This window comes from Rhizobium rosettiformans (genome assembly GCF_016806065.1).
GTDB lineage: Bacteria > Pseudomonadota > Alphaproteobacteria > Rhizobiales > Rhizobiaceae > Allorhizobium.
In genome coordinates, this window is sequence record NZ_CP032405.1 from 3014115 (window position 1) to 3070614 (window position 56500).

Here is a 56500-nt window from a genome sequence, read left to right on the forward strand (position 1 = left end):
CGGCTGGTCGGCAATGCGAGCACGCGGCCCGTCAGCCGTTCGCCGCTCAACGGGTGATGCCGGTCGATGATCTCGCCGGTCACGGCATCCGCACCGCCCCAGAAGCTGAGCGCCGTATCGGTGAACAGCACCTCGCCTTCGACCGAGCCTGAAACCAGCACGCGGCCCGTGATGTCGACGGTGTCAGTGAGGTTGCTCAACATTCCGTCTCCGTCAGCGCCAGGACCGCAAAACTCGCCAGCCAGTGTTCCCCCATATAGTCGCCAGCCACATGCGCGATCCCGGCTTCGAGGTGTCCATGTGCGGCCTCGATCATCACAGGCCGGCGCGGGTCCGTCTCCGGCAGGGTGCCCGCCAGAGAGCCCCAGCACCAGGCTCGGCTGAGGCTCAAGCCATCGAGATGGGCAATCTTGCCGTCCGAGCGATCGGAAACAGCGGTAGGCGCAAACAGCGTGCGCGGTTGGCCGGCTGAAATGTCAGGCAGGAAACCATCGAACCACCGGGCGAAGTCGGTTGCTGGCATCAGCCGGCGCAAACATTCCGCCTCGATCAGCGCTGGCGACAAGAAGTCGTCGCCCGAGGGCTCGCCCCAGGCGGGGCAGGCGGTGTCAGAGCCATACCAGCGCAGAGCCGTGGCCCGCAGCAGATCGAAGAGGCCGTCGTCTCCGACGGTCTCGGCATAGTCGGCGGCGAGCCTCAGCGCAAAGGCGGTGTTGAAATGCGTGCCCACCCGCACGGGATAGGTGGCAAGCGGCAGGAAGTCGCGGAAGCGCTGGACGATGCGCTCGGTCAGCGGCGACAGCGCCTGTGCCCAGGCAGTATCCTCGTGGCCGTGCAACTCGGCAGCCAACTTCAACAACCAGCCCCAGCCATAGGGTCGCTCATAGCCGCGCGCCATCGGTCGGTCGAAATAGGCGCATTCCCCGGCGACCTTGTCGGGCACCAGCATCGTTGAGAAGAGGTCGTGAATCGCCGGCGCCTCCGGCATCTCGGGATAGAGGCGCAAAAGCCGCGCCAGCATCCAGTAGCCATGCACGCAGGAATGCCAGTCATAGCTGCCGTAGAAGACCGGATGAAGCTCGGATGGCGTTTTGGCATCCTCCGGCCCGTCTAGCCCATGCAGAATATGATTGGGATATTCACGGGTGACATGACCAAGCGCGATCGCAGCACAGCGAGAGGCAAACTCGGATGTCAGCCGCGTGGTCATCCCTTATCTCCCAAGTCCAGCCGATCGCCCCAGTCGGCCCGGCGGATCTCCTTGAAGGCGTCGCCATCGCGCTTGCTGAGCGTCAGCTCGGCAGCCGTGCCATCTGTGCGACAGAGCTTGACCCGCCCGACACCACCATTGACGCGCGGCGGAGACAGCACCCGGTCGCCGCTGATCGTGACAGGCTCGCGAGAGGCGGCGATGAAAATGTATTTCTCGTCTTCCCACGGCACCTCGGCCCCCTTGGCCAGACGATGCACCCGCGAACGCGCCACACGGCGGGAGAAGTGGCACCAGTCGGGTGCCACGATCGGACAGTCGTCCGAATGCATGCAGGGCGCCACGAGATGGGCACCGAGGGATCGCAGCCTGTCACGAACGGCCAGAATGCGCTGCCAGCCGGCCGGCGTGCCCGGCTCGATGACGACGAGCATGCCGTTGGTCAGACCCCAGAGTTTTTCCGTGACGGTTCCAATGGTTGCCGGCGGCAACTCGTCCAGAACATAGGCGAGTGTCACGAGGTCTGCTGGCCCAAGCGTCGGAATCTTGGCCGTCACATCGCCGGCCTGCCAGTGGCTCTTGACGCTGCCGGAGGCGGCGAGTTTCTCGCCGACATTGCGGATCGCGCCGCTCGCTTCCACCATCTCTGCAGAATCGAGGCTGCTCCAGGTATCGGCGGCGGCCCAGAGTGCTGTGCCGGGGCCGCCGCCAAGATCGATCAGGGTTTCCGGCTGAAAGTCCGGTGCCGCATCCTCGACCATGGCAAGCGCTGCGCGAACGGCGGCAAAGGTGGCGGGCAGGCGGGTCGCGAGATAGGCCTTGGCGGCCAGCGCATCATCAATGTGAAACCGCCCGTCACGCACTTCGCGCCGATAGCGATCCGAGAGAATGGCGCTCGCCTTGGCGAGCCGTTCCAGCGGTTCGCCCTGGAGCATCTGGTCGACGGCGGAGCGGAGAGGGGCTGGAAGTTCCATGGGGTGCCCTCAGCCGCACCGCGCCGCCCATTCGGGGCGGAGGATGGACATCAGGAGGAAATCTGAGCGGCTGCCATCCGGCAGAAGCGCTGCCTCGCGGAGCACGCCTTCCTGGATGAAGCCGACTTTGCGATAGACGGTCTGCGCTCTCAAATTGCCGCTCACCACGTCGAGCCAGAGGCGATGGGCATTGGTTTCGAGAAAGGCGAAGTCGACGGCGCCGGCAAGCAGCGGCGTGCCCAAGCCCTTTTCCTGGCTCGACACCGCGATGCGCTTGACACAGGCATTGCCGTCGCGCCGGTTGAGATCCATCAGTATGACGAAGCCGAGCGCAGAACCCTCGGCATTCTCGCCGATCAGATAGGCAAATGCCGGGTCGGCCAGATGCGCCCTGTGTTCGTCCAGACTGTAGCGCCCGATGAACTGGTCATAGCCCGGCTTGCGCTCGGTCTCCATGATGAACGGGATATCGGCCTCGGTCGCACGGCGCAGCCTAAGCGCCGTCACGGATCAGAACTCCACCGCTTCGACGCGCTTGTCGACGAAGCGCAGGCCAACGCCGCCGGAGATGAGCTTGAGCGCGAGATCGCCGAACAGCTCCTTGCGCCAGCCCTGAAGGGCTGCCACTTCGGCCTTTTCGCCTTCGGCCGCGATCTTTTCCAGATCGTCGCTGTTGGCGATGACCTTGGAGGCAACCCCATGCTTTTCCGAGGTGAGGCGCAGCAGAACTTTCAAGAGCTCGACAGCCGACTGTGTGCCTTCGGGTGCATGGGCGTGGCGCTGCAGATGCGGCATTTCAGACTTGGGAAGTGCAAGGGCCGTATTCACCTGCTCGATGATGGCGGCACCTGAAGACGAGCGTTCCCAGCCTTTCGGAATGGTGCGCAGGCGTCCGAGCGCCTCCACGTCCTTCGGCTGCTGCTGGGCGATCTCGTAAATGGCGTCATCTTTCAGCACACGCGAACGGGGCACGTTGCGCGAGCGGGCTTCCCGTTCACGCCAGGCAGCAACATATTGCATGACGGCAAGTTCCGTTGGCTTGCGCAGCCGCATCTTCAGCCGCTGCCAGGCCTGTTCCGGCGGCAGGTCATAGGTCTCGCGGGATTCGAGGATCGCCATTTCCTCGGTCAGCCATTCAGCCCTGCCTTCCGCTTCCAGCTGACCTTTCAGCTTCAGATAGACGTCGCGCAGATGGGTGACATCGGCCAGCGCATAATCGAGCTGCTTTTCCGACAGCGGGCGGCGGCTCCAGTCGGTGAAGCGCGAGGTCTTGTCGATATGGACGTTCTTCACCTTCTGCACGAGCTGGTCGTAGGAGACAGAATCGCCGAAGCCGCAGACCATGGCCGCGACCTGCGTATCGAAGATCGGATCCGGCAGAAGATCGCCGAGATGGAAGATGATTTCGATGTCCTGGCGGGCCGCATGGAAGACCTTCACGACGGCAGAATTGGCCATAAGCTCGAAGAAGGGCTTGAGGTCGAGCCCTTTGGCCATGGGATCGACAATGTATTCATGCTCCGGGCTCGCCATCTGGATCAGGCAGAGTTCCGGCCAGAAGGTCGTTTCGCGGAGAAATTCCGTGTCGATCGTGATGAAATCGGATTGGGCGAGGAGGCGGCAAGCCTCTTCGAGCGCAGCAGTGGTATCGATCATTTCGGCTCGGTCATGGAAACTACAGGATCAACCTTAGTTTCCCTTCTGGCCTTCCTTGTCAATATGAACGACTTGGAAAGCAGCCGGCAGCGGGCAATCCCGGGCGGATGTCCCCCTTATTCGTCGGGTTTGGCGCCCTTCAGCGCCGCGATGTTCTGCCTATGGACGGCCTCATACGGCGCGAAGTAGGTGAGCGTACCGGCGGCGAGTTCGGGCGCGACGAAGTCCTTCAGGCTCTGGTTTTCGAGATCGGGTTCACCCAGCTGGGAGAGAAGCCGCGCGAGGTAGTCGCGCGTCGCTGTCACCAGCGACGGCGGATAACCGCCGGACGCGATTATCTGCTCGTCGCCGTGATTGGGCAGAATGCGGGAGAACTCGAGATCGGCCAGCCCGTCGAGTTCGGCGATGTGGAAGGCGGTGTTACCGGGCTCCGAGATATAGGTGGCGGTGTCTTCCAGCGTGTCACCGGCCAGCAGCACGCCGAGATGCGGCAAGAGAAGAACGGTGCCGTCGGCGCTGTGAATGTTGAATTGCATCAGCTTTACGGTGATGTCGCCGACCTGAAGCGCCGTCTCGCCCTCGAAGGTCTCCGTCGGCATGACCACGGGGTTGATCGGCGGATCCTTCTCCGCAAGCACCTTGCGCTTCTCGATCAGCGTGTCGCGCGTCAGCTTGTTCGAGATGATCGGGCAGTCGATGAAGCCCGCATTGCCGGCGACATGATCGGTATGCCAGTGGCTGAGCACAACCCGTAAGCTGGTGACGCCGAGGCTGGAAAGATGGGTGCGGATCGCGCGCGCATGCTCGAAGGAGATATGCGTGTCATAGACCAGCGCCTCTTTCCCCGAAACGATCGCGTAACTCGCAACGCCGAGACTGTAGGCGCCGTCGTCGAGCCAGTTCGGCTTGTCGGAATGTAAACGTTTGCCGAGGATTCGCCCGTCATAATAGGCGAAGAGCCCCGGATAGGGCTCGTGGATACGCATCGTCTCGGCAAGGCTCATGTCATGTCACTCGGAAATAGCCGGTCATGCCGGTCTTCTGGTGTTCGATGATGTGGCAGTGGAAGACCCAATCACCCGGATTGTCGGCCACCAGTGCAAGCTGGACCTTTTCATCCGGCAGCACAAGGTAGGTATCCGAGACGAGCGGCTGGACTTCTCGCTTGTTCGAAGAGATCGCTTTGAAGTTCATGCCGTGGAGATGGATCGGATGGGCATGCGGCGTGACGTTCTCGACATTAAGCAGATAGGTGCGACCGAGTTTCAGCTCCGCGATTGGCGCGGTTGGATCTGGCGTATCGCCGGGATAGGGCACCTTGTTGATCGCCCAGAAGGAATAGCCGAGCGTCCCGCAGATCGAATCGCGCGCCGCAGTCTCAGCGGTGGCGCTGAGCAGTAGCGGGATTTCCGTCGCGTTGGAAAGATCGGCCTCGACGCCCGCATTTTCCGCAAGCGACCCTAGATCGCCGAGATTGCGCTTGAGCGATGCGCCGACGGCCCTGAACCGCGCGACCACCTTCGGCGTCGACGGCCTGATATCCTCGAGCACCATCTCCACGCCTTCGCTGTCAGCGACGCGGACGGCAAGGTCCAGCCGCTGCCCGGGCGAGACGACGGCCATGTCGAGCGGTATGCGTTCCAACAGCGGATGTCCGTCGATCGCGATGATCTGCGCCTCGGCGCCAGCGAGCTTGAGATTGTAGATCCGGGTGACATCCGCCGCGAGGATGCGGACACGCACGAGGCCGCCGGCCGGAACGTCATAATGCGGCTCGGGTCGCCAGTTGGCGGTTCTGAGCGTGCCGAAGGTGCCGGTCTTCGCCGCCTCGCGCGGCTTGAACTGCTCGATGAACTGGCTGTCGCCGCCCAGTCGGAAATCCCTGAGGTTGAGCACCACTTCGCCATCGAAGACCGGATCGCGCTCGTCTTCCACCACCAGCACGCCAGCAAGCCCGCGACCCATCTGCGTCAGCGTGTTGCAATGCGGGTGATACCAGAAGGTGCCGGCATCCGGCGGCGAAAAGGCGTAATCGAAGCGGTCGCCGGTATAGACGTGAGGCTGGGTGACGAAGGGCACGCCGTCCTGGTCGTTCGGCAGGCGGATGCCGTGCCAGTGGATAGTCGTCGGCTCGTCGAGCCGGTTGATCAGCCGCGCCTTGAAGGCTTCGCCGCGTCTGGCGCGCAGGATGGGTGGCGAGGGATCTGTCGATGTCTGTCCAGAGAGCGCATAACGCATCACCCCACGCGTCGCCTGCTTGCCGTCGAGCAGCACATCGCCCGTCAGCGCCTCGATCTCGACGGGGTCGGTGGCGGCCAACGCCTGGCTAAGACGCGGCATCACTGCAAGACCCGCGCCGTAGGCGCTGAGCACGGCGGCGGATTTAAGAAGGGTGCGGCGGGAAACAAAGGTCACGGTCGAAACTCTCGCTGGTCGCCCTGTTTTTAAAGTTGAACGCCGAAATCAGCAATAGACGGGCAATTCGGTTTCGTGCCCAGCTCATGCGCCCGGGGGAAGTGGCTTCACGGGTACGCGGAGGGCGGAGGACATCCTTCGCGGGCAATGGTGATGTAGGCACAGGGCGGCGTTTATTCCGATGACGGCTACTGCCCAGTGTGGGACACCCGTGAAGCTGGCACTAGCACAAGCCGCAACAGGTGCCGAGGCCATGGAACATCGCTATCTTTTCCTATACCTTTTGTTGTCTGGGCAGGGCATCAGCATCCAAAGGGTGTAGGCGACATGAGCTTTTCTGAGAGCTATTTGGGGAGACTGCGAGCAAAGGTTGGATCAACATGTATCTTGGTTCCAGGTGCGCGTGTGGTGGTGAAGCGGAGTGACGGATGCGTCCTGATGCAGCATCGGAGCGACTTCGATGTCTGGGGTATTCCTGGCGGCAACGCTGAGGAGGGAGAGGATCTGGAATCGATCGCCATACGCGAGACAATGGAGGAGACGGGCGTCCGCATCTGGAACCTGCGGCCCTTTGGCTTTGGCAGCAATCCCAAGTTCGAAACGGTGAGCTTTCCGAACGGCGATATCTGCCAGTTCTTCGTCATGATGTTTTACACCACAGACTATGATGGTGTCCCAGTTGTAACTGATGACGAATCCAAGGCGGTTGATTGGATCCATCCGAGCGCTCTGCCTGAGATGCTTCCGAATATGCGACGGAGCATTGAGGCGTTTCAAGAATTCGAACGGACGGGTGTCTTTCAGTTAATCTGATGGACCGTCGCAGTTGGATGCTAATCCGCCCCCGTTTCGACTTGGCGGTTTGAAAAACGGTTGCCGCAGTCACGTCGATCAGCAATAGCCCGCGTCAGCCATGCTGTCGCAGGCCTGACGATCATCAGCTCAGCCGCCGTCCTTTTCGTTCGGCGGCGTCGCGAGCTTGCTGAAGAAGGTCGAGGTGCGCAGCAGGCTGCGGAAGCGCATCCGCCGCTTCTCCGTCGGCACGGCATCGCGCGTCTGGATGCGAGCGAGTGTATAGGCGGCGAAGAAGGTCAAGACGACGATCACATAGGCAAACAGCGCATGCGGCCCGAAGACCTCCATCAGGAAGGAGGCGATCAGCGGGCCGACGACTGCGCCGATCGACCAGAAGAACAGCGTTCCGGCCGAGACCAGCGCATGTTGGCCCGGTGCTGCATGGTCATTGGCATGCGCCGAACACAGCGAATAAAGCGGCAGGGCAAAGGCGCCGAAGGCGAAGATGCCGATGAAGTTGGCAAGCTCCCCATCGCCTGCCAGAAAGGCGAGGAAGACCGAGGCAAGCAGTGCCCCGATCGTCGAGACAAGGATGATGACGCGCCGGTCCAGTTTGTCGGAGTAATGGCCGAGCGGATATTGCAGCACGATGCCGGCAAAGATGCCGATGCTCATGAAGGTCGCGATCGCCGTCACCGACATGCCGATGCCATCGGCATAGATCGGCCCGAGCGAGCGGAAGCTCGAATTGGTGAGCCCGATGACGATGCAGCCGACGGTCGCTAGCGGCGAGACGGACCACAGGACCTTGATGTCGAACTTGACGTCCTTCGGCGGCGCGGGGCTCGACTTGTCGGCAAAGGAGATCGGCACGAGGGATAGCGAAAGCGCCATGGCGATGATCGCGAAGAGGTCGAAGCCGGAGACCCCGAAGAGCGGGATCATGTACTGCGCCGCCGTCACCGAGCCGAGATCGACGAAGCGATAGACGGAGAGGGTGCGCGCCCGGGTGGCATTGGTGACGCGGGCGTTGAGCCAGCTTTCGACGACGGCAAACAGGCCGGCAAAGCAGATGCCCTGCACGAGGCGCATCAGAAACCAGGAGATCGGGTCGATCACCAGCACCATCATGATCGAGGCGGCGGACGCGATGGCGGCCAGCGCCGAGAAGGCGCGGATATGGCCGATCGCCCGCATGACCTTGGTGATGTAGACGCAGCCGATCACGAAGCCGAGGAAATAGCCCGTACCGACCATGCCGATGACCGAAGTGCTGAACCCTTCCTCGATGCCACGCAGCGAGATGAAGGTGCCCTGTAGGCCGTTGCCGCCGATCAGGATGCCGGCGGTGATGAGGAGGGGAATGAGAGGGCGGATATCATGCATGAGAGGCCTGCGGGCCACGGCGAGGGTCGGTGAGTCGGTGCCGCGGCGGGTCCAAATTCCTAGACCTGTTTGACAGGTCGCGACAGGCCAAAAACATCGCCCGTCGCAACGCGCCCGGAATTTGCCGTCAGAGGAAGGGCTGCCCCTGAACGGCCTGGACGAAGGTGGCAACGACGACGCCGATCGAGACGAGTGCGCCGACCAGTATGCCGGGTCTGGCAAGGCCGGGCGCGAACCGGTCGAGACCAAGGCCGAGAAGCGGCAGTGCCTGCATGATGTGGGTGGCGAAGAAATGCGGCACGCGCAGATCGCCGCCGCTGCGCGACCAGCCGAACAGCGGCAGTCCGCCGAGATCCGTCCTGACCCCGCCGACCCAGTGGCCCGGCCCGCCGATTTCACCGCTGCCGAGCGCAAAGGCGGTGAAGAGTGTCGCCGCGCTGCCAAGCACGAGGCCCCAGCCGCCGCCGAGCCTCAAGCCAGCAGTTGCGGCAGGGCTTGGGCGCAGCAGGATGTAAACGCCGATCACGAGGCTCGACAGCACCAGAAGGGCGGCACCGGCCCCCATGACGCTATAGGCCATCGCCTCGAAGGGCGTCGAGTCATTGAAGTGTGACGCCCGGCCGCGCGCCGCCTGCAGGGTTATGTAGAGGATCTCGCCGCTCGCCGTGATGACGGCAGTAAGGCTCGCCAGCCAGACGCCGCGTCCCGCGCGCGTCCTCTGCTCGATGAGCGGCAGCAGCAAGAGCAGCGTGATCAGCATCAGGGTGAGCGAAGCCTGGAACTTGAGCGGCTTCACCCAGACGCTGATGTCGTTGAGCACGCGCTCGTCGATGAAAAGCGCGATCAGGCTCGGAAGGGCCAGTGCCACCTGCAGCCCGATGCCGACGATCAGCAGGCGGCGCGTCCTGTCTTCCAACGTCTGGACGTCCGGCGAGGACGAAAATGAAATGCTGTCGTTGAAAAGCATGGTCATGGTTCAGGCCTTTCGGGGCTCAAGCGCGGCTTCCGTCGCGCGGGTGAGATAAAAGAGCAGGAGCCCGAGCGGGCCGAACATGAAGGTGGCGACCAGCATCGGCGCCTGCAGCAGGCGATTGTACCCGCGCTTGTCGGCCTCGCCGGCAATCCATGTGCCGATGAAGAGGTCGAAGGCGAGGTAATGCACCCAGCCGGCCACGAGCACCGGATCGCTCATGAACAGTACGCGGACTTCGGCGATCGAGCCGAAGCCGCCGCCCTCGACGCGGAAGAAATAGACGAAGACCAACACCGCATAGGTGAGCGACAGCGCGCCGATCAGGCCGAAACGGATGAAGCCGATGAGGGCGCCCCATCGCGGCGCCAGAATGAGCAGCAGCCAGCCGGTCATGGCCGCGCTGCTGGCAAGCGAAAACACGGTATCGGGATTCATCGAGGCGCTCCATCTTGACGGTGACAAGATGAGGATGGTCCAAAACTTGGCAATGTCAAGATTGATTTTGACGACGGATGGCGGACTGGCTATGAAGGGTCATGGCAAGACAGAAATCCTATCACCATGGCGACCTGCGCCAGGCGCTGATCGGCACCGGGCTCATGATGCTGGAGGAGCAGGGTCTCGAAGGCCTGACGCTCCGCAAACTCGCGGCGCGCGTCGGCGTTTCCCATGCGGCGCCCGAACATCATTTCCCGACCCTGCGCCACCTGATGACCGCCTTTGCCGTCGAGGGCTTCAGGCTCTTTGCCGCCTCGATGCGGGAAGCCATGGCGGCAGCCCCGCATGATCCGGCGGAGCAGCTACGGGCCGCCTCCCGCGGCTATCTGAACTTTGCGAGGTCCAGCCCACATCTCTTCCGCCTGATGTTCACCGCCAACCGCCTCGACTGGGACGACCCGGCCATCGGCCCGCCCGCCAACGCCGCCTATGCCGTGCTCGAGGAGGTCTCGTTGCCGGTGGCGAGGCGCATGAAGCTGGATACGCCGGAGGGCAGGGCGGCCGTCGAGCAACTGGTTTGGTCGCAGATCCATGGCCATGCCCATCTGATGATCGATGGCAAGCTGCCGCCGGAAGGCGATGGCGGCACGGGTTGTGAACCCTTTGCGGCGCCGCTGGATCTGGCGAGTGTGTTGTTGCCGGAGTAATGGGCGCTGCTGCTGGCAGCTATGTCTTAACATAGGAAATTCGTAGTCGAATTGCTGAAAACGATATGGGCCCGTTAGCGCTCTATCGGTTCGGCGCTTCTATTCTGCATAGCATTTCAGAGGTCTTTGACCTCCGGGTGGCTGGAGGAGCGCGGCAATCCGCACCGGCTGCCGATCATGCCCGCCTGGATGCCGAAAAGGAGAGTGTCAGGGCATCCATCACAGCATGAAGCCTTGGCTCCATATCAAGCCCGACCAAGACAGCCTGCTCCACATGGGCGGGATGGATGAAAACCGTAACCGCATCACGAACCACGCCTGCGGCGGCGTCAAGCTCGGGGATGTGGAACTCGCCCCCATTCACCCCGTCTTCCAGCACCTGCCGGACGAGTACGGTCATGCGTCGCGCATAGTCGGCGACGAGGTCGGGACGTTCCGTCACGATCCGGCGGTAGAGGCCATGGATCTCCGGGTCGTCCCCCAGCTTGGCGCGTTTGCTGCGATGGAGCGCCAGGACGAGACCGCGCAGCCTGTCGCCCGCAGAACCGTCGGCATTGACGAAACGGGCCGCCAGTTCGGCCTCCTCGGCCATAGTCCGTGCAGCCAGGGCATCGAAGATATCCGCCTTCGAGCGAAAATGCCGATAGATCGCCGAATGTGACAGGCCCATGGCCTTGGCGATGTCGACCACGTTTGTCTTTGCCTCGCCAAAGCGGCGAACCTGCTCTGCAGCGGTGTCGAGGATGCGGTCACGGTGGTCGGGCGGGTCATTTGTCATGCGGAGATTTTAACCGAGCGGCAGAAGGAGTGCAACATGTAACAAATTTCATATTTTGTATTGTGTATTGTGTAACGCTCGACTGTATGGCAGGTTGGGACAAACACCAGCCAGGAGATCGTCATGAGCAGCATTTCAACCCAGCCCACGCCCCGCCTTGCGCTTGTCACCGGAGGGTCCGGATTCGTCGGTGGGCATCTCATTCGGCGCCTGCTTTCGGACGGCTGGCGCGTCCGCGCGCTGGGGCGCAGCACAGAAGCGCTGGCAGGCGTCCAGGCGATGGGTGCAGAACCGGTCGCCGGCGACCTGGTGAACCTCGCCTCACTCACCCAGGCTATGGAGGGGGTGGAAGTCGTTTTCCACGTCGCAGCGCATTTCAAGCTCTGGGGACCGATGTCTCAGTTCCGCCAGATCAACGTTGACGGTACCCGCAATGTCGTAGAGGCGGCTGAGCGGGCCGGCGTGCGCCGCGTCGTCTATGTCAGCGCGGCTGCTGTCATCATGGGCCTTCCCGGACCGATGCATGGTGCGACCGAGGCCATGGCTTTGCACAAGATGTCATTTGCGCCTTATGCGACATCCAAGGCCGAAGCGGAGGAAGTGCTACTGGCGGCAAATGGCCGCCGTGCGGGGTTTTCCACGGTGGCCCTTCGCCCTCCCTTCATCTGGGGACCAGACATGCCGGCCCTTGACCACATGATCGAGACTGTTCGCAATGGGCAGTTCCGATGGGTAGGAGGTGGGGGACAGGCGCTATCCACCTGCCATGTCGATAACCTGTGCCACGCACTGGTCCTCGCCGCCGACCGCGGATCAGGCGGCGAAGCCTTCTTTGTCAGCGATGGCGAGGATACCACATTGAAGTCGTTCCTGACGCGGCTGCTTGGCAGTCGCGGCGTCACCCCCAAGGATCGTAGCGTGCCGTTCGGCGTTGCTTGGGCCATGGCCGGCCTTATGGGTGCGGTCTGGCAAGCCTTCCGCCGCAAGGGCGAGCCGCCGATCAGCCGGCAGATGCTGCGACTGATCGGCAAGGATTTTACCATCGACATAAGCCGCGCGCGAGATGAACTCGGCTACGCTCCGGTGATCTCGCCGGCGGACGGCATGCGCCGGATGTGCCCCGGTGATGCCGCTCCGGCTAACACGGCCGTCGATCAGACCCGTCTGGCGGTCGCGTGATGAGTCCGGCAGCAACCCTTGCCTGCGGGCATGCTTTACGCTGACAACGGCTATTGGCAGAGCTGGATGGGGCAGCCAAAGCTCCACCCCACACCACGCAGCCTTGACAAATCAGCCACATCATGCGCTTTTCCGCCCGATTTTCTATCGGTCGCGCGCCTCGTCTGTTGGTGCCTTTTCGACCGTCACATTCGGGATACCTGATCATGCATCGTTACCGCAGCCACACCTGTGCCGCTCTTCGCAAGTCCGACGTCGGTCAGACCGTCCGCCTCTCGGGCTGGGTCCATCGTGTCCGTGACCATGGCGGCGTGCTCTTCATCGATCTGCGCGACCATTACGGCATCACCCAGGTCGTGGCCGATCCGGATAGCCCGGCCTTCAAGGCGGCCGAAACCGTGCGTGGCGAATGGGTCATCCGCATCGACGGCCTGGTCAAGGCCCGCACGGACGACACCGTCAACAAGAACATGCCGACCGGCGAGATCGAACTCTACGCTCAGGAGATCGAAGTTCTCTCGGCCGCCAAGGAATTGCCGCTGCCGGTCTTCGGCGAGCCCGACTATCCGGAAGACGTGCGCCTGAAGTACCGCTTCCTCGATCTGCGCCGCGACACGCTGCACAAGAACATCGTCAAGCGCACCCAGATAATTTCCGCCATGCGCAATGGTATGGCCGCTGCCGGCTTTGCCGAATATTCGACCCCGATCCTGACGGCCTCGTCGCCGGAAGGTGCGCGCGACTTCCTCGTGCCGAGCCGCATCCATGAAGGCAAGTTCTTCGCGCTGCCCCAGGCGCCGCAGCAGTACAAGCAGCTGTTGATGGTCGCCGGCTTCGACCGCTATTTCCAGATTGCACCGTGCTTCCGCGACGAAGACCCGCGCGCCGACCGTCTGCCGGGCGAATTCTACCAGCTCGATGTCGAGATGAGCTTCGTCACCCAGGAAGATGTCTGGGCGACGATGGAGCCGATGATGACGGAAGTCTTCGAGCAGTTCGCCGAAGGCAAGCCGGTCACCAAGGAATGGCCGCGCATCCCTTATGACGTCGCGATCCGCAAGTATGGCTCCGACAAGCCGGACCTGCGCAACCCGATCGTCATGGAAGGCGTCACCGACCACTTCCGTGATTCCGGCTTCAAGGTCTTCGCCGGCATGATCGCCTCGAACCCGAAGGTCGAGATCTGGGCAATCCCGGCCAAGACCGGCGGTTCGCGCGCTTTCTGCGACCGCATGAACGCCTGGGCGCAATCGACCGGCCAGCCGGGCCTCGGTTACATCTTCTGGAAGGAAGAGGACGGCAAGATTGCCGGCTCCGGCCCGCTCGCCAAGAACATCGGCGAAGAGCGCACCGAAGCGATCCGTCAGCAGCTTGGCCTTGAGCCGGGTGACGCCGCCTTCTTCGTCGCTGGCGACCCGGCCAAGTTCTACAAGTTTGCCGGTGAAGCCCGCACCCGCGCTGGCGAGGAACTGAACCTCGTCGATCGCGACCGTTTCGAAATGTGCTGGATCGTCGACTTCCCGTTCTACGAATACAACGAGGACGAAAAGAAGATCGACTTCGCCCACAACCCCTTCTCGATGCCGCAGGGTGGTCTGGAAGCGCTGGAAAGCCAGGATCCGCTGTCGCTCAAGGCCTATCAGTATGACGCGGTCTGCAACGGCTTCGAAATCGCCTCGGGCTCGATCCGTAACCAGTCGCCGGAACTGATGGTCAAGGCCTTCGAAAAGGTTGGCCTGTCCCAGGCGGATGTCGAGGAACGCTTTGGCGGCATGTACCGTGCCTTCCAGTACGGGGCACCTCCGCATGGCGGCTGCGCCTTCGGCATCGACCGCGTGGTCATGCTGCTCGTCGGCGCCAAGAACCTGCGCGAGATCTCGATCTTCCCGATGAACCAGCAGGCCCAGGACCTTCTGATGAACGCCCCGTCGCCGGCAACGCCAGCGCAGCTGCGCGATCTGGCCCTGCGCGTCGTGCCGCAGCCGAAGAAGGACTGATCCGCCTAAGGGATCTGGATATGACGAAGGCCGGGAGCGATTCCGGCCTTTTCTTTTGACTTGAAGACACGAAAAAGCCCGGCTGCTTTCGCGGGCCGGGCTCTTGTCTTGGACGACGAAGCGATCAGTCGTTGGCGGTGACCTTGAGGCCGATCAGGCCCGGAATGGTTTCCGGCGCGCCCATGGCAGCACCCATGATCATCGGGAAGGCGACCGGGTTGGCAGGCGCTGCCGCAATCGTCAGCGCCTTCGGGTCGTCGATATAGGTGTTCACCGCGGCCGAGATTTCGTTCTGGATCGCGCCGAGCTTCGCCTGGGCGAGCAGGATCGGCAGCATGCCCTTGACCATCTGTGCCATCTGCGCGCCGTCGGTACCCTGGCTCTTGCCGGCATAGTCGAGGCCGCGCTTGGTGATGCCGGCATCCTCGAAGCGGATCTGGGCGTCAACCAGCGACAGCTGCTGCACGAGACCGAGCATGGCAAGGCCGGCGGCCTGCTGGGCCTGCTCGTTCTGCGGCTGTGCCTGCATCATGCGGGCCTGTTCCTGCATCTGCTTGACGAGGTCGAGCGTGTAGCCGGACATCGAGAAGGCGAGGGAGAGCTTGCCGACATTGGCGAAGTCGATCGAGTAGTCTTCGATGTCGATCGTGCCGCTTTCGACTTCCCAGCTGCCGGACATGTTCATGTTGCCGTCGAGCGTGGTCAGACCGAGCGCTTCGATCTGAGCCTTGGCCTGCGGGTCTTCGACGGTGCTGAGATCGGCCTTCACGCCGGTCACGGAACCTTCGAAGGTGATCGTGCTCTCGTCGTCCGACAGGCCCATCGTGCCGACCGCTTCCGCCATCGAGAACACCGACTTGCCGTCAACGGTCACTTCGACCGGGCCGCTATGGGCCTCTTCGTAGAACATCAGCGAATCAATGCCCTCGGCATTGGCGTCGCCCGGCACATAGACGCCGGCCAGATAGAGATCCTGAACCTTGAAGCTCGACTTTTCCTCGGTGACGTTCACCTCGGGGAATTCGACGCGTTCGATGAAATAGGCGCCGCCTTCTTCCTCGGTCACGCCTTCCAGCGTCAGTTCTTCAAGCATCAGGGGCTTTTCGGCCGTGGCGCCTTCGACCCCGAGCTTCAGGCCCTTGAGGACCACGTTCGAGCCGTCGACCTCGACGTTTTCAGCCGTGATGTTGCTGCCGCCCGTCGCGAAGGCAGCATTGATCTTCTTCAACAAATCCTGCCCGTCCAGCGCAAAGGCGGGACCCGTGAAGGCAGTGAGCGCAGCGCTCGCAAGCAGAAGTCGGGTGGAGCGGTACAGGGTCATGAGAAGGTCCTTCGTTCTGGTTCCGCGGGAGGTGCGGACAAAATTGGTCGCCGATATTTATAAGTGGGATTGAAAAAACGTCCACCGGTTTTCGCCATAGCCTGATGCACGCAGATTGCGGCGTGATGGCGGTCACATCGCCTTAATCCACAGGCAGAATCCCCGGATTCCTTGCTGTTGCGGGTCTTCTCCGCTAGGGGAAACCCATGGGGACAAATCAGCTTCCGCCCGACGAGGGTGGCGATCACATTCTTCCGGTCGACCTGAAGGCGGCGCTCGAAGAGCGTTATCTCGCCTATGCCTTGTCGACGATCATGCATCGCGCGCTGCCGGACGTCCGCGACGGGCTCAAACCCGTGCATCGCCGCATCATCCACGCGATGAGCGAGATGGGCATCCGCCCGAACTCGGCGTTCAAGAAATGCGCCCGTATCGTCGGCGACGTCATCGGTAAGTTCCACCCGCATGGCGACCAGTCGGTCTATGATGCGCTGGTGCGCCTCGCGCAGGACTTCTCCCAGCGCTATCCGGTGGTGGACGGGCAGGGCAACTTCGGCAATATCGACGGCGACAGTGCAGCCGCCTATCGTTACACCGAAGCCCGCATGACCGACGTCGCGGCCCTTTTGCTCGAAGGCATCGACCAGGATGCTGTCGATTTTCGCCCGACCTATAACGAGGAAGACGACGAGCCGACGGTTCTGCCGGGCGCTTTCCCGAACTTGCTCGCCAATGGTGCCTCGGGGATCGCGGTCGGCATGGCGACGTCCATTCCGCCGCACAATGCCCATGAGCTCTGCGATGCGGCCCTCTATCTGATCAAGAACCCAGGTGCCCCCGTCGAGGAGCTGCTGGCAGATCCCGCCCATCCGGAACGCGGCGGCATCGAAGGACCCGACTTCCCGACCGGTGGCGTGATCGTCGAGAGCCGCGCCTCGATGCTCGAGACCTATCGCACCGGCCGCGGTGGTTTCCGCGTCCGTGCCAAATGGGAGACGGAAGACCTTGGCCGCGGCGGCTACCAGATCATCGTCACCCAGATCCCCTTCCAGGTGCAGAAGTCGCGCCTGATCGAAAAGATTGCCGAACTGCTCATCGCCCGCCGCCTGCCGCTCTTGGAAGACGTGCGCGACGAAAGTGCGGAAGATGTTCGTCTTGTGCTGGTGCCGAAGAGCCGCACGGTCGACGCCACGCTGCTGATGGAATCGCTCTTCAAGCTCACCGAGCTCGAAAGCCGTATTCCGCTCAACATGAACGTGCTGTCCCAGGGCAAGGTGCCCAAGGTCATGGCCCTCAACGAGGTGCTGACCGAGTGGCTCGCCCACCGCAAGGACGTGCTCATCCGTCGTTCGAAGTTCCGTCTGGCCGCCATCGACCGGCGCCTGGAAATCCTCGGCGGCCTCTTGATCGCCTATCTCAACCTCGACGAGGTGATCCGGATCATCCGCGAGGAGGACGAGCCGAAGCCTGTGCTGATCGCCAAATGGGATCTGACCGACAACCAGGCCGAAGCCATCCTCAACATGCGGTTGCGCAACCTTCGCAAGCTCGAAGAGTTCGAGATCCGCAAGGAGCATGAGGCGCTCTCGGCCGAGAAGGCCGAGATCGAATCCCTGCTCGCCTCCGATGACAAGCAGTGGCAGACCGTCGCCTGGGAAATCGGCGAGGTGAAGAAGAAATACGCCAAGGCGACCGAGCTCGGACGCCGCCGCACCGTCTTCTCCGACGCTCCCAGCGCGGATGTCGAAGCGATCCAGCAGGCGATGATCGAAAAGGAACCGATCACCGTCGTCATCTCCGAAAAGGGCTGGATCCGCGCGCTGAAGGGCCACATCTCCGACACCTCGTCGCTGACTTTCAAGGAAGGCGACGCGCTAAAGGTTGCCTTCCCGGCCCAGACGACAGACAAGATCCTGCTGGTGACCACGGGCGGCAAGGTCTACACGCTTGGCGGCGACAAGCTGCCCGGTGGCCGTGGCCACGGTGAGCCGCTGCGCATCATGGTCGACATGGAAAACGATCAGGACGTGCTGACCGCCTTCGTCCATGACGCAAGCCGCAAGCTGATCTTCGTCTCGACCGCCGGCAACGGCTTCATCGTGCCGGAAGGCGAGGTCGTCGCCAATACCCGCAAGGGCAAGCAGATCATGAATGTCGGCATGCCCGACGAGGCAAAGCTGGTGGTCCCCGTCAGCGGCGATCATCTGGCGGTCGTCGGCGAAAACCGCAAGCTGCTGGTTTTCCCGCTGACCCAGATCCCGGAAATGACCCGCGGCAAGGGCGTGCGCCTGCAGCGCTACAAGGATGGCGGCATCTCCGACGTCAAGTTCTTGACGATGGCAGACGGTCTGACCTGGGCCGACAGTGCCGGCCGCACCTTTACCAAGACCAAGGAGGAACTGGTCGAATGGCAGGGCGATCGCGCGTCTGCCGGCCGTCTGGTGCCTAAGGGCTTCCCGCGCAGCGGCAAGTTCTCGGGCTGAACTCAAGGTCCCGATAGACAAAGCCGGTCGCCTTGCGGCCGGCTTTTCTCTGTCAGCCGCGCTCCCAGATCGACCAGACCCCCATCAGCGTCGCGGCATTGCCCAGGATGAAGTGCGAGACGATGGGGCCGGCGAGGTTGCGATACTTCAGGTGCAGCCAGCCCCAGACGATGCCGGAGACGAGGGCGACGACGGCGAGCGACTGCGAATAGTGCAGGTGCAGTGTGGAGAAGATCAGCGAGGTGATCACGATCGCCGACATCGGGCGGGTCTTGCCCGGCATCAGATCGGCAATCGCCGTCAGCAGCACCCCGCGGCAGATCCATTCCTGGAGCGGTGCGACGACGATGTAGGTGTAGACGGTGATCGTCACAAGCTTGGGGTCGAGGATCGGCGTTCCCTGAAGCTCCGGATAGAGCATGATGCGGAAATAGGCCATGGCGGCCAGGGCGACGGCGCTGATGGCGAGTCCCATGCCGATCGATTTCCAGAGATTCCCCATCCGGATGCCCATATCGTGCCGCGTCAGACCGCAGCGCACGGTCAGTCCCCAAATGACGAACGCGCCCCAGACTTCCATCACGCGTGAGGTCCAGAACATCACCTGCGATTGATGGGTCACCTTGAGATTGGTCAGGATGAGGCTGTTCACCAAGGCATAGATGTTGATCATCAGAACCATGGTGACGAAGAGAAAGGCGAGCGCGTGATAGCGCCGATCAGCCTCCTCGAGCGCCACGAACTGCTGCCTGAGCTTGCCGTAACTCGCCGACAGCTGAGCATAGATCTTGCGGAAGAAGAGGGTGGCGAGCTCGGGCCGATCGCTGAGAAACTCGCGATACTGCGCGCGGTCGATTGTCCAGCCACGCAGCGGTGTCAGCGTTCTGGCCGAAGCACTGCGCGGATCTCCGCTGATCAGCCCCAGTTCCCCGATAAGGGACCCTTCGCCGGCGATCGCGAGAACATTGCCGCTCTCCTCGTCATAGACCTCGATCTCGCCCTCGGCGATCAGGATGGCAAAGTGGCTATCGTCTCCCTTGCGGAAGAGGATCGTACCGGCTTCATGGTGCACCGGATCGACATGGCTGCGGAAGGCGTCGAGATAGCTGTCGCTCACCCTGATGGAGGTGTCTTTCAGCAGCTTCTCGGCAAAATCAGGCTGTCCGGCCCGTTGCGTTGCGTCGACCGTGCTCATGCGTGTATCCGTCCAGATTGGAATCTGGCCGGATACTACTGATTTCGTTCAGGAAACGCAGAGGTGTCGATCGTCCATTTCTGGGGTCAATCAGCACTCGCCCTTAAAGACCGGACACGCTCGCCAGTCGGGGGAAGGACTTGATGCGTACTTCGTCGATTGGCACAGGGCGGCCGAGATAATAGCCCTGGCCGAGCTCGATCCCGAGTTCGTGCATCAGTTCCACATGGTCGGCCGTCTCCAGGCCCTCGATCAGGATCTTCAGGCCGCGATTGCGGATGAGGCGAATGATGTCTTCGAGCATGGCGCGCCCTGCCGGACGGCGGGCGTCCTGCAGGAAGGATCGGTCGATCTTGACGGTGTCGAAGGGGAAGAGGCGCAGCCAGGAGAGGCCGGCAAAGCCCGTGCCGAAGTCGTCGAGCCAGATGCGGATCCCGAGCGCCTGCAGATCGGTGATGCAGCGGATGACATCCGACTGCCCTTCCATGTCGATGCCCTCGGTGATCTCGAAGGCGAGCTGCGAACCGGAAACGCCCGTCTCTTCGAGGATCGTCGAGACAGCCAGCGCAAAGCCGCGCGACTTGAGCTGAATGGCCGAGACATTGACGCTCGCCATCGGCGCTATGCCGGTTGCCAGCACTTCGGTGCAGGCTCGGCGGATCGCCCAGAGGCCGAGATCGAGGATCGCACCCGTGCGTTCGGCGACGGGGATGAACTGGGCCGGCGACAGCGGCGTGCCGTCGACCATCTTCATACGCATCAGCGACTCGACCGCTTCGACGCGGCCGGTGCGCAGGTTCTGGATTGGCTGGTAGACCAGATGCACGAGGTCGTTCTTGACCGCCATCCGGAGCGTCGCTGCGATATTCTCGTTGTCGTCGCTGGTCAGCGGATCGTTCGGGTTGAACAGCCGGATGCAGTTTCGACCATTCGCCTTGGCCGAATAGAGCGCCCGATCCGCCTCGTTGATGATGCGCTCGAGCTTGGGGCCGCTCTGCGGACGCGTATAGGAGGCGCCGACACTGACGGTCACCACCGCCTGGCCATCGCGCCGCTGGTCATGGACGAGATGCAGACCCTCGACGGCGCTGCGGATGATCTCGCAGAGTGCCATAACCTGATCTCGGCCCGTGACGCGCGACAGCACGATGAACTCTTCGCCACCATAGCGGCCGACCGATGCATTGAGCGGCTTCAGCGTGTCGTTCAGCACGCTCGCGACCAGGATCAGGCAGCGGTCGCCGGCCTGATGGCCGTAAAAATCATTGTATTTCTTGAAGAAGTCGACATCGACGAGGATTGCCGCAAAGGCCTTTCCTTCGCTCTGCCAGTCGTTCCAGTAGTCGCGAAGCCGCTTGTCCACAGCGCGGCGGTTTTCGACGCCCGTCAGATAGTCAGTGTTAGACAGGCGTTCCAACGCGACCCCACGTTTCTCCGATTCCCGATGTTGGTGCGCCGCCTCGAGCGCATTGAGGAATACGTTGTATCGCTCGCCGTTCAGCTTCCAGTTCACGTAGGAGGTGAAAATGAAGCACGAAATGTAAAAGAGCCCGAAATTGATCGAGTAAACCAGATCGCCGGGGAACATGGCGAGCATACTGCCAAGTAGGATGCCCAACACCGCGATAGAGGTCACGACTGATAGCACGAAGGGAAAGATGAAGAAGAGGTTGGCCCCCATCATGAAAATGGTGCCGAAGATCATGTATAGGCGGATGCTTTCGACGGCCGTGGTCTGGAGTGCAGGCAGCAGCCAAACGACATAGCCCGCCACGATGGATGCTGCCGAAATAGTCTCGATTACGCCGGCCCTTGCTTTTCCCCAGCAGCAAACTTCCAGAACGACAAGTGATGCAACGCCGACGATCAGGCGTGCAAGTATCGTGGTCTGAGCCACATCTGGGATGAGGACCAGGTCGCTAATGGCAAACAGCATGTAGACGAAGACGGCTACCCACAGACCCTGTCGAGCGCTGGTCACACGGGCTGGACCAGTATGGGTCTCATACAGCCTACGTAAGGTCGAGACCGGCGCTTGGCTCGGGCAGGTTTTGCCCGTCACTTCAAGATCATTGAGGGCAGCGTGCGACATGAAAGGTTCCATTGGTCTCCACTGCGCCGGTTAGGGATGCGTGCTTGATCGGCCCATTGGTCCGTCTCTCAGCAATCATCCACCCTTGCTTCTCTGAACACTCCGGAGTTTTTCGCATCTGCGAAGGACCCGGCAGGCATTATCGTATTCGTATTTCAGTCTTTCAGCCTTGGTCCGTCTCCTCAAAGGACGCGGACCTTCGCGCTGTTAACCAAACTCCTCAAAAGTTACCAAATCGAGTCGCGCAATCTCGCAGCTGCACATATGGTAACTGAAGTATTAACGAGGTTTTCGTTGTTCACGGTGGTGCGGTATATGAGTCAAACTAGATTTACACTCGACGGTGAGAGCTTGATTACTCCGGAAGCGATCGCCGCCCATGTGGTCGCGCCGGGTACGGAATGGAAGGATGAGGAGTTCAGGACAGCGCGCACGGCACTGGGCCTCACACTCGGAATCGCGCTGCAGCAGTTCGAGCAGGGAAGTGAACCGCGACAAATCATCCATCGAACTGCAGGTTCTCTACATGACATCCGCCTGCGCTATTCTCCGAGTGTGTGGCAGCAGCTAATCCCGATCGCCCAAGAGCATCCGGTTGCTCGATACTTCCTCGAAGATCCGTTCACTCGCTGGTCCTTCGAAAAGCCACGCGGTTACTCCGGGGATGCGCAGTTGCTCGATTTCATCTACGGTCATCCGAGTGTTGCTGACAGAATTGCCGGGGCCTCGCCTTTGGGTAAGGCTCTCTACAATTACACAAAGGACGCGTCGTCATCAGTAGCGGTCCGCGAGCGTCGCGATCTGCTCACCCAACATGTTGATGAGATTGCTTCTTCGCGCGGCAGCGGAGCGGAAATATTGACGATCGCTGCTGGCCACTTACGGGAAGCGTGCAGGTCGGTTGCGTTGAAGGAAGGCCGGCTGAAGCGATGGGTTGCACTCGATCAGGACCCGATGAGCATCGGCTCAATCAGCCGTGACTTCGGTAATACCTGCATTGAAGCTGTCGATGGATCCGTACGAGGCATTCTCGGCGGGCGGCACGACCTCGGTACGTTTGACTTCGTCTATGCGGCAGGGCTTTACGACTACTTGAACGACAAGGTATCGATCAAGCTAACGCAGCGTTGCTTGAGCATGCTGAAACCTAACGGAGTCTTCCTGTTCGCCAACTTTGCCACGGACATCATGGTGGATGGCTACATGGAAACCTTCATGAATTGGGCCCTTCTGTTGCGATCAGAACCGGATATGTGGCGCATCATCAACGGTAGCGTGGGTGACTCGCCAGTAGAAGGCACTGTCCGCTTCGGCCAGAACAAGAACATCGTCTACGGCATCATCCGTAAACTGTCCTGAAACGACACAGCCCTTCGCAGCGTTTGATCTGCGAAGGGCTGGCCTGTCCTAAAATGGGACTTCTTTTCTGCGACTTTCTCTGGCTTCAGCCCTCGGAATCGAGGGGAAAACGTGTCCAGCCCTGGTTCATCAGGTGTTCCTGCGGCTGGAAGCGCGTCTTGTAGCCCATCTTCTTCGAGCCCTGCACCCAGTAGCCGAGATAGACATGCGGCAGACCGAGCGCTTTGGCCCGGCGAATGTGATCGAGCACCATCATTGTACCGAGTGACCGCTTTTCCATTTCCGGATTGTAGAACGAATAGACCATGGACAGTCCGTCGCTCATCAGGTCGGACAGCGCAACTGCGATCAGTTCGCCGCGCGGCTGGACCGAAATTCCGTCGCCGGGGACGCGCAGGCGGTATTCGATGACCCGCGTCTGCACATGGCTGTCCTCGACCATGATCGCATAGTCGAGCGCCGACATGTCCGACATGCCACCGTTCTGATGCCGATGATCGAGATAATGGCGGAAGAGAGAGAACTGCTCGGTTGAAGGCTGGGCTGGAAAGACGGTGGAGACGAGATCCGCATTGGTGGCCTCGACGCGCCTGAAACCGCGGCTCAGTTCGAACTCGTTGACCAGCACCCGGACCGAAACGCAGGCGCGGCAGGATTCGCAGGCCGGCCGATAGGCGATGTTCTGCGAGCGACGAAAGCCCCCTTGTGTCAGTAGATCGTTCATCTCGGTCGCACGCTGCCCAACCAGGTGGGTGAACACCTTCCGCTCCATCTCTCCCGAAAGATACGGGCACGGCGCAGGCGCCGTCAGATAGAATTGCGGGGAGGGGCTGGTCTGCGTGTTCATATGCGGATGAAGAGAATCCTTTGGCGTGACCTGTCAGAAGTAGGATGGCGCAAGAATGAAAAAGGTCAACACTCCGGCGAGACGCCGGAGTGCTTTGTCTCGAATGGCGCGCCGAGCGTGATCAGTAGGTTCGTACCGCAGCTGTGCCGAGCAGCAGGTCATGCACCAGGCGCGAACGCTCGATGAACAGGCCGGCGAGGAGCACGAGCGGCGTCAGCACGGAGTTGAGGATCCAGAACAGCGCGAGGTGGGCGATCGCCGTGACGAAGTCGATCTTGCGGCCATCAAGGCGGACCATGGCAATCCCCATCATTCGCATGCCCGGTGTGGACTGGGACGAACCTGCGAGCGACATGCCGAAATAGAGACCGGCCACGACGAAGAACAGGATCGGATAGAGAAGCCAGCCGAGACCGAGCGTCAGGATACCGAGAAAGAAGACCACGACGGCGGCCGGAATCCAGAGGAGGCCGATGAACAGGTAGTCGACGAGAAAGGCAAAGACGCGCCGCGAGAGCACGCCGCTATAGGCGCGCCAGTCTTCGGGGGCGGCATAGGACGAATTGCTGTCGAGGCTCATATCTGGCTCCTTTAAGGTTGTGTCTCAGATATGGGGAGCCCGATCACGAATACAATAATCCGTGAGGGTCATCCGCGCCGGGTGAACCTCAGCCCTGTTTCGCCAGCAGGCGTGCAACCTCGGGCGCGAAATAGGTGAGGATCCCGTCGCAGCCGGCGCGCTTGAAGCAGAGCAAGGTTTCGAGCATGGCGCGCTCGCCGTCGATCCAGCCATTTGCCGCCGCAGCCTTGATCTGGCTGTATTCGCCGGAGACCTGATAGGCGAAGACCGGAAGGCCGAAGCTCTCCTTGAGGCGCCAGCAGATGTCGAGATAGGGAAGGCCAGGCTTGACCATCAGCATGTCGGCGCCTTCCTCGACATCGAGCGCTGCATCGCGCACCGCTTCGGTGCCGTTCGCCGGGTCGATATAATAGGTCTTCTTGTCACCCTTCAAAAGCCCGCTGGTCGAGATCGCCTCGCGGTAAGGGCCGTAGTAGCAGGACGCAAACTTGGTGGCATAGGACATGATGCCGACGCTCTGATGACCGGCAGCATCCAGCCCCCGGCGGATCGCGCCGATACGTCCGTCCATCATGTCGGAGGGCGCGATGATGTCGGACCCGGCATCGGCCTGGGCGATAGCGGCGCGCACCAGCTGGTCGACCGTCTCATCATTGACGATCTCGCCATCCCGCAGAATGCCGTCATGGCCGTGGCTGGTGAAGGGATCGAGTGCCACATCGGTAATCACGCCGATATTGGGAACCGCCTTCTTGATTGCAGCGGTCACCTGATTGAGGAGATTGTTGCTCTTCAACACTTCCGAGCCTGTCTGGTCGCGCAGCTCCATTTCCACATTCGGGAAAGTCGCGAGTGCCGGAATGCCGAGGTCGGCCGCTTCCCTGGCTGCCTCGACCGCCTTGTCGGCGCTCATCCTGAAAACGCCGGGCATCGCCGCGATCGGCTCCATGATGCCGGAGCCCGGCACGACGAAGATCGGCCAGATCAGATCATCGACGGTCAACCGGTTTTCCAGAACCATGCGGCGCTGCCAGTCGGACTTGCGCAGACGGCGCATGCGCCGGTGGCCGGTGACGTCGTCTACCTGATGTGTCTTGTCCGTCATGATCGCGATCCTTGGTCTGTCTTCGGCTGCTGATTAGCACGCCGATGGATGCTTGCAAAACGGAAGCCTGACGGCGGGTGATCTACGTCTTATCGACAATGGCTCGGCGGGGGCGATGACATCAGCAGGGGAGGGCGCCGCAGCCGCGCTGGCGGAGGGGGTGTCCCCAGCTTATCTTCCTTCCCATGGAAGCTGATTCGTCGCAGACACCCATTCGCAGTCTCACCGAGACCATCTTCGTGCTCTTTCTGCGCGTCGTGGCGCTGTCCTGCCTGTGGTTCGGTCTGCAGTACTGGGCGCTCCTTGTCGGCTACAGCCAGAACGGGCTGGGGCGTTTCGATCTCCTGTCCGCGCCCTGGCGCGTAGCGGCCACAGGGCTTGCGGTCGTGTTTCCGGTCGCGGCCCTCGGCCTTTGGGTCGCGGGCTCCTGGGGCCCGGTCATGTGGCTGCTCGCGGCGGGTGGACAGATGCTGATGTTCACCGTGTGGCCGGAGATCTTCGGCCGCAACACGCTCGCCGTCACCATGCATTCGGTGGTCTTCGTCGTCTTTGTTGTTTTCCGCCTGGCGTTGTGGCTCGAAGGGAGACACAAGCAGGAGCGTATAACGGTTGATTTACCCTGATCTCAGGCTGGGCTTTAGTAAGCCTCTGTTAAGCCTGCGTTTTAAATAGAATTTTATGCGCATTGGATACGGTCCTCACCAAGGCGGGAGAAAAAACCAACACCGCCAAACAAAACAGTGAGGCAGACCGATATGAACACCAAGCTCAAGCCACAGCCGGCCACTCTCGACCCGCAGGAAGAAGCGATCCGTTCGCTCTACCTCGAATCCCTCCACCTCGTCGAGCGTCTTCACCGTCGCCTTCTCGACGTCATCAAGGACGAGTTCGACCGCAAGGGTCGCTCCGACATCAATGCCGTCCAGGCACTTCTGCTCTTCAACATCGGCAATTCGGAACTGACCGCCGGTGAACTGCGCTCGCGCGGTTACTACCTGGGCTCGAACGTCTCCTACAACGTCAAGAAGCTCGTCGATCTCGGCTTCATCAACCACGCCCGCTCGCGCGTAGACCGTCGCTCGGTCCGCATCAGCCTGACCGAAGCCGGCCAGGAAATCGCCGAGACTGTTGCCAAGCTTTACGAGCGCCACATCGGCTCGATCCAGAAGGTCGGCGGCATCGGCACCGACGAGTTCACCCAGATGAACAAGCTTCTGCAGCGCCTCGACCGCTTCTGGAACGACTCGATCATGTACCGCCTCTGATCCACCAGAGACTGAGACACCCACGCATTTCCTCCAGTCATGCGGTGGCATTGAGAAGGCGCTAGGTCGCGGGTTCAGCCTGCACCGTAGCGCCTTGTCTCGTTTTGGGTTCGTCGCCCGTTTCTCGACCGCAGTTCCGTAATGAGAAACGCTGTCGGCGCCACCGTGTAGCCGCGCTCAGCAAAGAACCGTTTGACCCGTTTTGTGTATTTGGGTTTTGGAGCCGTATTATATCGACCGGCGACCTCTGTGACCTCACGGCCGACAAGCAAAATGTTGGCTCTCGGTTCGTTGAGCGAGTTGCGGAGAGAATAGATGGTGTGAGGTCCGTCATAAAACATTCCGACGCAATTACCCATCAAACCGCCTTCGCGCTGATAGTCGAATTTGGTCAGTAGCTCGACGATGCGCCACCCATCCTCAAAGCGGAACACCACCACACTGTCATCGACCTCTTCCATCAAAGCCCCCCGCAAATCACCGCTCACATCTGAGGGAATCAGCGAAGCCGGGCGCGAGCAAGCATCCTGAACCATGTCTGGACGACGATCTTTGGGCGGGACTACTTGAGCCCGATAGCCCCGGATACGGTCTACACACTCCCGTGACAGAACCCCTTGGTGACACGAATTGGCCATATTGATATGGGACCGCCGAGACTAGGAACGGAGGTGCGTCGATAGCCTCCGATCGACCCCGAAATGGATGTCCCTGCCTCTCTGGCTGCGCTTTGTTAACCATGGCGCGGTATGCGTTTGGGACAGGTTCAGGATGAAACGGTAGGAAATATGTCCAAGACGTCTGGAATTGTTGCTCTCTCGCGCCGCTCCCTGCTGCGTGGTGCCGCCGCTGCCGGTGCTGCGGCATTCACCGGACAGGCCATGGCTCAGGATACGGTCAATGACTTGATCAATGCACCGCGTCGCGGCAACTGGGATGACCAGTTTGACGCCCAGGCATCGCGTTCTGTTGCCGCCGTCACGTCGAACACGCCGATGCTGAGCGCGAGCAACCTCGTCAACATGCAGCAGGCGATCGGCCAGCACCAGATGATCGTCTCGAATGGCGGCTGGCCTACGATTAACGCACCGTCGGCCTTGCGCATCGGCGCCACGGACCCCTCCGTGCAGAGCCTGCGCCAACGCCTGATGATCTCGGGCGACCTGTCGCGTGAAGCCGGTATGTCCAACTCCTACGATTCCTACGTAGAGGGCGCGGTCAAGCGGTTCCAGGCTCGTCACGGTCTGCCGGAGGACGGTGTGCTCGGCGAATTCACCGTCAAGGCGCTGAATGTCGGCGCCGATGTCCGCCTGAACCAGCTCAATACCAATCTCGTTCGCCTGCAGTCGATGTCCGGCGATCTCGGCCGTCGTTACGTGACTGTCAACGTTCCCGGCGCCTCCGTCGAAGCCGTCGAGAACGACCGCGTCGCGCTGCGCAACACCGCCGTCGTCGGCCGTATCGACCGCCCGACCCACATGATCAACTCGAAGATCTATCAGGTCATTCTGAACCCTTACTGGACGGCGCCTCGCTCGATCATCGAGAAGGACATCGTGCCGTTGATGCGCAAGGATCCGACCTATCTGACGCGCAACGCCATCCGCCTGTTCGATAACAGCGGCCGGGAAGTTGCGCCGGAAACGGTCGATTGGAATGCGGCCAAGGCGCCGAACCTGATGTTCCGTCAGGATCCCGGCAAGATCAACGCTATGGCATCGACCAAGATCGACTTCCACAATCCGCACAACGAGTACATGCACGACACGCCCCAGCAGGGCCTTTTCAACAAGCTCATGCGGTTTGAATCCTCGGGCTGCATCCGCGTGCAGAACGTGCGTGACCTCGTCACATGGCTGCTGCGCGACACGCCCGGCTGGTCACGCCAGGAAATCGAGCGCGTCATCACGACCCGCCAGAACAACCCGATCAAACTGGCCGAAGAAGTGCCGGTTTACATCGTCTACATCAGTGCCTGGTCGACCCGTGACAACATCGTCCAGTTCCGTGACGACATCTACCAGAAGGACGGCGATGCCCAGTTGGCGCTGCAGGCCAATATCGGCGTCGAGCAGTTTGCAGGCTCCGTGGAAGAAGACTTCGTTCCGCTGCAATAAGGGCCTTCGCCGCAATCGACCGATCCCAAGCCGCGCCTCGTGCGCGGCTTTTCTTTTGCCAAGGCTGCGGCCTTTCGCCTCCGCGCGTCAATTGATCTGCAAATGTCGCTCTCCGTATTGCTCTCGTGACTGCGGAAGTTTAAGACCCCACAGCATCAAACGCTTTTGAGGAGCCAGCGATCATGTCGAACAACGATGCCTTCTTTTCTCGTTCTCTCGCCGATACCGACCCGGAGATTTTCGGTGCGATCGAGAAGGAACTCGGTCGTCAACGTCACGAGATCGAGTTGATCGCCTCTGAGAACATCGTCTCCCGCGCCGTGCTCGAAGCCCAGGGCTCGATCATGACGAACAAGTATGCCGAGGGATATCCGGGCAAGCGCTATTACGGCGGCTGCCAGTTCGTCGATATCGCGGAAGAACTCGCGATCGAACGCGCCAAGAAGCTCTTCGGCGTCAACTTCGCCAACGTTCAGCCGAATTCCGGTAGCCAGATGAACCAGGCCGTGTTCCTCGCGCTGCTGCAGCCCGGCGACACCTTCATGGGTCTCGACCTGAACTCGGGCGGTCACCTGACCCATGGTTCGCCGGTCAACATGTCCGGCAAGTGGTTCAACGTCGTTTCCTACGGTGTTCGTGAAGACGACCACCAGCTCGACATGGAAGACGTGGCCAAGAAGGCCGAGCAGCACAAGCCGAAGCTGATCATCGCCGGCGGCACCGCCTATTCCCGCACCTGGGACTGGAAGCGCTTCCGCGAAATCGCAGACTCGGTCGGCGCCTACCTCATGGTCGACATGGCCCACATCGCCGGTCTCGTTGCCGGTGGCCAGCATCCGTCGCCGTTCCCGCACTGCCATGTTGCGACCTCGACGACCCACAAGTCGCTCCGTGGTCCGCGCGGTGGCATGATCCTCACCAATGATGAGGCGCTGGCCAAGAAGTTCAACTCGGCCGTCTTCCCGGGTCTCCAGGGTGGGCCGCTGATGCATGTGATCGCCGCCAAGGCAGTTGCATTCGGCGAAGCCTTGCAGCCGGAGTTCAAGGATTATGCGGCCCAGGTCGTCAAGAACGCCAAGGTTCTGGCCGACACGCTGATCAAGCACAACCTCGACATCGTCTCCGGCGGCACGGACAACCATCTGATGCTGGTTGACCTGCGCAAGAAGAATGCGACCGGCAAGCGTGCGGAAGCAGGCCTCGGCCGCGCTTACATCACCTGCAACAAGAACGGCATTCCCTTCGACCCGGAAAAGCCTTTCGTCACCTCGGGTATCCGTCTCGGCACACCGGCCGGCACGACCCGCGGCTTCAAGGAAGCGGAATTCACCGAAATCGGCAACCTGATCGTCGAAGTGCTCGATGGTCTGAAGGTCGCCAACTCGGATGAAGGCAATGCCGCCGTCGAAGGTGCCGTTCGCGAGAAGGTCGTGGCTCTCACCGACCGTTTCCCGATGTACCCCTACATGTAAGGCATTAGGCTGATGCGCTGCCCCTTCTGCGGATCGGATGAAACCCAGGTCAAGGACTCGCGACCGGCGGAGGATAACACCTCCATCCGCCGGCGACGCATCTGTCCGGATTGCGGGGGGCGCTTCACCACCTTCGAACGGGTGCAGCTGCGCGAGCTGATGGTCTTGAAAAAGACCGGCCGCAAGGCACCCTTCGCGCGCGACAAGCTGGTGCGGTCCTTCCAGATCGCACTGCGCAAGCGCCCTGTTGATGCGGACCGCATTGAGCGCGCCGTTTCCGGCATCGTGCGCCGTCTCGAAAGCTCCGGCGAGACCGAGATCTCCTCGGAAGAAATCGGTCTGCAGGTGCTCGAAGCTCTGAAGACCCTCGATGACGTGGCCTTCGTGCGCTACGCCTCGGTCTATCGCGACTTCAGCCATGCCGAGGATTTCGAGAACGTCATTGCCGAGATCAATGCCAAGATCTCCAGAGACAGCACGGCGGATTGACGACGTGTCCATCACCGCCCGCGACGAACGGCATATGCGGGAGGCAATTGAGCTCTCCCTGAAGCATGTCGGTCGCACCGGCCCCAATCCTTCCGTCGGGTGCGTGATCGTCAAGGATGGCGAAGTCGTCGGTCGTGGTGTCACCGCGCTCGGTGGGCGCCCGCATGCCGAACCGCAGGCGCTTGCTGAAGCGGGCGAGAAGGCGAGGGGGGCGACCGCCTATGTCACGCTCGAACCCTGCTCGCATCATGGCAAGACCCCGCCATGCGCGAATGCCATCGTCGCGGCCGGCATTGCCCGTGTGGTCGTCGCGGTGGCTGATCCCGATCCACGCGTCTCCGGGCGTGGCCTCAAGATCCTCGCGGATGCCGATATCGAGGTGACCATCGGCATCCTGCAGAAGGAAGCCCGCCGGGCCATGGCGGGTTATCTCACCCGGCAGACGAAAGGACGTCCGCAAGTGACTCTGAAACTTGCCGTTTCGTCCGATGGAATGATGGGCCGCGTTGGCGCAGGCCAGGTGGCGATCACGGGCGCCGAAGCACGCGAAGCCGTGCATCGTTTGCGGGCGCAGAGCGACGCAATCCTCGTCGGAATCGGCACAGCAATTGCCGATGATCCGGAACTGACGGTCCGATTGCCCGGCCTCGAAAGCGCTTCCCCGTTGAGGATCGTGCTCGATCGCAAGGCGGAGCTGCCGGTGACATCCAAGCTGACGAGAACGGCGCAGGATGTGCCCGTTCTCGTGGCCGTGGCACCTGGCGCGGTCGGCAATCGTGCCATGCTGGCCAGCATGGGTGTCGAGGTGCTGGAGGTCCCGGGCGTCGAGGAACTGCTCAGCTCGCTCGCGCAGCGCGGTGTGTCGTCACTGATGGTGGAAGGTGGCGCGCGTGTCGCGACCGACATGCTGGCGCGCGGAATAGTCGACCGGATTGAACTCTATGACTCTCCGGTGACGATCGGGGAAGGCGGTATTCCTTCACCGATTTCAGCCGGCCGCCTGCCTGCCGGTTTCGTCAAGATTGACGAGAGACAGGTCGGGAGCGACCGGCTGCAGATTTTTGAGAGACTGCCTGCGTCTGCCTGGGTTTAACGGAAAAACAGCAGGAAAAGAATGATAAGGGGGATCGGTACGCCGATCAGCCAAAGAAGAATGCCGCGACCCATGGGGTGCCTCCATCTTTCGAGTTATGAGGCAACCTCCTCCGGGTGCCTTTCATGTTTGGAAACACCGAGCCGACCACAAAGGTTCCATCCGTCAAAAAACCCCGTGTCCGAAGACACGGGGGGAGACAGATTGGGGTATGGAGGGAGGCGAACGCTGATCAGCGGACGTAGAAGGTGACGCCTCCGTCTGCGGCCTGCTCGGCGCCAACGATATTGGTCAGCTCGACCTTCTGACCTTCAAGCTTCTGGGCAAGCGAGCGGTTGGCGATGACGGCGGCTTGAACGTGCCGGGCTTCCTGTGAGGTCGGAGACACGCTTGCGAAGCGTTCACGTGCCGTATCATGGGTCTTCAACGAGTCGAGGCGGATGACGTTGAAGTCCTTCGCCGACATGGTCTGTATCGTGCTCTCGATCCGGCTGTCGGGTGCGGCCGCAGCCGACGGCATTGCGGCATAGCTTTCGGCGCCAAAGGCGACAGCGGACAGTGCGGTTGCGCTGAGGATGGTTGCAAAGCGATTCATGGTCCTGTTCCTTTCTAGGATGTTTGCGATGGCGGGGGATTCCGTCGCTCGCTTGCAGGACTGAAGGTGGTGTCGGTTTGTGGCGAAATCCAGCCATTAAGTCACTGAATTCCATTAAACATTTGTCATGGATGTCGCCCGATTTCCGCCTGCATTAGCGAGAGTGGAACAATCGGTCGAAGGCCGCGATCGGCCTGATATGATGAGCCGTGCCCGGGGCGCAGGTCCGGCCCTCAGCAAAAACACTTGCCTTCCGGGAAACGGCGTGGTTTGACCGCGTTTCTGTTCGGCCAGGGGCCGCAATCACATTCAAGATCGGATCAGACCCATGGTAAACAAGACGGCATCGCCGCATTTGCTGATCGTCGAGGCACGCTTCTATGACGATATGTCGGACGCTCTCCTGGATGGCGCCAAGCACGCGCTGAACGAGGCCGGCGCGACCTTCGATGTCATCACCGTGCCGGGTGCGCTCGAAATCCCGCCGGCGATCGCCATGGCGCTGGATGCCATGGACGACGAGGGGACGCAGTATGATGGCTTTGTCGCGCTTGGCATGGTCATCCGTGGCGAGACCTATCATTTCGACATCGTTGCCAACGAATCCTCGCGGGCGCTGATGGATCTCGCTGTTTCGGAATCGCTGCCGATCGGCAACGGCATCATGACCGTCGAGAACGACGAGCAGGCCTGGGCGCGCGTCAAGCGCAGCGAAAAGGACAAGGGCGGCTTTGCTGCGCGCGCAGCGCTGTCCATGATCGAACTGAAAAAGAAGCTGGGTGGCTGAGTGATGACGGGCGAAGGCAAGCATCCGGTAAAGCCGGCAAACCAGCGCGGCGCCGCCCGCCTCGCGGCCGTTCAGGCGCTCTACCAGATGGACATCGCCGGTTCCGGCGTGCTTGAGGTCGTGGCGGAATACGAGGCGCACCGTCTCGGCCAGGAGGTCGACGGCGAGACGTATCTGAAAGCGGACGCTTCTTGGTTTCGCTCGATCGTTGCGGGCGTCGTTCGCGACCAGACGAAGATCGACCCGTTGATCCGTGGCGCCTTGCAGGACGACTGGTCTTTGTCGCGCATGGATAGCACCGTGCGCGCCATTCTGCGTTCCGGCACTTTCGAATTGATCGAGCGCAAGGATGTACCCATTGCGGTCATCGTAACGGAATATGTCGAGATCGCGCAGGCCTTCTTCACCGAAGACGAGCCGAAGCTGGTCAACGCCGTTCTCGACCGGATTGCAAAGCAGGTTCGCGCTCCAGCGCAAAAGTAGGAACAGACGGATGAGCATCGCGACTGAGGCAGGGCTGGACGGACAACTTTCGACAGCCAAGCGTAACGTCGGGCTGCTCGCCGTAGCGCAGGCAATCCTCGGTTCCGCACCGCCGCTCGCCTTTGCCGTCGGTGGTCTCGCCGGGTTCCAGATGCTCGGCGCCGACAAGTCGCTGTCGACCGCGCCGCTGACGGGTTTTAACATCGGCGTGGCCGTCGGCGCGATCGTGGTGGCAGCGGCCTCCCGCGTTCTTGGCCGCCGCGAGAGCTTCATGGTCGGAGCATTGATGGGTGCGCTTGGCAGCGCACTGGCCGCCTTCGCGCTCATCCAGTCGAACTTCTGGCTCTTTGCCTTCTCGCTTTTGCTGATGGGCATATCCGGGGGCTTCACCCAGAAGATCCGTTTCGCCGCCGCCGACGCATCGCCGAGCTTCTACAAGGGCAAGGCCATCTCCTGGATCCTCGCCGCCGGTATCATCTCCGCCATTGCCGGACCGCAGATCGCCATCTGGTTCAAGGATGCGCTCGCACCTGTGACCTTTGCCGGCGCCTTCCTCGGCATGGTGCCTCTGCTGCTCTGCGCGATAGGTGTCCTCTTCTTCCTGAAGCTGCCGAGCCTTGCCGACAAGAAGGCGGAAGCTTCAGGCCCCGTGCGCCCGCTGCGCGAAATCGTCATGACCCAACGCTTCATGACTGGCATGATCTGCGGCATCAGTTCCTATGCCCTGATGACCTTCATGATGACCGGTGCGCCGCTCGCAATGGTCATTGGTTGCGGGTTTTCGACCGACCTGGCGACGCTGGGCATTCAATGGCACGTCATCGCCATGTTTGCGCCGAGCTTCTTCACCGGCATGTTGATCACCCGCTTCGGTGCCGAAAAGGTGGTTGCGGGCGGCCTGTTGATCCTCATGGCCTGCGCGGTGGTCGCCCATATGGGAATTGCGCTCTGGAATTTCTGGGGCGCGCTCGTTCTGCTGGGCATCGGCTGGAACTTCGGCTTCATCGGCGCGACTGCCATTGTCGCCTCGAGCTATCGTCCGGCCGAGGCCGACAAGGTGCAGGGTTTCCACGACATCATTCTGTTCTCGACCGTAGCACTTTCGTCCTTCTCCTCGGGCAAGGTCTTCACCGCCTTCGGTTGGTCGGTGATGAATCTGGTGATCTGGCCGATCACGATCACCTGCCTCCTGCTGGTCGTTCTCCAGCTTCGCGCGGCCGCCCGCAAAGCCGCCTGAGTTCCCTTGATACTGCAAAATATGCGTACTTGACGCCGCCAAAAGCGCGACGCAATCTCGCCACGCGTTGACGAGGTCTCGGAGGAGGGGGCCTGAGTCTGCGAGTCACGGCCCGCGATGAGTGAGGCGCGGGCAATACGGGAGGGTATTGCGAATGACGGTTCTTCTAGGCGTAATTTTATGCGGGTTGCTGTCGGTGGTCTATGCGGTCTGGGCGACGCGCTCGGTTCTGGCCGCTGATCAGGGCAATGCCCGAATGCAGGAAATTGCAGGCTATATTCGCGAGGGTGCTCAGGCCTACCTCACTCGGCAATACCTGACCATCGCGATCGTCGGCGCCGTCGTCTTCGTCGCTACATGGCTTCTTCTCTCGGGCACCGCTGCCATCGGCTTTCTGATCGGTGCCGTCTTGTCGGGGGCTGCTGGCTTCATTGGCATGCATGTCTCGGTCCGCGCCAACGTGCGCACCGCCCAGGCCGCTTCGCACAGTCTGGCGGCCGGTCTCGACATCGCGTTCAAGTCCGGCGCCATCACCGGCATGCTGGTCGCGGGCCTCGCTTTGCTCGGCGTCTCGATCTACTTCTACATCCTGACCGCAATCCTGGGCCACGAAAGCGGCTCGCGTGCTGTCATCGACGCGCTGGTCGCGCTCGGCTTCGGCGCCTCGCTGATCTCGATCTTCGCCCGTCTTGGTGGCGGTATCTTCACCAAGGGCGCCGACGTCGGTGGGGACCTCGTCGGCAAGGTGGAAGCCGGCATTCCGGAAGACGATCCGCGCAACCCGGCAACGATCGCCGATAACGTCGGTGATAACGTCGGCGACTGCGCCGGCATGGCGGCAGACCTGTTCGAGACCTATGCGGTCTCGGTGGTTGCCACCATGGTTCTGGCTGCGATCTTCTTTGCCGGTTCGGCCGTGCTCGATATTGCGATGATCTATCCGCTCGCCATCTGCGGCGCCTGCATCATCACCTCGATCATCGGCACCTTCTTCGTCAAGCTCGGCACCAGCGGCTCGATCATGGGTGCGCTCTACAAGGGCTTGATCGTCACCGGCCTCCTGTCGGTGGCTGGCCTCGCGATCGCAACCTCTCTGACCATCGGCTGGGGTTCAATCGGCACCGTCGCCGGGACCGACATTACCGGGATGAACCTGTTCATCTGCGGCATTCTCGGCCTCGTGGTAACGGCGCTGATCGTCGTGATCACCGAATACTACACGGGCACCAACAAGCGTCCGGTCAACTCGATCGCTCAGGCCTCGGTCACCGGTCACGGCACCAACGTCATCCAGGGCCTGGCGGTCTCGCTGGAGTCGACTGCACTTCCCGCCATCGTCATCGTTGGCGGCATCATCTCGACCTACCAGCTCGCCGGCCTGTTCGGCACGGCGATCGCCGTCACGACCATGCTTGGTTTGGCCGGCATGATCGTCGCCCTCGATGCCTTCGGTCCGGTGACCGACAATGCCGGCGGTATCGCCGAAATGTCGCATCTGCCGCCGGAAGTGCGCAAGTCGACCGACGCGCTCGACGCCGTCGGCAACACCACCAAGGCCGTCACCAAGGGTTATGCCATCGGCTCGGCCGGCCTCGGCGCGCTCGTGCTCTTTGCAGCTTATTCCAACGACCTGGCTTACTTTGCCGCCAACAGCGCCCAGTACCCCTACTTTTCCGATATGGGGCCTATCTCCTTTGATCTCTCGAATCCCTATGTCGTCGCCGGCCTGATCTTCGGCGGTCTGATCCCCTACCTCTTCGGCGGGATCGCCATGACGGCCGTCGGCCGTGCGGCGGGATCGATCGTTGAGGAAGTCCGCCGGCAGTTCCGCGAGAAGCCGGGCATCATGCAGGGGACCGAAAAGCCTGACTATGGCCGGGCGGTCGACATCCTGACGCGCGCGGCGATCAAGGAAATGATCATCCCCTCGCTGCTGCCGGTTCTGGCGCCACTCGTCGTCTATTTCGGCGTGCTCCTGATCTCCGGCTCCAAGGCTTCCGCCTTTGCCGCCCTCGGCGCCTCGCTGCTCGGCGTCATCGTCAACGGCCTCTTCGTCGCGATCTCCATGACCTCGGGCGGTGGCGCCTGGGACAATGCGAAGAAGAGCTTCGAAGACGGCTTCATCGACAAGGATGGCGTCAAGCACCTGAAGGGTTCTGACGCGCACAAGGCTTCCGTCACCGGTGATACGGTCGGTGATCCCTACAAGGATACTGCAGGCCCTGCCGTCAATCCGGCAATCAAGATCACCAACATCGTTGCACTTCTGCTGCTCGCTGTTCTCGCGGGCTGAGGCGACGAGGCCAAACAAAAAGACCGCGGAAGGAAACTTCCGCGGTCTTTTTTCATGTCTCGATGGTTGAGGGGGAGAGCCCCCTTGGCGGATGGCCTTAGTTGCCACCCAGAATGTTGCGGACGCTGTTGGCTGCGCCACCACCACCGGCCAGCAGCTGCTGCAGGAAGGTGAGATCGCGACCGCCGGTCGGCGTCGTGCGGGAGATCGTATCGAACACCTTGCCGTCCTGCAGGGTGTAGTTCGCGCGCTGCGCGACGACGCCGTCCTTGTCGAAGTAGATCGCGAGGATCTGCTGGTCGACAAGTTGCTGCTTCATGAAGGCGACCGGGCGGGTACGCTTCTGGGAGATGTAGTAGAAGACCTCGCCGTCGAAGGTTGCCGTGGTCGACGGCGTGCCGAGCGAAAGAAGGACCTGTTCGCGGCTGGAGCCGACCGGCACCAGATCAAGTGCTGCCTGGTCAACGACATAACCGTTGTGGAAGACCTCTGAGGTCTGGCAGGCGGAGAGGCCGATGGTGACGGCAAGAGCAAGTGCGGTCGTGCTCAGGAGCTTCCTGTCCGACTTGAAAATCCTGATATCCACTCAAACGTCTCCCATGACTGTCGATGGCGCCTTTCGGTGCCGGATCGCTTCTGCGCATAGCATTGTGGCCTTTCCGGGGAAAGCCGCCGCAAAGCCTGCGCTGCCGATTTGCCGGTCAATCTGCCGCGAGATGCGGCATCCGTGCCGGATATCGGCATTGCAATTCACGCCTGCTTCGGTAAACCAGCTTTCGCAATCATGCAACACGACCACGTCCGGGCTCACCACTTCGGTCGGCTCTTTTTGGTGGAATTGGATGGTATTCGGCTTCTTTCGGCAGAAAAGAAACAATCAAGTGATCGTCGAGCGCCAGTATGGGGCGCTGACGGCGGCTGCGCGCACGCCGGCATTTTATCTCGACATGAATGTTCCGGACACCGTGATCGGCCGGTTCGAGATGTTGACAATCATGTTGATTCTCTATTTCCGCCGCACGGCGAAATCTCCGCGCAGCGGCCAGGAGATCGCTCAGAACATCATCGATGCCTTCTTCGAGGATGTCGATCACTCCATCCGCGAATTGGGTGTCGGCGATCCCGGCGTGCCGAAGCGCATGAAGAAGCTCGCCGGCATGTATTATGGTCGACTGGAGTCCTACGCGGCGGCACTGGATAAAAACGACCGCGAAGCGCTTGCGACCGCGCTGAAGCGCAACATTCATCCCGAAGAAGGCGAGGCGGCTCCCTCCATGCAGGCGCTGGCCGACTGGATGTTTGCAGCCGAGCAGGCGCTGGCGGCGCTGGATGAAAACGAAATCGAGACGGGCATGGCCCGCCTGGCCGTCCCGGGAACCTGAGCAGCGGCAAGCGCTTGGAGCGCAGAGGTTGGACCGGACGGTAGAACAAGGATTGACGACATGACAGGCAGCAATGCAAGGGACCCTCGCGAGTTCACCTATCTGGTGAAAGTCGCCCATATCTCCGCCAACCCGGTACAGGTCCATGTGGAAGCCGACGAGCGTGAGCGCGCGGGCCTTGCGGACCTCTGGAACGTGGAGGCGGTCAATCGCCTGTCCGCCGACCTGCAGATCGCCCGCTGGAAAAAGGACGGTGTACGCATCAAGGGGAATGTCACGGGCGAACTTGTGCAGGCCTGCGTCGTCACCCTGGAACCGGTGGTCTCCACGATCGATCAGGAGATCGACCAGATCTTTGTGCCGGAGGGATCCAAGCTTGCCCGCATCGTGCTCGATGGAGCCGGCGAAATGGTGCTTGATCCCGAAGGTCCCGACCTTCCCGAGCAGTTTACCGGTGACACCATCGACGCCGGCGCGCTGGTCGCCGAATTTGCCGCTCTCGACATCGATCCCTATCCAAAGAAAGAAGGCGTTGCCTTCTCCGGACACATCGAAAGCGAGGTTGAAGAGGACAAGAAGCCGTCGCCCTTTGCGGTCCTGAAAGACTGGAAAAAGGATTGATCATCCCCCATCTGCACCTGCGGGTGGGTTGTGTGCCGAATGAAAAGCGCTATTTTGGCCGAAAATATCGCTGACCAGCGATGAAGAAGGGTCAGGTCTAAGTGATCAGAATTTCTGTCGACGTCATGGGTGGAGACTTCGGTCCCGAGGTCGTCATCCCCGGAGCCGCCAAGGCACTTGAGCGTCATCCCGATGTAACCTTCCTTCTCTTCGGCCAGCAGGAACGCTGCCTGCCGATACTCGCGCAGTTTCCAAAGCTGAAGGAAAGGTCGACCTTCCACCACTGCGACATCTCCGTCACCATGGATGAGAAGCCGAGCCAGGCGCTTCGCCGCGGCCGCTACGTCTCCAGCATGTGGCGCTCGATCGAGGCGGTGAAGTCCGGCCAGGCCGATGTGGTCGTCTCGGCCGGCAATACCGGCGCGCTTATGGCCATGGCGAAATTCTGCCTGCGCACCATGGCGACCATCGAGCGCCCGGCGATCGCCGCCATCTGGCCGACGTTGTCGGGCGAAAGCATCGTGCTCGATGTCGGTGCCGGCATCGGTGCCGATGCGCAGCAATTGCTCGACTTCGCCGTCATGGGTGGTGCCATGGCGCGCGCGCTCTTCGAAATCGAGAAGCCCATGGTCGGTCTTCTCAATGTCGGCGTGGAAGAGATCAAGGGGCAGGAAGAGGTCAAGGAAGCCGGGCGTCTCATTCGTGAGGCCGGACTCGACACGATCGACTACTACGGTTTCGTCGAAGGCGATGACCTCGGCAAGGGCACGGTCGATGTCGTGGTGACCGAAGGCTTCACCGGCAACATCGCGCTCAAGACAGCAGAAGGCACAGCCAGGCAGATCGCCGAATATCTGCGTTCGGCCATGTCACGCACCTGGATGGCCAAGCTTGGCTATATTCTCGCAAAGGGCGCCTTCGATCGGCTTCGTGAGAAGATGGACCCGCGCAAGGTCAATGGCGGTGTCTTCCTCGGCTTGAACGGCATCGTCATCAAAAGCCATGGCGGCACCGATGCCGAGGGCTTTGCGGCGGCTCTCGATGTGGGCTATGACATGGCCCGGAACGGTCTCACCCAGAAGATCGAAAACGACTTGAAAAAATATCACGCGCGGCACCCGTCTCCGGCCGGCCCCGAAGCGGCGTGAAAGGTAGGAAACTCCAATGATCCGTTCTGTAGTTCGCGGTTTCGGAGCAGCGCTCCCGAAACGGGTTATGACCAATGCTGATCTCGAAAGCCTGGTCGAAACCTCCGACGAGTGGATTGTTCAGCGTACCGGCATCAAGCAGCGCTACATCGCTGGCGAAGGCGAGACGACGGCATCGCTGGGTGCGGCGGCAGCGCAGGAGGCGCTGGATCGCGCAGGTCTGACGGCTGCCGACATCGACCTGATCATCTGTGCCACCTCGACGCCCGACAACACCTTCCCGGCGACGGCCGTCAACATCCAGAACCGTCTCGGCATGCATCACGGCTTCGCCTTCGACGTTCAGGCCGTCTGTTCCGGCTTCGTCTACGCCATGGCGACGGCTGATCTGTATATCCGCGGCGGCATGGCCAAGCGCGTGCTGGTCATCGGCGCCGAGACCTTCTCCCGCATCCTAGACTGGACCGACCGCACGACCTGCGTTCTGTTCGGCGACGGTGCTGGTGCGCTGGTGCTCGAGGCGGCCGAAGGCGAGGGGGCGGTTACGGATCGCGGCATTCTGACGTCGAATCTGCGCTCGGACGGGACCCATCGTGAAAAGCTCTATGTTGACGGCGGCCCGTCGACCACAGGCACGGTCGGTCATCTGCGCATGGAAGGCCGCGAAGTCTTCAAGCATGCCGTTGGCATGATCACCGACGTCATCGAGGCAGCGTTCACGGCGACGGGCACGACGGCTGACGACATCGACTGGCTGGTCCCGCATCAGGCCAACAAGCGCATCATCGACGGCTCGGCGAAGAAGCTCGGCATCCCCGACGAGAAGGTCGTGATCACCGTCGACAAGCATGGAAATACGTCTGCGGCATCCATTCCGCTGGCCCTTGCGACGGCGGCCGGCGACGGTCGGATCAAGCAGGGTGATCTGGTCATGCTCGAGGCCATGGGCGGCGGCTTCACCTGGGGCGCCGTGCTGGTGCGCTGGTAGCATTTGAAACCCTAAAAATTGCGCATCGACAAGCACTTGACCGTTGCGGCCAAGGGCAATAGTCTCTGCTCAATTCAACAAGATCATTGATTTAGGCGGGCGAGAACAATGGCCGGAAAGACAGTGACGCGTGCGGATTTGGCAGAATCAGTCTTTCGCAAGGTCGGTCTTTCCCGGACGGAATCCGCCGAACTCGTGGAAACGGTGATCGACGAGATTTGCAACGCCATCGTGCGTGGAGAATCCGTGAAGCTTTCGTCGTTCGCCACCTTCCAGGTGCGCAGCAAGAACGAGCGAATCGGCCGCAATCCGAAGACCGGCGAGGAAGTGCCGATCTCGCCGCGTCGTGTCATGACCTTCAAGGCGTCGAATGTGCTGAAGCAGCGCATCCTGCGGGCCCATATTGCCCGCAAGGCCAAGCAGAAGCCGGTCAACCCGGCCGCCTGAGAAAAGACCAAAATCGGTGGAGCATCGTGCCGCCGGTCATCGAGCGCTTGAAAACCAGCCCTCACCCCGTTGAAATGTGATCCGAGTCGCGCGCCCGCGCGATCGTCGAGGAGCGCTGTGATGCAGTTGGACAAGAGCCCGGATGCTTTCCGCACAATCAGTGAAGTCGCTGATGACCTCGACCTGCCGCAGCATGTCCTGCGTTTTTGGGAAACTCGCTTTCCGCAGATCAAGCCCCTGAAGCGCGGCGGCGGACGGCGTTACTACCGTCCTGATGATGTCGAACTGCTGAAGGGTATCCGCCATCTGCTCTACGATCAGGGGTATACGATCAAGGGCGTGCAGAAGCTTCTGAAGACCAATGGCAACAAGTTCGTCATGGCGGTCGCGACCGGCGATGTCGCCACCATGGAAGCGCTTGTTGCTGCCAATGCCTCTAAGAGCGACGAGCCGAAGGTCAATCTCGACGAGGACCAGGTCGTCGGCCGACCCAAGGTGCGCACCAGTGGTCGCTTCTTCGGCTTCGGTGGCGGTGCCAATGATGACGCACTGGAAATTTCGGTCGGCAAGGGCTCCATCGGCAAGGAAGACCGTGCGCTTCTGCAAGAGGCACTCTTCGACCTGCTCGAATGCAAGCGGCTGCTCGATCAGGTGCGCTGAATGACGCTTCGTTCCATTGGACGGAACACCGTCAGGCCTTGAGACGTTGAAGGACCGACACGCAACCCGCGCGAGGCTCCATGAAACGGCTCTTCATCACACTCCCAGTTCTCTCCATGCTCGCTGTCCCGGTACTGGCACAGCAGGCGGCTCCGTCGTCTGATGCCGCCGAACCCAGGCCGACCACCGTGCAGGATGCCTGCATCTTCGTGGCGGAAAACATGCTCATGGTCAAAGATCTGAAGGTCGGCGTGGTCCAGGCCTTTCCGGAGCTCGATCCGCCGGGCGCAAGGCTTACCTATTCCACTCGGATGGACAGCGAACCCCAAGACATTTCTGACGAGATCGAGTGCCAGTTCGAAACGGGTGCCGAGCCGTTGCAGGTGACCCGCTTCTGCATGGACCGCACCTGCTACGCCGCCAATAGCGAAGAACCCGAAGAACGCCGGCGCTTCGAGGAAATTAGAGCGCTGATGCAGCGTCTGAACTGATCATCCTCGCATTTTTTCCTCCGCGCTGGAGTTTCCCCTTGCGCAGAAATGACTGACTGTCTAAAGGGAACTGGCTGTCGAGCGGGTCACGCGTGACCCAAAAAGCACGATTGGCAGATGACGGAATGTAGCGCAGCCCGGTAGCGCACTTGACTGGGGGTCAAGGGGTCGTGGGTTCGAATCCCGCCATTCCGACCATTTTATGCTCAGGGATCAATCACTTGATTTCGACGCATGGTTAGAGAGACCGGGTACCGCAAGGTGCCCGGTTTTTTTCGTTTTTCGTTGCAGGCGGCAGTCGATCGCATGCGGACGATAGACTGGGCTTCTTTTGGTTTCTGTCCTATGTTTGCTGCAATGCAGCATTATATGGGGAAGAGGTTCGAAGGGAGCCGAAATCCGATGCGCTTCAAGTTCTCCATGTCTCCGCTCTCTGCGCTGCTCCGCAGCCAGAAACGTCTGCAGCGCAGGCTGGAGAAGGCGATGCCCAAGCTCAGGGTGTCGGAGCCGCCGAAGGTCTCAAAACCCCGTGCGCCGCGTTCCGGCCTCGTGCAGGTGCATGCCTTCGGCAGCAATCCCGGACGACTGCGGATGTTTGAATATGTGCCGTCCACCCGCCGGGACCCAGCCACGCTCGTAGTGGTGCTGCATGGCTGTCTGCAGACTGCAAAACAGTATGATCGTGGCAGCGGCTGGAGCCGAATGGCGAGGGACAGGGGATTCGTGCTGCTCTATCCGGAGCAAACCAAGGAGAACAACCACAATCTCTGCTTCAACTGGTTCCGCCCGAGCATGGTGGCGCGCGACCGTGGTGAGCTGATGTCGATCCGCCAGATGATCGAACACGCGATCGAGCGTCACGGGATCGCGGAAAGCAGGGTCTTCATCCAGGGCCTGTCGGCGGGCGGTGCCATGGCCAATGCGCTCCTGGTCACCTATCCGCATCTCTTCGCCGCCGGTCATGTGGTGGGAGGGCTCCCCTATGGCGCAGCGCGAGACGCCATGTCGGCGCTATCGGTGATGAAGTCCGGTCCTCGCCGCCAACGGCGGGAATGGGGCGACCTGGCACGGAGTGCGGCAGGAGGCGTGTCCAGCCGGAAACCGGCCGTGGCGATCTGGCAGGGCAGGGCGGATCGGGTGGTGTCGCCGGGCAATGGCGAGGCGCTGCTTGCCCAATGGCTCGATTTCCACGGGCTTGATGAACTCGCCGGACAGAGTGAAGTCCGACCCGAGGGCTCGATGATCGTCTGGAAGGATGAGAATGGCAGACGGTTGGTGGAGTATCGCCTGCTTGATGCCCTGGACCATGGCCTGCCCGTCATCGCGCGACGCGCCGGCTCTGAGCGCCAGGCCTACATGCTTGAGGGCGCCATCGGCGCCCCCCAGCAGTTCTACAAAACTTTCATTCGGCCAGGCCGAATGTGAGCCGCTGAGGCGGCGGCTCAGTTTTCCTCGATCGAGACGCCGCTCTCGCCGATCCGGAGCTCCACGCCGTCAGGCTTCTGCTCTTCCTGGTAGACATAGATGCCAAGGCCGAAAACGGCGACGACGAGAGCGCCGATGATGAGGTAAAGGCCATTGTTGCGGCTCATGAAATTCTCCTGTCTGATGATGTCGGACAGGGAAAGTCTGGGCGCCGGTTATTGTTCCATCGCCATATAGGAAAAACTCAATCGTCGTTGGCGGCGGTGAGTTCTTCGGGGCGCATGCCGTCGTCACCGCCGCGCGCGGCAAGACGAAGTCCTTCTGCACCCTGGCCGCCTTCGCCCGCCTCCAGAAAGACGACGCCCATATCGGTGAGCGCGGTCTTCAGCGCCGCGTAATGCTGTGGTGTGGCATCATAGCCATTCCCGGCTTCGATCTGCAGAATCAGGAGCGCGGGCACGCCGCTTTCCTGGGACAGTCGGTCGATGGTGACGTCGAGCATGGCGCGCGCGGCGCGTATCTGAGCAGGTGTGATCATAAGTAAAGTATGGGGTGCGCCGGCAATAATTCAATGCAGCGGCCTCAATCGGCAATATCTGCGTCAGTTCCGCAAGGCCCGCTGATGACGCCATTCGGCAGCCCCGCAGCCCCAGACGATGCCGAGCACGAGATAGAAATGACGCCAGTGGTCTGTATCGATCACGTTGCCGATCAGGATATGGCCGACAAGGACAATCCAGGCGACCATAAGATAGGGTTGCCATGGTCGCTCGCGCAGCAAGTAGCGGAAGCCCATCGATACGGTCCAGATCATCAGCATCACGTAAGAGACGAAGCCGATCCAGCCATAGGCCATCAGGGATTTCAGCCAGATATTGTGCTCGTCTTCCGGGAAGATCCGACCGAACATCATCGGCCCGATCCCGAGTGGCCTCTCCATCGCCAGTTCAAAACCCAGACGGTGGCGGGCGAAGCGCCCCAGGTGGCCGCCGTCATATTCCTGCACCAGTTGGGTCCGGGTCTCGAACAGTGCTTGCACCTTCTCGAACTGCAGTGCGACCGAGAGCGCCAAGACCATGGCGACAACCGCCGCAAGCGACAGGACCAGGATCTTCAGGCGGAAAGCATTGGTACGCTCCTTGAGGAGCATGACGAAGATTAGGGCGACGGTGCAGAAGAGAAACAGTCCCCAGGCGGCGCGCGAGAAGGACAGAAAAACTGCCAAGGAAAGGATCAGGATGCCGACGATTCGCAGCGGTGACTCCAGGAGCCGGCCTTTCAGCATCCCGTGCATGAGGTAGAGCGTCGGCGCGACAAGGAATGGACCGAAAACGTTGGGGTCCTGGAAGGCCCCCATGGCGCGGTCATAGCGGGTGAACATCTCCGCCCCGGGAAAGGCGTGGAAGTAGCCGAGGATCCCGAGCATGCCCGTGATGATGGCGGCGGCTACCCAAGCCTGGAAAATCAGTTTCAGCCGCTGCGGCCTGTCCTCGATGACCGCAGCATAGAACACGGCCGTGAGCGCCAGGAAGATCGACACCGCAACATAGAGCACCTGTTCCGTCAGGATGGTCCGTAGCATGGTCAGTGCCAAAAGCCCTCCGACGTTGAAGATCAACAACAGCGCGAGCAGGGGGGCGACGACCCGCGAGATCTTGAGGCCGAACAGAAACCAGAGGGCGACCTGGCCGACCATCAGAAGTTCGTAAGGGGCAGGCTCGGATATGACGAAGCCCGACAGGAAGACGCCGAATGCCATGATCCAGGAGATCATCAGCTGAACGGCAGCTGCCTGCGGGTTGAAGGGCCTTGCTTGATTGACGACGGCACTCAATAGGCGTTCTCGGTATTGAGTAGCCTGAGCGGCGTCAGGAACAGGATCTTCAGATCGAACCAGAGAGACCAGTTCTCGATGTAATAGAGGTCGTAGGCCGTACGGAACTTGATCTTGTCATCGGTGTCGATTTCGCCGCGCCAGCCGTTGATCTGCGCCCAACCGGTGACGCCGGGCTTGACCCGGTGCCGGGCGAAGTAACCCTCGACGATCTCGCCGAAGGTCTTGTCGCGCGTCTGGCCAAGGACAGCATGGGGACGCGGGCCGACCAGCGAGAGATCCCCGCGCAGTACATTGAAGATCTGCGGCAGTTCGTCGATCGACGTTTTACGGATGAAGCGGCCGACCGGGGTCACGCGCGGGTCGTTCTTGGTGACGGCATTCTTCGCCGTCGGGTCGCTCATTTCCGTATACATCGACCGGAATTTCAGGACGTTGATCACCTCGTTGTTGAAGCCGTGACGCTTCTGCACGAAGAACACCGGTCCCTTGGATGTCATCTTGACCGCAATCGCCGTGGCGATGAACACCGGCCAAAGCAATATGAGAGCGAGAACGCTGAAGAAGATGTCGAAGGCGCGCTTGGCAACCGAATCCCAGTCACGGATCGGCTTGTCGAGAATGTCGAGAAGCGGGACTGCGCCGACATGCGAATAGGCGCGCGGCCGGAAACGCAGATTGTTGGAATGGGCGGCTAGGCGGATATCGACCGGCAGAACCCAGAGCATCTTGAGGAGCTGCATGATGCGGGCTTCTGCGCTGAGCGGCAGCGAGATGATCAGCATGTCGATATGAGCGAGACGCGCAAATTCGACGAGTTCCGCCACGGTCCCGAGCTTCGGGTAACCGGCAACCACGTCCGGGGAGCGTGCAGAGTTACGATCGTCGAAGATACCGCAGATCCGGATGTCGTTTTCCGGCTGCTGTTCCAGAGCGCGGATCAGGTCCTTGGCAGGTTTGCCGCCGCCGACGATCACGGCACGACGCTCCATCACGCCGTTGCGTCCCCAGCGGCGAAAGCCAAACCCGATAAGATTGCGCTCGATCAGGAGATAAATCGCACCGAGTACGAACCATGCGGCCAGTATGCTGCGGTAATTGGGGTCATAGTCGATGAACAGGAAGTTCGTCAGAGCGACAAGACCGAGGGAAGCCATCCAGCTTCCGAGCACCCGCGCCATGGAGCCCATTGGCGAGCGCAGAATCGATACGTGGTAACAATCGGTAGCCTGCATGAAGAGCAATGCCAGCAGCGAGCCGACAAAGGCACTGATGCTCGTGTCGAGGAAGTGAGCGCCCGGATCGACGGCGACGAAGAAGTTCACGCCGAGCGCAATCCCGAACAGACTTAAGAACTCCAGAAACCGGAGCTGGCCAATCACGATTGACGGCGAATAGTTGGCCACCGCATATTGCGACGCGATCTGGCGTGCCAACGCGCTGATTTCGGCCTTGCGCTCCCCTTCCACCTTGTGCAGGGGGTCGTCGCCGGCCGTCTGACCGCGACGCAATGCGTCAAGATCGAATGCCTCGGGTTTGTCGACCTTGTTCATCTCTGGATCTCGCACGTGTGTGCGGGAAGACTACGGCGAAGGTCCTAAGAAACGCTTTAGGATCCCCTCAGAAATGGTGTGATCTGTGCTGTTTCGGCGCAAGCCGCGGTCAAATGCGTGCGAGTTGCGCCCGATAAAGCGCTTCGATGTCTCTGGCCATCACGCTTGCCGAAAAGCGAGAGCGGAAGCTCTCAGGGCTCGGCATGGTTCGCCTCGACCAGTCCGGTTCGGTGAGCGCCCTGGCCATCACGGCACCGAAGAGATCTGCGCGGCCGGCCTCGACAAGGGCCTCGCTGTCATTGCCGAGGATTTCGGGAATGCCCCCGACCCGTGAGGCGATAACCGTCTTTTCCGCCGCCAGCGCCTCCAGGACGATATAGGGCATGGCCTCGGCGCGCGAGGGCACGACGATGATGTCGGAGAGCGCAAAGGCCTCGGCGATGGGCATGGCGGGTTTGAAGCCAATCCGGTGGCTGAGGCCTTTCTGTTCGACCATCCCGCGATAGCGGTTGAAGTCGGGGCCGTCTCCCACGATTACGCCGCTCAACGGTCGACCGACCAGTCGTTCAGCTTCTGCAAAGGCATTGATGAACACATCCGGCCCCTTGAGATCCCGCAGCATCCCGATATAGGCGAAATCCACGCCCTCGGCTTCGACCGGGATACGCCCGAAGTCTCTCTCGCTGATGCCGTTATAGACCCGGGTCGCCTGACAATGCGGTTGGCCGATCTTCGTCTCATAGGTCCGGCGCTCGTAGTCGCAGACGAAGGAGATCGATTCCGTCATCCGCTCCAGAACGCGCTCGGCCATGAAGACGGCCTGACCTGAGGGCTTTGACCGCGAGAAGTGCAGGCTGCCGCCATGCGGTGAATAGAGGCGGGCGACGCGATACCTTCGAACCCGCAGCAGTGAGCCGATCAACCGCGCGATGACGCCGCCCTTGGCGCCATGACCATGCAGGATATCCGGCTGCAATTCCTTGATGAGTTTATACGCTTCGGCGAGTGCTGCCATGTCCTTCAAGCCGACCGACCGCCGGATCGGGAAGCGTGTAACGCCGAGCGAAAGATACGGCATGATCTGATCGAATAGCCGGTCCTCATGGGCGCCGCCCGTCGAACTGTCGCAGAGGATGCCGACTTGGTGTCCGGCCGCGCTGTGCAATTCCGCGAGATCGCGCACATGGCGGAAGATCCCGCCGATCGGCGACCGAAAGCAATGCACGATGCGCAGCGACGGGGCTTCGGCCATCGATCAGAACAGCCGTTCGCGAACATAGACGGTGTCTCCGGCGAGGATCGGGTCGGTAATCGGCACGCGACCGGTGATGATCTGACCGTTGATCTTGCGGGTCACGTCGACATCCCGCTGATTGGCCCGGCTGTTGAAGCCGCCGGAGACGGCGATGGCGTTGAGGATCGTCATGCCCGGCACATAGGCATATTGCCCCGGCTGCCCGACCTGCCCCATGACGAAGATGGACCGGTAACGATCGACTTCGATGGAGACGTCCGGATCCCGCAGATATCCCTGCTTGAGCTTCTGGGCGATCGCGCCTTCGAGCTGGGTGAGGGTCGCGCCGCGTGCGGCGACCTGACCGACGAGCGGGAAGGCGATGTAGCCGGCCTGATCCACGGTGTAGGTGTTTGTGAGGCTCGGTTGTTCGAAAACGGTGACGCGCAGACGGTCGCCGCTGTCGAGCCGATAGGGCTGGATGGTGGCCTCGTGAAAGACCTTCGGGGCAGGGCGATAGCTCGCGCAGCCCGATACGCCGATCGACAGGACCACGCTTGCGATCAAAACCATCGCCTGTTTGCCGACCATCGCCATGCGCTGCTGCGCTCCCACTGAACCCATATTCGTTGGCCTGTTATCGAATGATTAGGGTTAATGCCGGGTAAACGACCGGAGGCAGCTTGGCTCATCCAGTCGCCAAAACTGGGAGCATCATGGTTAACCCTTGAGTTACCATGATCCTTTACTTTCGCGGGCAAGATGTTCCGGGAGTCTGTGATGCCGAGTGTGGACCGCGATCAACATGATGTCGATATCGACCTGGCCCAGCTCTTTCGCGCCGTGTGGGAGCGAAAGGGGAGGATCCTGGCCGCGACCGCTCTTGTCGGGGTGTTGGCCTTCATCGGTGCCAATGCGATCTCGCCCACCTACAAGGGCGATGCAAAACTTCTGATCGAGCCCCGGGAGCCGAACTTCTCCGCATCGGGAACCGCGTCCTCGACCGCCGAACCCTTGCCCGATGAACTGAATATCGCAAGCCAGGTGCAACTGCTTCAGTCCGTCGATCTGATCAAACAGGTGGCCCGGGACCTCAAGCTGCATGAGCGCACCGAATTCGATCCGGACTCCAGCCCTTCCGTCGTCACCGACTTCCTCGTGCTCTTTGGACTGAAGAGTAACCCGCTGGAACTTCCGCCCGAAGAGCGCGTCATCAACGCCTTCAAGGAAAAGCTCGCCGTCTATCAGGTCGACAAGTCGCGGGTGATCGGGATCGAGTTCACATCGCAGGATCCGAAGCTCGCGGCAGCCGTCCCGAACACCATGATGGACGTCTACCGCTCCTTGCAGAGCGGTGCCAAGCTCGACAGCAATTCCGACGCCGTCCGCTGGCTAGAGACAGAGATCGCCAACCTGCGCGAGAAAGTTCGCGAAGCCGAGCAGAAGGTTGCTGAATATCGCTCCTCGGCGGGCCTGATGTCGCTCGGCTCCGATCAGAGCTCGTTCAGCAGCAAGCAGCTCTCCGATATCTCGACAGAACTTGCCCGAGTGCGTGGCGAACGGGCAAATGCGGAAGCGACCGCCGAGAACCTGCGCGCCAGCATTAAAGCTGGAAGGTCGACCGAAACGCTGGATGCGGTTGCCCGCTCGGAATCGATCCAGCGCTTGAGGGCCGCCGAATCGCAACTCCGCGCCCAGAATTCCGATCTCTCCACGCGCCTCCTCGATGGTCATCCCCAGATGAAGGCATTGCGCGCTCAACTTTCGGGTATCCGCGAGCAGGTACGGGCCGAATCCCTGAAGGTAGCGGCTGGCCTGGAAAATGAAGCGGCCGTTGCCCGTGAACGCGAAACACAGCTGCTAGCCCAGCTGAATACACTGAAGGCGGACACGGCCCGTGCAGGCGAGGACGAAGTGGGCTTGAAGTCGCTGGAGCGCGAGGCGACGGCCCAGCGTCAGCTGCTCGAAACCTATCTGGCCCGCTACCGCGAGGCGTCCTCGCGCCTCGACAAGGATTCGAGCCCTGCCGACGCGCGCGTGATCTCCACCGCGATCGAGCCGCAGCAGCCGAACTTCCCGAAGGTCCTGCCGATCACGATCGTTGCCACGCTCTCGACCATGATCCTCGCGGCCGTTGCCGTGATGCTGGCCGAACTTTTCAGCGGTCGCGCATTGCGTCCGACGGGATCAGTGGCCCCCGTTGCCGTCCGTCGTGAGGAAGAGGCACTTCCTCGGCAGGAAACCGCTCCCCATCCGGGCAAGCCCGATCGTTCGACCGATACGCCCGCGAGCCTGTTGAACGTTGCCCCGGACGCCGATCTGGTGGAGGAGCTGGAGCAGGTCGTCACCGCCGAGATCCCGGCGGCTGAGACAGCCGAGGAGCACGACGAATTCTCGATCGCGTCTGTCGCCAACTTTCTCGTGGAGCAGGAGACGCGGATCGCCTTTGCAATCTCGCCGTCCGGCGACGATGGTTCGCTCGGAACAGTCGCTCTCGCCCGCGAACTGGCTGATCGCGGCAAGCGCATGGTGCTCGTCGATATGACGGGATCGGCCTGCCCGACGCGTCTGATGGCGTCGTGGCGCGACCTTCCGGGGATCACCGACCTGTTGACTGGCGAAGCGGCCTTTGCCGATTGCATCCATCCGGATCGTTCCTCGACGGCCGATATCGTGCCCCAGGGCAATGCGGATATCCGCCAGGCCATGCGGGGTGCCGACCGTCTTTCGATGATCGTTGACGCGCTTGCCGACGTCTACGATCTGGTGCTGGTCGAATGCGGTCCTGCCAACGCACAAGGCGTTGCGCGTCTCAGCCGCAATGGCCGCCACGAGATCATCCTCTCGGCTCCCGATCCGAGGCCGGATGAGCTGGCCGAGATCATGGTTGCCTTCGAGGATGTCGGCTACTCAGATCTCGCGCTGCTTTCGGTGAAGACGCCGCCAAGCCGCCACGCGAGAGAGGCAGCCTGATATCGGCCGTTCCCGGGCCGGGAACGATCAATCCTCTGATTTGGCGATCGCCGCAGCCGTGCCCTGGGCTCGGATCCTTTGGATGAGCGTATAGAGATGCGGATTGCCCTTGATGAAGGTTTTCATCCGGGTGAGGCCGCGATGCATCATCGCCGCGAGGTGACCGGCAGGGCGCAGAGGCAGCAAGACATCATGGTGCACGGTTTGCACGGAGCACCAGCGCCGCTTGTAGTCCTGATCGCCAATGCCAAAGTCGAACAGGGCAGCACCGTTCAGGGCGCTGCGCTCGATGACCAACCAGAACAGGAGTTCGCCTGGGCTGGCCTCCGCCATCAGACTGTCGTCGATCGAGCCAAACTGGCAGATGACGTGGTCGCCCTTACGCGAGAGACCGGTGATCGCGGCGATCTTGCCGTCATGCTCACCCTTCAGGCGAATAGCATGCAGTTCGAGCGGCACGTCGCTTCCGCCGGAATCGAATTCAAGAAGCATGCGAAAGAAGGCCTGTGTCTCCGCGGGCTGGAAGACATTCGGCAAGCCGCCCACGGCAAACCGGGCGGCCTTCTGCTGAAAGAAGCGTTCGAGCAGGGCTTGCTGCTCGGCAAGCTTGGTCGGGCGGATATGGTCGAATCCGCCTGCGGCTTCCAGCTTGCGCACCTGCGCCCGATACTTCTTGCGGCGGCTCTTGGCATTCAGCGGCGCTATCGTCTCTTCCATGGTCGCACACAGCGGCAGCTGGAAGGATGCGTTCTGGTTGCGGATATGCGGCAGAGCCGATAGCGGATGCCGCTCGCCACGCCAGTCGAAGGGGATGTTCGTCAAGCTGAGTAGATCGGCGTGGTCACGCAAGGCTTCGACCAACAGTGTTTCGAGCGCGGGGCCGGGAAGCGTCGACGCGATCGACCGGAAGCTGGCGCTGAACAGGCCGCTGTTGAAGTTCGTGAAGGCGGATCCGATGAAGCGGGCATTGCGCACGAGATAGTGCCGTTCGATTTCGAGCGGCAGCAGGAAGGCGATCTCGTTGTTCAGGCGTCCTTCGACGATGGCAAGCGGATGGCCATGGGTCTCGACCCAGGCGCGGCACCAGTCATAGCCTTGATGCAGAGAGTTCCACGGATCGGACTCGAGCTGCCGCCATGCCCGTTCGACGGGCGCCATGCGCGGGTGGACCCTCAGCGAGAGCCGTCCGGCCGGGCTGTCGAGGCTCGCATGATTGCGTTCTACGGTGGCGCCGTCATCTGGCAGATCTTCGGCAAATGCCATTGCATCATGGCGTATCTGGGCCCGCATGCACCCTATCCCGTCCCGTTTCACTGACGCGCCGGAGATTAGGCTTACACTGCGAACAAACGGTTATCGGCTTTGGATATGGATCGTCCGACACCGTGCGAGGGTAAAGGCGGAGTTAATCCGCGTCCTTCTTCTTGAAGGGGCCAGCCATCCACTTGATCACCAGCATGGCGGGGATGACCCAGAGCAGTCCGGTCAACAGGAAGTAAAGCAGATGGGCCCACCACGGAGCCGTGGCGAGCGTCGCTGTTGCGATGGTCGTGGCGAGCAGCGCATAGATCGACACGATCAGGATGATCAGGATCGTGCCGACAAAGGATCTCAGTTTCGGGCGCCGTGTCATGCCTTCTTCCTACTCGAAGTCGCCGCCTTCAGTGACGCGACCGCTTGCCGCAAACCGGCGGGCTTGTTTTGCACGCCTGACTGATGCAAATCAACGGGCGAAAAGAGGATTGACGAATGACAGCTGTATTGACCGGAACCGAGTTGCAGGTGCGCAAAGATATAGCCCGTGTGGATGCCGACCGAAAGGCGATCCGGATCTGGCTGGGCGTCGTGATTTTCGCACTTTTCTGTCTCGTCCTGGTGGGCGGCGCAACGCGCCTGACCGACTCTGGGCTTTCGATCACGCAGTGGAAACCGATCCATGGCGTCATTCCGCCGCTCACCGCCGCAGAGTGGGAGGAAGAGCTCGAACTCTACCGGCAGATCCCGCAGTACCAGCAGATCAACAAGGGCATGAGCCTTGATGAGTTCAAGTTCATCTTCTGGTGGGAATGGGCGCATCGTCTGCTCGCCCGGTTGATTGGGGTCATCTTTGCACTGCCGCTCGCCTATTTCTGGATCCGCGGCAAGATCGAGCCGAGCCTGCGCGCGCCTCTCGTCGGTCTCCTGGCGCTCGGCGGTCTCCAAGGCTTCATCGGCTGGTGGATGGTCTCCTCGGGCCTGAGCGAGCGGACTGACGTCAGCCAGTATCGTCTGGCCGTGCATCTGATGATGGCCTGCTTCATCTTCGCCAGCTGCGTCTGGATCTATCGCAGCCTTTACCCGCATACGCACGATGCGGCGCCGACTGAGAGGAGCCGTCTTTTCGCGGGCGTTCTGCTGATCATGACCTTTGTTCAGATCTATCTCGGCGCGCTCGTTGCGGGGCTCGATGCCGGTTTCACCTACAACACCTGGCCACTGATGGACGGTGCCTGGGTGCCCGAGGGGCTCTTCCTTCAGACGCCGGCCTGGATCAACATCTTCGAGAATCCGAAGACGGTGCAATATATTCACCGCATTGGCGCCTATATTCTTTGGGGTGCTGCGCTGTGGCACATGATCCAATGCCTTCGCGGGGCGGCAGAGACCACCCACGCACGCCGCAGCGTGGTCCTCTTCGTCCTCATCAGCATCCAAGCGGTGATCGGTATCGTCACGCTCGTCACGCAGGTGCCGCTGCATGCAGGCGTCACCCACCAGGGCATGGCGCTGGTGGTCCTTGCCTTTGCGGTTGCCCATCTGCGCGCATTCTACGGCGAGCGCCCGAAGCCGGTCCTGGTGGAAATCCGCGACTGAGCCGAACTAGCCGAAGCGATAGGCGGAGTAGGGTTTTCCGAGGAATTCTCCCCGGAAGACCTGCCGTCCAGCATCGGAGCCTGCCGCACCCGATGCCACGAAGAGCGGCACAAGGTGGTCGTGGTCTGGTACATGGCAGGCCAGCGCATCCGGGTTCTGGTCCCAGGTCGAAAGCCGCTTTTCCCGCAGCGCGCTGTCCTCGGCGGAAACGGCTTCCGTCAGCCAGTCGTCGAAACGGATCGCCTGCTCCACATGGCTAGGCTCCGCCTGCCGGAACATCCGCATGTTGTGATAGCTCATGCCGGATGCGATGATCAGCACGTCCTCGTCGCGCAGAGGGGCCAGCGCCTCGCCCATCGCCACATGACTTTCGACATCCAGCGTGTTCTTGAGCGAGATCATGGTGATCGGCACTTCGGCATCCGGATAGACGAGCATGAAGGGAATGAACACGCCGTGGTCGAAGCCACGGCTGTCGTTCTCCGCGCTCTCGATACCCGCATTCGCAAGCAATGCTCTGGCGCGGGCCGCAAGCTCAGGCGAACCGGGAGCAGGGTAGGAGAGTTCATAGGTATGCGGCGGAAAGTTGTAGTAGTCGAAGAGCATGCCGGGTTTTATGGCCGTGCTCACCGTCGGCACCGGTTCCTTCTCCCAATGGCCGGAAACGACGAGAATGGCTTTCGGCCGGCGTCCGATTTCCGCATCGAGGCCTTCGAGGAAGGCCCGCAGATCGTCCCAAGGCGCCTTGCCTTCGGCATCGCGCGGGAATTCCATGAACGGCCAGGGCCCACCGCCATGGGGGATGAAATAGACGGGAAAACGGTTGCTCATGGTACCTCACTTTCACGAGGACACTAGCACTCCTGGTCGTCACCTAAAATCAGGCAGATGATCGACATTTCGTTCGCTAATCATGAACGCAGGCGATGCGAGGTCGGAGCGTCGACCTCGCCGGCACACAGGTCATTTAAGCCGACAGCATCAGGTCCATGTTCTGCACAGCCGCTCCTGACGCGCCCTTGCCGAGATTGTCGAGCAGCGCCACGAGATTGACATGCGCGCCACCGGGCGTCCCGAAGACGAACAGCTTCATCGTGTCCTGTCCGACCAGTTCTTCGGCATCGACGCGCGGCAGCTTGGCACTGTCCGCCAGCGGAACGACACTGACGATATCCTGGCCCGCATAGTGGGCGACGAGTGCCGCATGGATGCTGTCCACCGTCGTGCCGGTGGCGAGATCGTCGAGAAAGAGCGGCACCTGTACGATCATGCCTTGGGCGAAGCGGCCGACGGAGGGGGCAAAGAGCGGCGCCCGGTCGAGCAGGCCATGGGTCTGCATCTCCGGCACATGCTTGTGCTTCAGAGTGAGTCCATAGAGGAAGTTGTTTGCCGCCAGATGCTCGGGATGGTTCACATCCTCCATCTGCGCGATCATCTGCTTGCCGCCGCCGGTATAGCCCGAGACGGCATTGACCGAGACCGGATATCCGTCGGGCAGGATGCCGGCAGCGCGCAGCGGCCGGATGAGGCCGATCGCACCGGTCGGATAGCAGCCAGGATTGGACACATA

General features: G+C 61.3%; 56 protein-coding genes and 1 tRNA gene (2 of these 57 only partly in view). 27 read left to right on the top strand and 30 right to left on the bottom strand.

Annotation, left to right across the window (positions count from 1 at the left end; genetic code table 11):
• The 7 genes from D4A92_RS14700 to D4A92_RS14730 form a co-directional block, all read right to left on the bottom strand.
• Window positions 1–203 carry the 5' end (the start) of a cis-3-hydroxy-L-proline dehydratase gene (locus D4A92_RS14700; RefSeq protein ID WP_203014702.1) on the bottom strand. 1486 nt of this gene lie to the left of the window's left edge, so only the first 203 of its 1689 coding nucleotides appear in the window; the start codon lies at window positions 201–203; its stop codon lies beyond the left edge, outside the window.
• The gene (locus D4A92_RS14705) at window positions 197–1210 is read right to left on the bottom strand and encodes a DUF2891 domain-containing protein (RefSeq protein ID WP_203014703.1); all 1014 of its coding nucleotides are present in this window, start codon (window positions 1208–1210) and stop codon (window positions 197–199) included. Before D4A92_RS14705 ends, D4A92_RS14700 begins: the two co-directional genes overlap by 7 nt.
• A complete protein-coding gene (locus tag D4A92_RS14710; protein WP_203014705.1) occupies window positions 1207–2184 on the bottom strand; it encodes a small ribosomal subunit Rsm22 family protein in 978 nt (325 codons plus the stop codon). The genes D4A92_RS14705 and D4A92_RS14710 overlap by 4 nt, the downstream gene beginning before the upstream one ends.
• 9 nt (window positions 2185–2193) lie before the next feature.
• A complete protein-coding gene (locus D4A92_RS14715; protein WP_203014707.1) occupies window positions 2194–2691 on the bottom strand; it encodes a GNAT family N-acetyltransferase in 498 nt (165 codons plus the stop codon).
• A gap of 3 nt (window positions 2692–2694) precedes the next feature.
• A complete protein-coding gene (gene rnd, locus D4A92_RS14720) occupies window positions 2695–3840 on the bottom strand; it encodes a ribonuclease D (protein WP_203014709.1) in 1146 nt (381 codons plus the stop codon).
• A gap of 116 nt (window positions 3841–3956) precedes the next feature.
• Window positions 3957–4844, bottom strand: coding sequence for an MBL fold metallo-hydrolase (locus tag D4A92_RS14725; protein WP_203014719.1), 888 nt, complete (start codon window positions 4842–4844; stop codon window positions 3957–3959).
• A 1-nt stretch (window position 4845) separates the two neighbouring features.
• Window positions 4846–6255 carry a multicopper oxidase family protein gene (locus tag D4A92_RS14730; RefSeq protein ID WP_203014721.1) on the bottom strand — a complete coding sequence of 470 codons (1410 nt, stop codon included), beginning with the start codon at window positions 6253–6255 and terminating at the stop codon, window positions 4846–4848.
• 438 nt (window positions 6256–6693) lie between these two features.
• Here D4A92_RS14730 and D4A92_RS14735 point away from each other — a divergent pair, with 438 nt between their 5' ends.
• Window positions 6694–7068, top strand: a complete 375-nt coding sequence (locus D4A92_RS14735; RefSeq protein ID WP_246753955.1) for an NUDIX domain-containing protein — start codon at window positions 6694–6696, stop codon at window positions 7066–7068.
• A gap of 129 nt (window positions 7069–7197) precedes the next feature.
• Here the strand turns inward: D4A92_RS14735 and D4A92_RS14740 are convergent, their stop codons facing one another.
• The 3 genes from D4A92_RS14740 to D4A92_RS14750 form a co-directional block, all read right to left on the bottom strand.
• The gene (locus D4A92_RS14740) at window positions 7198–8436 is read right to left on the bottom strand and encodes an MFS transporter (RefSeq protein WP_203014731.1); all 1239 of its coding nucleotides are present in this window, start codon (window positions 8434–8436) and stop codon (window positions 7198–7200) included.
• Between the two features lie 127 nt (window positions 8437–8563).
• A complete protein-coding gene (locus D4A92_RS14745; RefSeq protein WP_203014733.1) occupies window positions 8564–9409 on the bottom strand; it encodes a hypothetical protein in 846 nt (281 codons plus the stop codon).
• Between the two features lie 3 nt (window positions 9410–9412).
• On the bottom strand, window positions 9413–9844 hold the full coding sequence (locus D4A92_RS14750) for an ABA4-like family protein (protein WP_203014735.1): 432 nt from the start codon (window positions 9842–9844) through the stop codon (window positions 9413–9415).
• A 101-nt stretch (window positions 9845–9945) separates the two neighbouring features.
• Here D4A92_RS14750 and D4A92_RS14755 point away from each other — a divergent pair, with 101 nt between their 5' ends.
• Entirely contained in the window at window positions 9946–10554 is a 609-nt protein-coding gene (locus tag D4A92_RS14755; RefSeq protein WP_203014737.1) for a TetR/AcrR family transcriptional regulator, read from the top strand.
• A gap of 175 nt (window positions 10555–10729) precedes the next feature.
• Here D4A92_RS14755 and D4A92_RS14760 read toward each other — a convergent pair whose 3' ends face one another.
• Window positions 10730–11332: a TetR/AcrR family transcriptional regulator gene (locus D4A92_RS14760; RefSeq protein ID WP_203014739.1), complete on the bottom strand. Its 603-nt coding sequence runs from the start codon at window positions 11330–11332 to the stop codon at window positions 10730–10732.
• A gap of 123 nt (window positions 11333–11455) precedes the next feature.
• On the opposite strand from D4A92_RS14760, the gene D4A92_RS14765 reads away from it, so the two are divergent.
• Complete coding sequence (locus tag D4A92_RS14765; protein ID WP_203014741.1) at window positions 11456–12511, top strand: NAD-dependent epimerase/dehydratase family protein; 1056 nt, start codon at window positions 11456–11458, stop codon at window positions 12509–12511.
• A gap of 206 nt (window positions 12512–12717) precedes the next feature.
• The gene (gene aspS, locus D4A92_RS14770) at window positions 12718–14508 is read left to right on the top strand and encodes an aspartate--tRNA ligase (RefSeq protein ID WP_203014743.1); all 1791 of its coding nucleotides are present in this window, start codon (window positions 12718–12720) and stop codon (window positions 14506–14508) included.
• Between the two features lie 124 nt (window positions 14509–14632).
• Here aspS and D4A92_RS14775 read toward each other — a convergent pair whose 3' ends face one another.
• Window positions 14633–15829 carry a hypothetical protein gene (locus D4A92_RS14775; protein WP_203014745.1) on the bottom strand — a complete coding sequence of 399 codons (1197 nt, stop codon included), beginning with the start codon at window positions 15827–15829 and terminating at the stop codon, window positions 14633–14635.
• Window positions 15830–16035: 206 nt separating this feature from the next.
• On the opposite strand from D4A92_RS14775, the gene parC reads away from it, so the two are divergent.
• Window positions 16036–18312: a DNA topoisomerase IV subunit A gene (gene parC, locus D4A92_RS14780; protein ID WP_203014747.1), complete on the top strand. Its 2277-nt coding sequence runs from the start codon at window positions 16036–16038 to the stop codon at window positions 18310–18312.
• Between the two features lie 52 nt (window positions 18313–18364).
• Here the strand turns inward: parC and D4A92_RS14785 are convergent, their stop codons facing one another.
• Entirely contained in the window at window positions 18365–19507 is a 1143-nt protein-coding gene (locus tag D4A92_RS14785) for a cyclic nucleotide-binding domain-containing protein (protein WP_203014749.1), read from the bottom strand.
• Between the two features lie 103 nt (window positions 19508–19610).
• The gene (locus D4A92_RS14790; RefSeq protein WP_203014751.1) at window positions 19611–21599 is read right to left on the bottom strand and encodes a putative bifunctional diguanylate cyclase/phosphodiesterase; all 1989 of its coding nucleotides are present in this window, start codon (window positions 21597–21599) and stop codon (window positions 19611–19613) included.
• Between the two features lie 315 nt (window positions 21600–21914).
• Between D4A92_RS14790 and D4A92_RS14795 the strand changes: the two genes are divergently transcribed.
• Window positions 21915–22958, top strand: coding sequence for a class I SAM-dependent methyltransferase (locus D4A92_RS14795; RefSeq protein ID WP_203019977.1), 1044 nt, complete (start codon window positions 21915–21917; stop codon window positions 22956–22958).
• Window positions 22959–23043: 85 nt separating this feature from the next.
• Here the strand turns inward: D4A92_RS14795 and D4A92_RS14800 are convergent, their stop codons facing one another.
• The 3 genes from D4A92_RS14800 to hemB all read right to left on the bottom strand — a co-directional run bounded on the left by D4A92_RS14800 (window position 23044) and on the right by hemB (window position 25490).
• A complete protein-coding gene (locus D4A92_RS14800; protein ID WP_203014753.1) occupies window positions 23044–23805 on the bottom strand; it encodes an arginyltransferase in 762 nt (253 codons plus the stop codon).
• Window positions 23806–23926: 121 nt separating this feature from the next.
• A complete protein-coding gene (locus D4A92_RS14805) occupies window positions 23927–24385 on the bottom strand; it encodes an RDD family protein (RefSeq protein ID WP_203014755.1) in 459 nt (152 codons plus the stop codon).
• Window positions 24386–24473: 88 nt separating this feature from the next.
• Entirely contained in the window at window positions 24474–25490 is a 1017-nt protein-coding gene (gene hemB, locus D4A92_RS14810; RefSeq protein ID WP_203014757.1) for a porphobilinogen synthase, read from the bottom strand.
• A gap of 185 nt (window positions 25491–25675) precedes the next feature.
• Here hemB and D4A92_RS14815 point away from each other — a divergent pair, with 185 nt between their 5' ends.
• A complete protein-coding gene (locus tag D4A92_RS14815) occupies window positions 25676–26113 on the top strand; it encodes a DUF6163 family protein (RefSeq protein ID WP_203014759.1) in 438 nt (145 codons plus the stop codon).
• A gap of 132 nt (window positions 26114–26245) precedes the next feature.
• On the top strand, window positions 26246–26755 hold the full coding sequence (gene ldtR / locus D4A92_RS14820; protein WP_203014761.1) for a transcriptional regulator LdtR: 510 nt from the start codon (window positions 26246–26248) through the stop codon (window positions 26753–26755).
• A gap of 74 nt (window positions 26756–26829) precedes the next feature.
• Here the strand turns inward: ldtR and D4A92_RS14825 are convergent, their stop codons facing one another.
• Window positions 26830–27216 (bottom strand): hypothetical protein, encoded by a 387-nt coding sequence (locus D4A92_RS14825; protein ID WP_203014763.1) that lies wholly within the window; start codon window positions 27214–27216, stop codon window positions 26830–26832.
• 327 nt (window positions 27217–27543) lie between these two features.
• On the opposite strand from D4A92_RS14825, the gene D4A92_RS14830 reads away from it, so the two are divergent.
• The 4 genes from D4A92_RS14830 (at window position 27544) to ribD (ending at window position 31926) form a co-directional block, all read left to right on the top strand.
• Entirely contained in the window at window positions 27544–28872 is a 1329-nt protein-coding gene (locus D4A92_RS14830; RefSeq protein WP_203014772.1) for a L,D-transpeptidase family protein, read from the top strand.
• A 182-nt stretch (window positions 28873–29054) separates the two neighbouring features.
• Window positions 29055–30344: a serine hydroxymethyltransferase gene (gene glyA, locus D4A92_RS14835; RefSeq protein WP_203014774.1), complete on the top strand. Its 1290-nt coding sequence runs from the start codon at window positions 29055–29057 to the stop codon at window positions 30342–30344.
• A 12-nt stretch (window positions 30345–30356) separates the two neighbouring features.
• Window positions 30357–30833, top strand: coding sequence for a transcriptional regulator NrdR (gene nrdR / locus D4A92_RS14840; protein WP_006727509.1), 477 nt, complete (start codon window positions 30357–30359; stop codon window positions 30831–30833).
• Window positions 30834–30837: 4 nt separating this feature from the next.
• Window positions 30838–31926, top strand: coding sequence for a bifunctional diaminohydroxyphosphoribosylaminopyrimidine deaminase/5-amino-6-(5-phosphoribosylamino)uracil reductase RibD (ribD, locus tag D4A92_RS14845; protein ID WP_203014784.1), 1089 nt, complete (start codon window positions 30838–30840; stop codon window positions 31924–31926).
• Window positions 31927–32158: 232 nt separating this feature from the next.
• On the opposite strand, the gene D4A92_RS14850 is transcribed toward ribD, so the two are convergent.
• The gene (locus tag D4A92_RS14850) at window positions 32159–32521 is read right to left on the bottom strand and encodes a hypothetical protein (RefSeq protein WP_203014786.1); all 363 of its coding nucleotides are present in this window, start codon (window positions 32519–32521) and stop codon (window positions 32159–32161) included.
• Window positions 32522–32849: 328 nt separating this feature from the next.
• On the opposite strand from D4A92_RS14850, the gene ribH reads away from it, so the two are divergent.
• From ribH to D4A92_RS14870, 4 genes are all read left to right on the top strand, one after another.
• A complete protein-coding gene (gene ribH / locus D4A92_RS14855; protein WP_203014788.1) occupies window positions 32850–33308 on the top strand; it encodes a 6,7-dimethyl-8-ribityllumazine synthase in 459 nt (152 codons plus the stop codon).
• Window positions 33309–33311: 3 nt separating this feature from the next.
• Complete coding sequence (gene nusB, locus D4A92_RS14860) at window positions 33312–33791, top strand: transcription antitermination factor NusB (RefSeq protein ID WP_006727513.1); 480 nt, start codon at window positions 33312–33314, stop codon at window positions 33789–33791.
• Between the two features lie 10 nt (window positions 33792–33801).
• Complete coding sequence (locus tag D4A92_RS14865; RefSeq protein WP_203014790.1) at window positions 33802–35028, top strand: MFS transporter; 1227 nt, start codon at window positions 33802–33804, stop codon at window positions 35026–35028.
• Between the two features lie 154 nt (window positions 35029–35182).
• A complete protein-coding gene (locus D4A92_RS14870) occupies window positions 35183–37321 on the top strand; it encodes a sodium-translocating pyrophosphatase (protein ID WP_203014792.1) in 2139 nt (712 codons plus the stop codon).
• Window positions 37322–37418: 97 nt separating this feature from the next.
• On the opposite strand, the gene D4A92_RS14875 is transcribed toward D4A92_RS14870, so the two are convergent.
• Window positions 37419–37907 carry an outer membrane protein assembly factor BamE gene (locus D4A92_RS14875; protein WP_006727516.1) on the bottom strand — a complete coding sequence of 163 codons (489 nt, stop codon included), beginning with the start codon at window positions 37905–37907 and terminating at the stop codon, window positions 37419–37421.
• Window positions 37908–38163: 256 nt separating this feature from the next.
• Between D4A92_RS14875 and D4A92_RS14880 the strand changes: the two genes are divergently transcribed.
• From D4A92_RS14880 to D4A92_RS14920, 9 genes are all read left to right on the top strand, one after another.
• Entirely contained in the window at window positions 38164–38703 is a 540-nt protein-coding gene (locus tag D4A92_RS14880; RefSeq protein WP_203019978.1) for a ubiquinol-cytochrome C chaperone family protein, read from the top strand.
• Window positions 38704–38763: 60 nt separating this feature from the next.
• Window positions 38764–39324 (top strand): YceD family protein, encoded by a 561-nt coding sequence (locus D4A92_RS14885; RefSeq protein ID WP_203014794.1) that lies wholly within the window; start codon window positions 38764–38766, stop codon window positions 39322–39324.
• A 101-nt stretch (window positions 39325–39425) separates the two neighbouring features.
• Window positions 39426–40472 carry a phosphate acyltransferase PlsX gene (gene plsX / locus D4A92_RS14890; RefSeq protein WP_203014796.1) on the top strand — a complete coding sequence of 349 codons (1047 nt, stop codon included), beginning with the start codon at window positions 39426–39428 and terminating at the stop codon, window positions 40470–40472.
• A gap of 16 nt (window positions 40473–40488) precedes the next feature.
• Window positions 40489–41460, top strand: coding sequence for a beta-ketoacyl-ACP synthase III (locus D4A92_RS14895; RefSeq protein ID WP_203014798.1), 972 nt, complete (start codon window positions 40489–40491; stop codon window positions 41458–41460).
• A 108-nt stretch (window positions 41461–41568) separates the two neighbouring features.
• Entirely contained in the window at window positions 41569–41907 is a 339-nt protein-coding gene (locus D4A92_RS14900) for an integration host factor subunit alpha (RefSeq protein WP_054150580.1), read from the top strand.
• Window positions 41908–42033: 126 nt separating this feature from the next.
• Window positions 42034–42567, top strand: coding sequence for a MerR family transcriptional regulator (locus tag D4A92_RS14905; protein ID WP_203019979.1), 534 nt, complete (start codon window positions 42034–42036; stop codon window positions 42565–42567).
• Between the two features lie 80 nt (window positions 42568–42647).
• Window positions 42648–43058, top strand: coding sequence for a hypothetical protein (locus tag D4A92_RS14910; protein WP_203014801.1), 411 nt, complete (start codon window positions 42648–42650; stop codon window positions 43056–43058).
• A 121-nt stretch (window positions 43059–43179) separates the two neighbouring features.
• Window positions 43180–43256 (top strand) — tRNA-Pro (locus D4A92_RS14915).
• 204 nt (window positions 43257–43460) lie between these two features.
• Window positions 43461–44483 carry an extracellular catalytic domain type 1 short-chain-length polyhydroxyalkanoate depolymerase gene (locus D4A92_RS14920; protein ID WP_203014822.1) on the top strand — a complete coding sequence of 341 codons (1023 nt, stop codon included), beginning with the start codon at window positions 43461–43463 and terminating at the stop codon, window positions 44481–44483.
• 17 nt (window positions 44484–44500) lie between these two features.
• On the opposite strand, the gene D4A92_RS14925 is transcribed toward D4A92_RS14920, so the two are convergent.
• The 6 genes from D4A92_RS14925 to D4A92_RS14950 all read right to left on the bottom strand — a co-directional run bounded on the left by D4A92_RS14925 (window position 44501) and on the right by D4A92_RS14950 (window position 49695).
• Window positions 44501–44650: a hypothetical protein gene (locus tag D4A92_RS14925; RefSeq protein ID WP_203014824.1), complete on the bottom strand. Its 150-nt coding sequence runs from the start codon at window positions 44648–44650 to the stop codon at window positions 44501–44503.
• Window positions 44651–44727: 77 nt separating this feature from the next.
• Complete coding sequence (locus tag D4A92_RS14930; protein ID WP_236759317.1) at window positions 44728–44985, bottom strand: hypothetical protein; 258 nt, start codon at window positions 44983–44985, stop codon at window positions 44728–44730.
• Between the two features lie 99 nt (window positions 44986–45084).
• Window positions 45085–46317, bottom strand: a complete 1233-nt coding sequence (locus tag D4A92_RS14935; RefSeq protein ID WP_203014826.1) for an O-antigen ligase family protein — start codon at window positions 46315–46317, stop codon at window positions 45085–45087.
• Window positions 46314–47870, bottom strand: a complete 1557-nt coding sequence (locus D4A92_RS14940) for an undecaprenyl-phosphate glucose phosphotransferase (protein WP_203014830.1) — start codon at window positions 47868–47870, stop codon at window positions 46314–46316. Before D4A92_RS14940 ends, D4A92_RS14935 begins: the two co-directional genes overlap by 4 nt.
• Before the next feature lie 109 nt (window positions 47871–47979).
• Window positions 47980–49122, bottom strand: coding sequence for a glycosyltransferase family 4 protein (locus tag D4A92_RS14945; RefSeq protein ID WP_203014832.1), 1143 nt, complete (start codon window positions 49120–49122; stop codon window positions 47980–47982).
• A gap of 3 nt (window positions 49123–49125) precedes the next feature.
• Window positions 49126–49695, bottom strand: coding sequence for a polysaccharide biosynthesis/export family protein (locus D4A92_RS14950; protein WP_371418475.1), 570 nt, complete (start codon window positions 49693–49695; stop codon window positions 49126–49128).
• Between the two features lie 189 nt (window positions 49696–49884).
• Here D4A92_RS14950 and D4A92_RS14955 point away from each other — a divergent pair, with 189 nt between their 5' ends.
• On the top strand, window positions 49885–52077 hold the full coding sequence (locus tag D4A92_RS14955; RefSeq protein ID WP_203014834.1) for a GumC family protein: 2193 nt from the start codon (window positions 49885–49887) through the stop codon (window positions 52075–52077).
• Window positions 52078–52104: 27 nt separating this feature from the next.
• Here D4A92_RS14955 and D4A92_RS14960 read toward each other — a convergent pair whose 3' ends face one another.
• Together D4A92_RS14960 and D4A92_RS14965 are read right to left on the bottom strand one after the other, a co-directional pair.
• Window positions 52105–53367 carry a GNAT family N-acetyltransferase gene (locus tag D4A92_RS14960; RefSeq protein WP_203014837.1) on the bottom strand — a complete coding sequence of 421 codons (1263 nt, stop codon included), beginning with the start codon at window positions 53365–53367 and terminating at the stop codon, window positions 52105–52107.
• Between the two features lie 115 nt (window positions 53368–53482).
• Window positions 53483–53710 carry a DUF2842 domain-containing protein gene (locus D4A92_RS14965; protein ID WP_006727534.1) on the bottom strand — a complete coding sequence of 76 codons (228 nt, stop codon included), beginning with the start codon at window positions 53708–53710 and terminating at the stop codon, window positions 53483–53485.
• 116 nt (window positions 53711–53826) lie between these two features.
• Between D4A92_RS14965 and D4A92_RS14970 the strand changes: the two genes are divergently transcribed.
• Window positions 53827–54930: a COX15/CtaA family protein gene (locus D4A92_RS14970; RefSeq protein WP_203014839.1), complete on the top strand. Its 1104-nt coding sequence runs from the start codon at window positions 53827–53829 to the stop codon at window positions 54928–54930.
• A gap of 6 nt (window positions 54931–54936) precedes the next feature.
• On the opposite strand, the gene D4A92_RS14975 is transcribed toward D4A92_RS14970, so the two are convergent.
• Window positions 54937–55761, bottom strand: coding sequence for a DODA-type extradiol aromatic ring-opening family dioxygenase (locus D4A92_RS14975; protein WP_203014841.1), 825 nt, complete (start codon window positions 55759–55761; stop codon window positions 54937–54939).
• 136 nt (window positions 55762–55897) lie between these two features.
• Window positions 55898–56500: the 3' portion of an N-acetyl-gamma-glutamyl-phosphate reductase gene (gene argC / locus D4A92_RS14980; protein WP_203014844.1), read on the bottom strand. 330 nt of this gene lie beyond the right edge of the window; only the last 603 of its 933 coding nucleotides appear in the window; its start codon lies beyond the right edge, outside the window; the stop codon is at window positions 55898–55900.

Excerpts from the sequence above, each read along its gene's own strand:
- D4A92_RS14705 (WP_203014703.1), bottom strand. The coding sequence starts at position 1,210 with ATGACCACGCGGCTGACATCCGAGTTTGCCTCTCGCTGTGCTGCGATC.
- D4A92_RS14710 (WP_203014705.1), bottom strand. The coding sequence starts at position 2,184 with ATGGAACTTCCAGCCCCTCTCCGCTCCGCCGTCGACCAGATGCTCCAG.
- rnd (WP_203014709.1), bottom strand. The coding sequence starts at position 3,840 with ATGATCGATACCACTGCTGCGCTCGAAGAGGCTTGCCGCCTCCTCGCC.
- D4A92_RS14725 (WP_203014719.1), bottom strand. The coding sequence starts at position 4,844 with ATGAGCCTTGCCGAGACGATGCGTATCCACGAGCCCTATCCGGGGCTC.
- D4A92_RS14735 (WP_246753955.1), top strand. The coding sequence starts at position 6,694 with ATGCAGCATCGGAGCGACTTCGATGTCTGGGGTATTCCTGGCGGCAAC.
- D4A92_RS14740 (WP_203014731.1), bottom strand. The coding sequence starts at position 8,436 with ATGCATGATATCCGCCCTCTCATTCCCCTCCTCATCACCGCCGGCATC.
- D4A92_RS14745 (WP_203014733.1), bottom strand. The coding sequence starts at position 9,409 with ATGACCATGCTTTTCAACGACAGCATTTCATTTTCGTCCTCGCCGGAC.
- D4A92_RS14750 (WP_203014735.1), bottom strand. The coding sequence starts at position 9,844 with ATGAATCCCGATACCGTGTTTTCGCTTGCCAGCAGCGCGGCCATGACC.
- D4A92_RS14755 (WP_203014737.1), top strand. The coding sequence starts at position 9,946 with ATGGCAAGACAGAAATCCTATCACCATGGCGACCTGCGCCAGGCGCTG.
- D4A92_RS14760 (WP_203014739.1), bottom strand. The coding sequence starts at position 11,332 with ATGACAAATGACCCGCCCGACCACCGTGACCGCATCCTCGACACCGCT.
- D4A92_RS14765 (WP_203014741.1), top strand. The coding sequence starts at position 11,456 with ATGAGCAGCATTTCAACCCAGCCCACGCCCCGCCTTGCGCTTGTCACC.
- aspS (WP_203014743.1), top strand. The coding sequence starts at position 12,718 with ATGCATCGTTACCGCAGCCACACCTGTGCCGCTCTTCGCAAGTCCGAC.
- D4A92_RS14775 (WP_203014745.1), bottom strand. The coding sequence starts at position 15,829 with ATGACCCTGTACCGCTCCACCCGACTTCTGCTTGCGAGCGCTGCGCTC.
- parC (WP_203014747.1), top strand. The coding sequence starts at position 16,036 with ATGGGGACAAATCAGCTTCCGCCCGACGAGGGTGGCGATCACATTCTT.
- D4A92_RS14785 (WP_203014749.1), bottom strand. The coding sequence starts at position 19,507 with ATGAGCACGGTCGACGCAACGCAACGGGCCGGACAGCCTGATTTTGCC.
- D4A92_RS14790 (WP_203014751.1), bottom strand. The coding sequence starts at position 21,599 with ATGTCGCACGCTGCCCTCAATGATCTTGAAGTGACGGGCAAAACCTGC.
- D4A92_RS14795 (WP_203019977.1), top strand. The coding sequence starts at position 21,915 with ATGAGTCAAACTAGATTTACACTCGACGGTGAGAGCTTGATTACTCCG.
- D4A92_RS14800 (WP_203014753.1), bottom strand. The coding sequence starts at position 23,805 with ATGAACACGCAGACCAGCCCCTCCCCGCAATTCTATCTGACGGCGCCT.
- D4A92_RS14805 (WP_203014755.1), bottom strand. The coding sequence starts at position 24,385 with ATGAGCCTCGACAGCAATTCGTCCTATGCCGCCCCCGAAGACTGGCGC.
- hemB (WP_203014757.1), bottom strand. The coding sequence starts at position 25,490 with ATGACGGACAAGACACATCAGGTAGACGACGTCACCGGCCACCGGCGC.
- D4A92_RS14815 (WP_203014759.1), top strand. The coding sequence starts at position 25,676 with ATGGAAGCTGATTCGTCGCAGACACCCATTCGCAGTCTCACCGAGACC.
- ldtR (WP_203014761.1), top strand. The coding sequence starts at position 26,246 with ATGAACACCAAGCTCAAGCCACAGCCGGCCACTCTCGACCCGCAGGAA.
- D4A92_RS14825 (WP_203014763.1), bottom strand. The coding sequence starts at position 27,216 with ATGGAAGAGGTCGATGACAGTGTGGTGGTGTTCCGCTTTGAGGATGGG.
- D4A92_RS14830 (WP_203014772.1), top strand. The coding sequence starts at position 27,544 with ATGTCCAAGACGTCTGGAATTGTTGCTCTCTCGCGCCGCTCCCTGCTG.
- glyA (WP_203014774.1), top strand. The coding sequence starts at position 29,055 with ATGTCGAACAACGATGCCTTCTTTTCTCGTTCTCTCGCCGATACCGAC.
- nrdR (WP_006727509.1), top strand. The coding sequence starts at position 30,357 with ATGCGCTGCCCCTTCTGCGGATCGGATGAAACCCAGGTCAAGGACTCG.
- D4A92_RS14850 (WP_203014786.1), bottom strand. The coding sequence starts at position 32,521 with ATGAATCGCTTTGCAACCATCCTCAGCGCAACCGCACTGTCCGCTGTC.
- ribH (WP_203014788.1), top strand. The coding sequence starts at position 32,850 with ATGGTAAACAAGACGGCATCGCCGCATTTGCTGATCGTCGAGGCACGC.
- nusB (WP_006727513.1), top strand. The coding sequence starts at position 33,312 with ATGACGGGCGAAGGCAAGCATCCGGTAAAGCCGGCAAACCAGCGCGGC.
- D4A92_RS14865 (WP_203014790.1), top strand. The coding sequence starts at position 33,802 with ATGAGCATCGCGACTGAGGCAGGGCTGGACGGACAACTTTCGACAGCC.
- D4A92_RS14870 (WP_203014792.1), top strand. The coding sequence starts at position 35,183 with ATGACGGTTCTTCTAGGCGTAATTTTATGCGGGTTGCTGTCGGTGGTC.
- D4A92_RS14880 (WP_203019978.1), top strand. The coding sequence starts at position 38,164 with ATGGTATTCGGCTTCTTTCGGCAGAAAAGAAACAATCAAGTGATCGTC.
- D4A92_RS14885 (WP_203014794.1), top strand. The coding sequence starts at position 38,764 with ATGACAGGCAGCAATGCAAGGGACCCTCGCGAGTTCACCTATCTGGTG.
- D4A92_RS14895 (WP_203014798.1), top strand. The coding sequence starts at position 40,489 with ATGATCCGTTCTGTAGTTCGCGGTTTCGGAGCAGCGCTCCCGAAACGG.
- D4A92_RS14900 (WP_054150580.1), top strand. The coding sequence starts at position 41,569 with ATGGCCGGAAAGACAGTGACGCGTGCGGATTTGGCAGAATCAGTCTTT.
- D4A92_RS14910 (WP_203014801.1), top strand. The coding sequence starts at position 42,648 with ATGAAACGGCTCTTCATCACACTCCCAGTTCTCTCCATGCTCGCTGTC.
- D4A92_RS14920 (WP_203014822.1), top strand. The coding sequence starts at position 43,461 with ATGCGCTTCAAGTTCTCCATGTCTCCGCTCTCTGCGCTGCTCCGCAGC.
- D4A92_RS14925 (WP_203014824.1), bottom strand. The coding sequence starts at position 44,650 with ATGAGCCGCAACAATGGCCTTTACCTCATCATCGGCGCTCTCGTCGTC.
- D4A92_RS14930 (WP_236759317.1), bottom strand. The coding sequence starts at position 44,985 with ATGCTCGACGTCACCATCGACCGACTGTCCCAGGAAAGCGGCGTGCCC.
- D4A92_RS14940 (WP_203014830.1), bottom strand. The coding sequence starts at position 47,870 with ATGAACAAGGTCGACAAACCCGAGGCATTCGATCTTGACGCATTGCGT.
- D4A92_RS14945 (WP_203014832.1), bottom strand. The coding sequence starts at position 49,122 with ATGGCCGAAGCCCCGTCGCTGCGCATCGTGCATTGCTTTCGGTCGCCG.
- D4A92_RS14950 (WP_371418475.1), bottom strand. The coding sequence starts at position 49,695 with ATGGTCGGCAAACAGGCGATGGTTTTGATCGCAAGCGTGGTCCTGTCG.
- D4A92_RS14955 (WP_203014834.1), top strand. The coding sequence starts at position 49,885 with ATGCCGAGTGTGGACCGCGATCAACATGATGTCGATATCGACCTGGCC.
- D4A92_RS14960 (WP_203014837.1), bottom strand. The coding sequence starts at position 53,367 with ATGCGGGCCCAGATACGCCATGATGCAATGGCATTTGCCGAAGATCTG.
- D4A92_RS14965 (WP_006727534.1), bottom strand. The coding sequence starts at position 53,710 with ATGACACGGCGCCCGAAACTGAGATCCTTTGTCGGCACGATCCTGATC.
- D4A92_RS14970 (WP_203014839.1), top strand. The coding sequence starts at position 53,827 with ATGACAGCTGTATTGACCGGAACCGAGTTGCAGGTGCGCAAAGATATA.
- D4A92_RS14975 (WP_203014841.1), bottom strand. The coding sequence starts at position 55,761 with ATGAGCAACCGTTTTCCCGTCTATTTCATCCCCCATGGCGGTGGGCCC.